This window comes from Kitasatospora sp. NPDC094015, assembly GCF_040304075.1.
Taxonomy (GTDB): domain Bacteria; phylum Actinomycetota; class Actinomycetes; order Streptomycetales; family Streptomycetaceae; genus Kitasatospora.
Window position 1 is genome coordinate 1 of sequence record NZ_JBEOUL010000035.1, and the last position, 56520, is coordinate 56520.

Sequence of the window (56520 nt, forward strand, 5' to 3'; positions counted from 1 at the left end):
TCCTCGAACTCGCCCTCCGCGCCGCCGACGAGACCGACACCCCCCACCTCGAAGAACTCACCCTCCAAACCCCCCTCACCCTCCCTGCCACCACCGCCGTCCACCTCCAACTCCGCATCACCGCACCCGACCCCACCGGCCACCGCCACCTCGACATCCACTCCCGTCCGGAGGGCTCCGACGGGCCCTGGACCCCGCACGCGACCGGGATCCTGGCCCCCGAGGCCGCACCGGCCGCCGAGCAGCCCGCGGACGCCGCGTGGCCGCCGCCGGGCGCCGTCCCCGTCCCGGTCGAGGGCCTGTACGAGCGGTTCGAGTCCTTCGGGTACGGCTACGGCCCGGTGTTCCAGGGGCTGACCGCGGCCTGGCGGCGTGGCGACGAGGTGTTCACCGAGGTCCGGCTGCCGCAGGACCAGCACGGCCAGGCCGCCGCCTTCGGCCTGCACCCGGCCCTGCTGGACGCCGCGCTGCACGGCCTGTGGCTGGTGCCGAAGGACGGCGCCGACCAGCGGGAGGAGCCGGGCACCGCGCGGCTCCCGTTCTCCTGGAACGGCGTGCGCCTGCACGCCACCGGCGCCACCGCGCTGCGGGTCCGGCTCGGGTACGACGCGAGCGGGTCGGTCTCGGTGCAGGTGGCCGACCCGGTCGGGCGGCCGGTGGCCTCGGTGGAGTCGCTGGTGATCCGGCCGGTGTCGCTGGACGCGCTGCGCCCGGCCGGCGGCCCGGCGGCGGACTCGCTGTTCCGGCTGGAGTGGCACCCGGTGTCCGTGGCCCCGGCGGCGCCGGCCGTCCCCGGCCCGGTGGTGCTCGCGCTGGGTGAGGAGCTGCCGCCCGCCTCCGCCGCGCCGGCCGGGGTGCTGGTGCACTGCGCCGCCCGCGGCGACGACCCGGCCGCGGTCCGGGCGGTGCTGGCCGACGGGCTGGCGCTGCTCCAGGACTGGCTGGCCGACGAGGACCGCGCGGCGACACCGCTGGTGCTGGTCACCGCCGCGGCCGTGGCCGCCGGCCCGGCCGAGGGGGTGGCCGACCTGGCGGGCGCCGCGCTGCGCGGCCTGGTCCGCTCGGCGCAGTCCGAACACCCGGACCGGATCGTGCTGGTGGACACCGACGACCCGGACGGCCTGCCCGCCCTGCTGCCGGGCCTGCTCGCGACCCGGGAACCGCAGCTGGCGGTCCGCAAGGGCGAGGTGCTGGCGGCCCGGCTGGGCCGACCGCCGACGGCCGAACCGGAGCCGTTCGCCCCGGCCGAGGGCGGCACCGTGCTGGTCACCGGCGCGGGCGGGGTGCTCGGCTCGCTGGTCGCCCGGCACCTGGTGACCGCGCACGGCGTACGGCGGCTGCTGCTGGCCGGGCGGCGCGGCACCGGCGACCCGGCCGCGGTCGCGCTGGCGGCCGAACTCGGCGCGCTGGGCGCCGAGGTGGAGCTGGCCGGCTGCGACCTGGCCGACCGGTCCGCGGTGGCCGGGCTGCTGGCCCGGGTGCCCGCGGAGCACCCGCTGACCGCGGTGGTGCACTCGGCCGGGGTGCTGGACGACGCGACCATCGGGTCGCTGACCCCCGAGCGGGTGGACACCGTGCTGCGTCCGAAGGTGGACGCGGCCGTGCACCTGGACGAGCTGACCCGGGGCCAGGAGCTGGCCGCCTTCGTGCTGTTCTCCTCCGCGTCCGGCACCGTCGGCAGCGCCGGGCAGGGCAGCTACGCCGCCGCCAACGCCTTCCTCGACGCGCTGGCGCAGCGGCGCCGGGCGGCCGGGCTGGCCGGGCAGTCGCTGGCCTGGGGGCTGTGGGAGCAGCGCAGCGCGCTGACCGCCACGCTGGACGAGACCGACCTGCGGCGGATCGGCCGGGGCGGGGTGGCGGCGCTGTCCGCCGAGGAGGGGCTGGCGCTGTTCGACACCGCGCTCGGCTCGTCCGAGGCGCTGCTGCTGCCGGTGAAGATGGATCTGGCCCGGCTGCGGGCCGGCAGCGGCGGGGCCGGGGTGCCCGCGCTGTTCCGGCGGCTGGTGCGCGGTGCGCCGCGCCGGGTCGCCGCCGGGGCGGACGCGGCCGAGGCGGATTCGCTGCACCGGCGGCTGGCCTCGCTGGGCGCCGAGGAGCGCCGGGCGGCGGTGGTGGACCTGGTCCGGGCCCGGGTGGCCGAGGTGCTGGGGCACGACGGGCCGGGTGCGGTCGACCCCGACCGGGCGTTCAAGGAGGTCGGTTTCGACTCGCTGATGTCGGTGGAGCTGCGCAACCGGCTGAACGCCACCACCGGTCTGCGGCTGCCCGCGACGCTGGTGTTCGACCACCCGAGCCCGGTGGCGGTGGCCGCGTACCTGGTGGAGCGGATCGTCCCGGGGCTGCCCGCCGCCGACCCGGCGGGCGAGGAGCGGGACCCGGAGATCGGCCGTCTGCTGGCCGGCATCCCGGTGGCCCGGCTGCGCGCGGCGGGCCTGCTGGACGGCCTGCTGGCGCTGGCCCGCGCCGAGGCCGGGGCCGGGGCCGGGAGCGGCTCCGACGCCGCGGAGCCCGCCCCGGCGGCGGAGCCGTCCGCCGCCGCGATCGGCGAGATGGCGGTCGAGGACCTGGTCCGGCTGGCCCTGGGGAGTGAGCATGCCTGAGCCCGAGAAGGAACGGAGCACCATGAGCACGGACCAGGTGGTCGAGGCACTGCGGGCGTCGCTGCTCGCCAACGAGCGGCTGCGGGAGGAGAACCGGCAGCTCGCGGCGCGGGGCGCGGAGCCGATCGCGATCGTCGCGATGAGCTGCCGCTTCCCGGGCGGGGTGCGCACCCCGGAGGAGCTGTGGGAGCTGCTGGCCGCCGAGCGGGACGCGGTCTCGGAGTTCCCCGCCGACCGGGGGTGGGACGTGGAGGGGCTGTACGACCCGGACCCGGACGCGCCCGGCACCTTCTACACCCGGCAGGGCGGATTCCTGCACGACGCCGCCGAGTTCGACCCCGGTTTCTTCGGCATCAGCCCGCGCGAGGCGCTGGCCATGGACCCGCAGCAGCGGCTGCTGCTGGAGGCGTCCTGGGAGGCGATCGAGCGGGCCGGCATCGACCCGGTGACGCTGCGCGGCAGCCGGACGGGCGTGTACGCGGGCGTCATGTACAACGAGTACTCGGCCCGGCTGCAGCGGATCCCGGCCGAGCTGGAGGGCTTCCTCGGCACCGGCAGCGTCCCGAGCATCGCCTCCGGGCGGATCTCTTACACGCTCGGCCTGGAGGGGCCGGCGGTGACGCTGGACACCGCCTGCTCGTCCTCGCTGGTGGCGATCCACCTGGCCTGCCAGGCGCTGCGGGCCGGTGAGATCGGCCTGGCGCTGGCGGGCGGGGTGACCGTGATGTCGACGCCCGGCCTGTACGTCGGGTTCAGCCGCCAGCGCGGGCTGGCGGTCGACGGGCGGTGCAAGTCCTTCGCGGACGCCGCCGACGGCGCGGGCTTCGGCGAGGGCGTCGGGCTGGTGCTGCTGGAGCGGCTGTCCGACGCGCGGCGCCACGGCCACCCGGTGCTCGCCCTGGTCCGCGGCTCCGCCGTCAACCAGGACGGCGCCAGCAACGGCCTCACCGCCCCCAACGGACCCTCCCAACAACGCGTCATCCAGGCCGCCCTCGCCGACGCCGGGCTGTCCGCGGCCGACGTGGACGCCGTCGAGGCGCACGGCACCGGCACCCGCCTCGGCGACCCCATCGAAGCCCAAGCCATCCTCGCCACCTACGGACAACACCGCCCCACCGACCGCCCCCTGCTCCTCGGCTCCCTGAAATCCAACCTGACGCACACCCAGGCCGCCGCCGGGGTGGGCGGGGTGATCAAGACGGTATTGGCGATGCGGCACGGCGTGCTGCCGCGCACCCTGCACCTGGGCCCGGCCTCCCGTCAGGTCGACTGGACCGAGGGCGCGGTGGAGCTGCTGACCGAGGCCCGGGACTGGCCCGCCACCGGCCGCCCGCGCCGGGCCGCGGTCTCCTCGTTCGGGGCCAGCGGCACCAACGCGCACCTGGTGCTGGAGGCCGGCCCGGAGCCGGCGCCGGAGCCCCGGGCCGGCGAGGGGCCGACCGCCTGGCTGCTCTCCGCGAAGAGCCCGGCCGCGCTGCGGGCCCAGGCGACCCGGCTGCACGACCGGCTGGCCGCCGACCCGGCCGCCGACCCGCACCTGGTCGGGCGGGCGCTGGCGCTCGGCCGCACACCGTTCGCCGAGCGGGCCGTACTGGCCGGCGACGGGCCCGAGCTGCTGGCCGGCCTGGCCGCGCTGGCCGGGGACGACGACCGCTTCCCCGGGATCCACCGGGCCACCCTCGGGACCGCCGCCCCGGGCGGGCGCGGGGCCGTGTTCGTGTTCCCGGGCCTCGGCGCGCAGTGGCCCGGGATGGCCGCCGAACTCCTCGACTCCTCCCCGGTGTTCGCCGCGCGGATGGCGGACTGCGAGCAGGCCCTCGCCGCGTACCTGGACTTCTCGCCGGGCGCGGTGCTGCGCGAGGAACCGGGCGCGCCCTCGCTGGAGCGGGTCGAGGTGCTCCAGCCGGTGCTGTTCTCGGTGATGGTCTCGCTGGCGGCGGTGTGGATCGGCCACGGGGTGCGGCCCGCCGCCGTGGTGGGCCACAGCCAGGGCGAGGTGGCGGCCGCGTGCGTGGCCGGCCTGCTGTCGCTGGCGGACGCCGCGAAGGTGGTCGCGCTGCGCAGCCGGGCGCTGGCCGGGGTGACCGGCGGGAGCGGGATGGCCACCGTGATGCTGCCGGTCGAGGAGGTGCGCGAGCGCCTGGCCGCCCACGGCGACGCGCTGTCGGTGGCCGCCGTCAACGGGCCCCGGGTGGTCGTGGTGGCCGGCGAGGGCCCGGCGATCGGGGCGCTGCTCGCCGAGCTGGCCGCCGACGGCGTGCTGGCCTGGCGGATCCCGGTGGAGTACGCCTCGCACTCGGCCGGGGTGGACGCGCTGGCCGAGCAGCTGCACGCGGAGCTGGCCGGGATCGCGCCGGGCGCCGGGACGGTGCCGATGGTCTCCACCGTCGACGGCGGCCGGGTCGGTCCGGGCGACCTGTCGCCCGGGTACTGGTTCCGCAACCTGCGCGGCACGGTCCACTTCCACGAGGCGGTACGGGAGTTGCTCGCCGAGGGCCACCGGACCTTCCTGGAGGTCAGCCCGCACCCCACCCTGACCTACGGCATCGAGGACACCCTCGCGGACGCCGGCGTCACCGACGCGGTGGTGCTGTCCACGCTGCGCCGCGGCGAGGGCGACCTGCCCCGGCTGCTGCTCGCGCTCGGCGAGGCGCACGTGCGGGGGCTGGCCGTGGACTGGCGGCCGGTCTTCGCCGGTGTCCCGGCCGGGCCCGGGCCTGAGCTGCCGACGTACGCGTTCCAGCGGCAGCGCTACTGGCTGGACGCACCGCCGGCCGGCGGCGACCCGGCCTCGGCCGGTCAGCGGCCCGGCGGCCATCCGCTGCTCACCGCCGTGGTCGAACTCCCTGGCCAGGACGGGCTGGTGTGCACCGGGCGGCTGTCCACCGACGCGCAACCCTGGCTGGCGGACCACGCGGTGTCCGGCACCGTCCTGCTGCCGGGCGTGGCGTTCCTGGAGATGGCGGCCCGGATCGGCGGGCAGCTGGGCAGCCCGCTGGTGGAGGAGCTGACGCTGGCCGCCCCGCTGGTGCTGGCCCCGGACGGCGCCCGCGAGCTGCGGCTGTCGGTGGGCGGCCCGGACGGGCAGGGCCGGCGGGCGGTGGAGTTCCACTCCCGCCCGCAGGAGGCGCCGCAGGAGGCGGGCCCCGGGGCTCCGTGGCAGCGGCACGCGGGCGGCTGGCTGGCGCCGGCCGGCACGCCGGCTGCGGAGCCCGCGGAGGCGGGCAGCTGGCCGCCCGCCGGGGCGGTCCCGGTGCCGGTGGCCGACTGCTACGCGGGCTTCCTGGCCCGCGGCATCACGTACGGGCCGGCGTTCCGCGGGCTGCGGGCCGCCTGGCGGCGCGGGCCGGAGGTGTTCGCGGAGGTGGCGCTGCCGGACGGGGTCGCCCCCGAGGCCGGGTTCGTGTGCCACCCGGCGCTGCTGGACGCCGCCCTGCAGACCGTCGGGCTGCGCGCGACCGGGGCCGCCGACGGCTCCCCGGCGGGCGGCGGGGCCGGGGTCCCGCTGCCGTTCTCCTGGCAGCGCGTCACCCTGACCGGCAGCGCCGACCCGGTGCTGCGGGTCACCCTGCGCCCGGACGCCGCCGACCCGGACGCCGTCACGGTGCTGGTCCACGACGGGGCGGGCCGGCCGGTCGCCGAGGTCGGCTCGCTGACCATGCGGACGGCCGCCTTCGAGACGCTGCGCACCCCGGCCCGTTCGCTGCACCGGCTCGACTGGACGCCGCTGCCCGCCCCGGCCGCCGCACAGCCGCGCTGGGCGCCGTACGGGGAGCCGGACCACCGGATGCAGCCGGACGGCGCCCCCGCCGAGCGGCCCGAGCTGCGCCTGCTGGCCTGCCCGCCGCTGGTGGCGGACGCCGGTCCGCAGGAGGTGGCGGCGGCCGTCGGCGCCGTCCTGACCCGGCTGCAGGCCTGGCTGGCCGATCCGGCGGCCGAGCACCTCCCGCTGGTGGTGCTGACCCGCGGCGGCGCCGACCTCGGGGAGGAGCCGGTCGACGTGTTCGGCGCCGCCGTCCACGGGCTGGTGCTCAGCGCCCAGTCCGAGCACCCGGACCGGTTCGTGCTGCTGGACACCGACGGCCCGGCCGGGACCGCGCTCGGGCTGCGGGCCGCACTGGGTGGCGAACCCCGGCTGGCGGTCCGCGGCGGCGTGCTGCACGCGGCCCGGCTGGGCCGCCCGGCGCCCGCCGGACCGCAGGACACCCCGGTGGTGTTCGACCCGGAGGGCACCGTCCTGATCACCGGTGGCGGCGGCACGCTGGCCGGGCTGCTGGCCCGCCACCTGGTGGCCGAGCACGGCGTGCGGCACCTGCTGCTGCTCGGGCGGCGCGGCCCCGCCACCCCCGGGCTGGCCGGCCTGACCGCCGACCTGACCGCGCTCGGCGCCCGGGTCGAGGCGGCGGCCTGTGACGTGACGGACCGCCAGGAGCTGGCGAAGGCGCTGGCGGCGATCGACCCCGAGCACCCGCTGCGCGCGGTGGTGCACACGGCCGCCGTGCTGGACGACGGCGTGCTGGAGTCGCTCACGCCGCAGCGACTGGCCGAGGTGTTCGCCCCCAAGCTGGGCGGCGCCCTGCTGCTGCACGAGCTGACCGCCGGGCAGCCGCTCACCGCGTTCGTCGCCTACTCCTCGGCCGCCGCCGTGTTCGGCGGCCCCGGTCAGGGCTCGTACGCGGCGGCCAACGCTGCCCTGGACGCGCTGATGGCCGCCCGCCGCCGGGAGGGACTGGCGGGCACCTCGCTCGGCTGGGGCCTGTGGGCGGAGCGCAGCGCGCTGACCGGCGCCCTCGCCGAGAGCGACCTGCGCCGGATCGGCGACAGCGGCGCCGGTGCGCTGTCGACCGCGGAGGCGCTGGCGCTGTTCGACGCGGCACTGGCCGGCGGTGACGGCGCCCTGGTACCGGTCCGCCTCGACCTGCCGGCCGTCGTGCAGGGCCCTGTCCCGCCCCTGCTGCGCGCGCTGGTGCGCAGCGTGCCCGGCCGCGCTGGCCGCCCGGCCGGGTCGGACCCCGCCGCCGAGGCACAGGCGCTGCGCGGGCGGCTGGCGGCGGCGCCCGGCGAGGCGCAGCGGGAGGCACTACTGCTCGACCTGGTACGCCGTCAGGCCGCCGAGGTGCTCGGCCACGCCGATCCGGCGGCGGTCTCCGTCGAGGCGGCCTTCCTGGAGCTGGGCTTCGACTCGCTGACCGCGGTGGAGCTGCGCAATCGGCTGAACGCCGCGACCGGTCTGCGGCTGCGGCCCACCCTGGTCTTCGAGGCCGGCACCCCCGCCCGACTCGCCCGGCGCCTGCTGGCGGAGCTCGGCGACCCGGGCGGGCCGGCCGGTCCCGGCGAGCCGGCCGGGCCGGCGGCGGGTGGCGCGGACGGGCCGGTGGGCGCGCTCTTCCGGCAGGCCTGCGAGCAGGGCCTGATCGACACCGGCATCGCCCTGCTGGGCACCGCCGCGGCGCTGCGCCCACAGTTCACGGACCCGGCGGAGCTGCTCGCCCCGGGGGCCGGACCCCGGCCGCTGCGGCTGGCCGCCCGGCCCTCGCCGCAGGCTCCTGAGCTGGTCTGCTTCGGCTCGATCGTGGCGCTCGGCGGCGCCCACCAGTACGCCCGGTTCGCCGCACTGTTCCGCGACGGGTTCGGCGTCAGCGCGCTGGACGCGCCCGGCTTCACCCCGGGCGAGCCGCTGCCGGACGCGATGGCGGCGCTGGTCGCGTTCCAGGCTGCGGCCGTCCTGGAGGCGGCCGACGGACGCCCGGCGGTGCTGCTCGGCTCCTCCTCCGGCGGCACCCTGGCGCAGGCGGTCGCCGCCCGGCTGGAGCGGCTCGGCACGCCCGCCGCCGCCGTCGTCCTGCTGGACACCTACCTGTCCGGCGACCCGGCGATGACCCAGTTCGAGGACGTCCTGGTACGGGGCATGTTCGAACGGGCGGACCGCGCAGCGCCGATGGACGACACCCGGCTGACCGCCATGGGCCGGTACTTCCAGCTGCTCGACGACTGGCACCCGCCGGCGCTCGGCACGCCGGTCCTGCTGGTCCGGGCCTCCAGCCCGCTGGCCGAACCGGCCGCCGGCAGCACGGTCGACTGGCGGGCCTCCTGGCCGGCCGCCGACGCCGTGCTCGACGTCCCCGGCGACCACTGGTCGCTGATGGAGGAGCACGTCGGCACCACCGCCGCCGCCGTCCGGGAGTGGCTCGCCGCCACCCTGGACGCGCCGCGGCCCACCCCGATCCGCGACAACGGAAGGAACAGCGCATGACCACGACACCCGGGCCCGCCGACCGGCTGGTCGTCCTGGGGGCGGGGGTGATGGGGACGGGCATCAGCGCCCTGGCGCTCGGCCACGGCGTCTCCGTCGCCCTGATCGACACCGACCCCGAGCAGCTGGTCCGTGCCGAGCAGGGCATCGCCGAGCAGCTGCGGCTGGCCGAGCTGATGGGCCGGCTGCCGGCCGGCGCGGGCGCCACGGGGCCGGGCACGCCGAGCACCGGCACGCTGAGCACCGGCGGCGGGCTGGAGCCGGTGGACGGCGCCACTGCCGTGATCGAGGCGGTCACCGAGGACGCCGGGCTGAAGGCGGCGCTGCTGGCCGAGGTCTCCGGCCGGGTGCGGCCCGGCACCCTGCTGGTCTCCAACACCTCCTCCATCCCGGTCGACGAGCTGGCCGACTCGGTGGCGCGCCCGGCGGACCTGCTGGGCACGCACTTCATGAACCCGCCGAGCCTGATCCGGACGGTGGAGGTGGTCCGCGGCGCGCGGACCGGCGACGCCGCCATGGTCACCGTGCAGGCGCTGCTCGCCGCGCTCGGCCGCACCCCCGTGGTGGTCCGGGACTCCCCCGGCTTCGTCACCAGCCGGGTCCTGCACCCGATGATCAACACCGCCGCCCGGGTGGTGCAGGACGGCACCGCGAGCGTCGAGGCGGTGGACGCCCTGATGCAGGGCTGCCTCGGGCACCCGACCGGGCCGCTGCGCACCGCCGACCTGATCGGCATCGACAACCTCGTCGACTCGCTGTGGGTGCTCCACGAGCGCACCGGCGACGAGAGCTGCCGCCCCTGCGACCTGCTGCTGAGCAAGGTCCGCGCGGGCGCGCTCGGCCGCAAGAGCGGCGCGGGCTTCTACACCTACCAGGAGGACAACCGATGACCACCGCCGACCACCGCCCCACCGCCGACACGACCACCGCCGCGACCACCACCGCTCCCGGGTCCGCCGCCACCGGGCCGGCCGACCGGGGCGAGCCGATCCGCAAGGAGCTGCTGCGCTTCCTGGAGTCGCGCACCCGCACCTCCTGGCTGCCGGACACCGACGTGTTCGCGGACGGCGGGCAGTCCTCGCTGTTCGCCATGGAGCTGGTGGTCCACCTGGAGAAGTCCTTCGGCATCAGCATCCGCGGCACCGACCTGCGGCTGGACAACTTCCGCAGCGTCACCGTGATGACCGCGATGGTGCTGCGCCTGCAGCAGGCCGCCGGCGGCCAGGATGGCTGACCGTCTCGCCGCCGCCGTCGCGGCCGTCCGGTCGCAGGTCGGCGACCGGGCCGACGGCTGGGACCTGGCCGGGCTGATCCCCGAACCGGTGCTGCGCGAGCTCGGCGCGGCCGGCCTGCTCTGCGCCCAGGTGCCCGCCGCGTACGGCGGCCAGGGGCTGAGCAGCCTGCTCGGCGGCGAGCTCACCGCCGAGACCGGGCGCCTGTGCAGCTCGCTGCGCAGCGTGCAGACCTCGCAGGGGATGGCGGCCTGGACCGTGGAGCGGTTCGGCACCGCCGCGCAGCAGCGGCACTGGCTGCCGCAGCTGACCGGTGGCCGGCTGGCCGCGGTGGGATTCAGCGAGAGCGCGGCCGGCAGCGACCTGTCCGCGATCTCCACCACCGTCCGGGCCGACGGCGACGAGCTGGTGCTGGACGGCCACAAGCGCTGGATGACGGCCGCCCACTACGCCGATCTGCTGGTGGTCTTCGGGCGGTACGAGGACGGCGCCGCCGCCGTGCTGGTGCCCGCCGACGCGCCCGGGGTCCGGATCGAGCGGATCACCGACCCGCTCGGCTGCCGGGCGGCCGGGCACGCGGACGTCCTGCTGGAGGGCGTCCGGGTGCCCGCCGGGCACCTGCTCGGCGGCGCCGCGCTGCCGCTCCCGCTGCTGGTCACCACCGCCCTGGCGTACGGCCGGATGTCGGTCGCCTGGGGCTGCGTGGGCATCCTGCGGGCCACCCTGGCGGAGGCCTCCCGGCACGCCGCCACCCGCGAGCAGTTCGGCCGGCCGATCGGCGCCCACCAGCTGGTCGCCGGGCACCTGGCGGAGCTGCTGGTCGCCGAGCAGGTCGCCACCCGGGTCTGCGAGCACGCCTCGCGCTGCTGGGACGCCGGTTCGGCGGAGCAGGTGATCGCGACGGTGCTGGCCAAGCAGGTGGCCGCCCGCAGCGCCGCGCAGGCCGCGGCGACCGCCGTCCAGGTGCTGGCCTCGGCCGGGGCCCGGGACGGCGGCGTGGTCGCCCGCGCGTACCGCGACGCCAAGCTGATGGAGATCATCGAGGGCAGCAACGAACTCCTCGGCCTGCTGCTCGCCCAGCACGCGCTGGACCTCGCCCCGAAGGACCTCACCCCGAAGGAGGAGCGGTGACCGTGACCACCGTCAAGTGCCTGGTCTGGGACCTGGACGACACGCTGTGGCAGGGCATCCTGCTGGAGGACGGCGAGGTGGAGCTGACCGAGGAGATCCGCAAGGTGGTGCTGGCGCTGGACGCCCGCGGCATCCTGCAGTCGGTCGCCAGCAAGAACGACCACGAGCCGGCCTGGGCGAAGCTGGAGGAGCTCGGGCTGGCCGAGTACTTCGTGCTGCCGCAGATCGGCTGGGGCACCAAGTCCGAGTCGGTGCGTACCATCGCCGAACGGCTCAAGTTCGCCCTGCCCACCATCGCCTTCGTCGACGACCGCCCGGCCGAGCGCGCCGAGGTGGCCTTCCACCTCCCCGAGGTGCGCTGCTACCCGGCGGAGCAGGCGGCCGCGCTGGCGGACCTGCCCGAGTTCAACCCGGCGGTGGTCACCACCGACGCGCGCCGGCGCCGCACCATGTACCAGGCGGGGTTCCGGCGGGACGCCGAACGGGCCGGCTCCGCGGCGCCGGACGCGGAGTTCCTGCGCTCGCTGGAGCTGGTGATGCGGATCGGCCGGGCCACCGGCGAGGACATCTCCCGGGTCGAGGAACTCACCCTGCGCACCAGCCAGATGAACGCCACCGGGGTGCACTACCCGGACGAGCGGCTGCGCGAGCTGCTCGCCGACCCCGGCCACGAGGTGCTGGTGACCTCGATGAGCGACCGGTTCGGGCCGCACGGCGCCGTCGGCGTGCTGCTGGTGGAGCGGCTGGCGCGGCGCTGGCACATCAAGCTGCTGGCCACCTCCTGCCGGGTGGTCAGCTTCGGCGCGGGATCGACCATCCTCGACTGGCTGATCGGCCAGGCGGCCGCCGCCGGCGTCCACCTGACCGCCGCGTTCCGGCCGACCGAGCGCAACCGGATGATGGAGATCGCCTACCGCTTCGCCGGCTTCGAGGAGCAGCCGTGCGCCTGCTGCTCCGACGCCCCGGACGGGGAGCGGGCCGCCGCGGACGGCGTCCAGCTGCTGCACCTGCTGCCGGGCCCGCGCCCCGGCTCGCCGACGGTCCGGCTGGAGGCGCCCGACCTGACCGCCCCGGCGGGCTGAGCGGCGCGCGGAGCGCGGGAGGCCGGGCCTCCCGCGCTCCGCGGCGGTATTACGGACGCTTGCGAACCAGCGTGATCCCGTCGGCCACCGCGAGCAGCGAGATCTCCACCCGCTCGTCGGCGTGCAGCGCCGCGTTCAACTCGCGGACCGCGACCGTGTCCCGGTCCTGCGCAGCCGGGTCGACCACCCGGCCGAAGTACAGCGTGTTGTCCACCACGATCAGCCCGCCCGGCCGCACCAGCGGCAGCACGGCCTCGTAGTAGGACGGGTAGTTGGCCTTGTCGGCGTCGACGAAGACCAGGTCGAAGGTGTCCGGTCCGCGCTGCGCCGCCAGCTCGGCCAGGGTGTCGAGCGCGTCACCGATCCGGACCTCGATCAGGTCGGCCACCTGCGCCCGCTTCCAGTACTCGGCCCCGATCGCGGGCCACCGGTCGGTGATGTCGCAGGTCACCACCGAGCCGCCGGGCGGCAGCGCACGGGCCAGGCAGAGCGTGCTGTAGCCGGTGAAGGTGCCGATCTCCAGCACCGACCGGGCGCCGGTGAGGCCGACCAGCAGCGCCAGCAGCTGCCCCTCCTCGGCCATCACCTGCATCGCCTCGCCGGCCGGGAGCTCCGCGGTCTCCCGGCGCAGCTCCGCCAGCAGCGGGTCGTCGCGCAGCGACACCTCGCGGACGTACCGGAGCAACTCCTCGGTGGCTGCCACCTGCTGGGCCATGTCTCTCCTTCGGTGCGACGGGATCGGGGTTCGGGGTGAGGGTCGTACGGACGCCGGCCCGGCGTCCGTACGGGAGGGTGCGCCCGGGTCAGCAGGCGTAGCCGCTGCCGGGGGCGAGCGGGAGCGGTGCGCCGCGGCCCCGTTCGGCCAGCACGGCGTGCAGCTGGCGTCCCACCAGGTCCAGGCCGGCGCCGGAGGCGCGTTCCAGCGCGGAGCGCAGGTTGCCGCGCTCCGCCTTGAGCCAGGCCTCGGCGGGGCTGTGCAGCGGTACCGGTCCGGCGGTCGCCGGGCGGCCGTGCCGGGCCGCCGAGCGCAGCACCTCGCGGGCGGCCCGCAGGTAGAAGCCGAGCAGCCGGTGCAGGGCCGCGGCGCGGTCCTCGGCGGCGTCCTCGGCCTCGGTGCGCTCGCGGGCGTAGGCCTGGAGCAGGTGGTCGAGCTGGTAGCGGCCGTCGCCGCAGGGCCGCAGCAGGTGGGCGTCGGCGAGGTGTTCCAGGACGGTCTCGGCCTCCTCGGCGCGGCAGCCGAGGAGTGCGGCCGTCATGGTCGGGTCGGCGTTCCCGGCGCCGACCGCGCCCAGCAGCCGGAAGGCGCCGGCCGGGTCCGGGGTGCCCGGCCGCGGCGGCGGGACCTCGCGCAGAGCGCGGTAGCCGGCCTCCAGGGCGGCCCGCACCCCGAGGTCGCCGATCCGCAGTTCGTCCAGCAGGTGCGGGGACCTGGCGAGGCGCCTGGCAAGCTGCTCCAGGTCCCAGTGCGGCCGGCCGAGGTAGCGGGCGCCGACGATGCGGACCGCGAGCGGCAGGCCGGAGCAGCGCCGGACCACCGACCGGGCGGCCTGCGGCTCGGCCTCCACCCGGGCGTGGCCGATGATCGATCCCAGCAGGTCGAGCGCGGTGCTCTCGGCCATCGGGACCAGCGCGACCACCTGGGCACCGTCCAGGTCGGCCAGCCGCTGGCGGCTGGTGACGACCAGCCGGCTGCCGTCGCTGCCGGGGATGAGCGGCCGCACCTGGGCGGCGCAGGAGGCGTCGTCGAGCACCACCAGCACCCGCCGGTCCGCGGTGAGCGAGCGGTAGAGCAGGGCGGCGCGGTCCTGGTCGGCGGGGAGGTCGGCGGCGGGGACGCCCAGGTCGGTGAGGAAGCGGGCCAGCACCTGACCGGGTTCGACCGGATCGTCCTGGCCGCCGAGGTGGGCGAAGAGCTGGCCGTGGCCGAACCGGTCGCGGACCGCGTGGGCGGCGTGCAGGGCGAGCGCGCTCTTGCCGATGCCGCCGCCGCCGGTCACCACCACGGGTGCGGCGCCGGGGCCCGCGTCCTCGGTGAGCAGCCGTTCGAGTTCGGCCAGTTCGGCCGTACGGGCGACCAACCCGGGTAACCGGGCCGGCAGCTGGGCCGGCCTCGGGCGGGCCGGTTCGATCCGGGCCGGTGCCAGGCCTTCGGTGCTCGCCGCCGGGCCCGGCTGCCCGGGATCGGCCACCGGCAGCGGGTCGTCCGCCGCCAGGATCCGGCGCTGCATCTCGCGCAGTTCGAGGCCCGGTTCGGCGCCGAGCTGGTCGACCAGGGCGGCCCTGGTCCGGTGGAACAGGGCCAGTGCCTCGGACTGCCGGCCGGACCGGAACAGCGCCAGCATCAGCCGGCTCACCAGGGCCTCCCGCAGCGGGCTCTCGCGCACCTCGCGCCAGAGTTCCGGGAGGATCTCGGCGTGCCGGCGCAGCGCGAGTTCGGCGTCCAGCCGGGCTTCCAGGGTCTGCAGCCGCAGCTCCTGGAGGTAGCGGCCCTCGACGTCGCGCAGGGTGCGCGAGGGGATGTCCACCAGCGGGTCGCCGCGCCAGAGTTCGAGGGCCGCGGCGGACTCCGCGGAGGCCTGCTCCAGCGAGCCGGCGCGGGCGTGGGCCGCGGCCCGGCTGCGGTGCGCGGCGAACCGGCCGAGGTCGGTCTCCTCCTCGGCCAGCTCGATCAGGTAGCCGGGCGCCCGGGTCCTGATCCGTTCCCCGGCCCGTTCGCCGAGGGCCTGGCGGAGTCTCATGACGTAGGTGCGGACGGTGGCGGCGGCACTCGGCGGCGGTGTGCCGTCCCAGACCGCCGCCGCGATCCGGTCGACCGAGACCACCCGGTTGGCGTTGACCAGCAGGACGGCGAGCACGACCCGTTGGCGCGGCGCCGAGACCTCGCACTCCCTCCCGTCCACCCGGATGGACAGCGGGCCGAGCAACCTGAACTGCATGTGTGGCCTCGATTCGGGGCGCAGGGAGAAGTTCCGGCTGCGGGCGCGGCTGGCCACGGTCGGGCCGGCGGAGCGGCCTCGACCACGACGGCGGGAACTGTTCCGAATCTAAGGCGTGTTCACATCAGTCAACAACCATCACTTGGCGTGAGCACGGACAAATAATGGAAACAAGCCAACCTCGACGATTCACCTGGCCAGGCGTTTGATCGAGCCGGATCCGAGCCATGCACTAGCAAGCCGATGCACCTCAGCAGCCCCACCGTCCCGCAGGGTCACGGCATCGCGCGCCCGCACCGCACCGGGTCGCGCCCGCGCCCCGCGGACCCCGTACCGGATCGGAGAGCCCGCACCATGAACCAGCCCGCCACGGACAGCCTCTGGTGCCGCCGCTACCATCCGGCGCCCACCACCGCCCGGCAACTCGTCTGCTTCCCGCACGCCGGCGGGTCCGCGTCCTTCTACCACCCGGTCTCCGCGGCGCTGACCCCGGCGGTGGAGGTGCTCGCGGTGCAGTACCCGGGCCGCCAGGACCGGCGGCTGGAGCCCGCGATCGACGACATCGGCCGGCTGGCCGACGCGATCACGGCCGAGCTGCTCCCGCTCCCCGGGCGGCCTGCGCTGTTCGGGCACAGCATGGGCGCGCTGGTAGCGTTCGAGGTGGCGCTGCGGCTGGAGGAGCACGGCCGGGTCCCGGCCCACCTGTTCGTCTCGGGCCGCAAGGCGCCGTCCATCCCGTCGGAGGAGCTGCGTCAGCTGACGGACGATCAACTTCTGGCGGACATCCGCACGTTGAACGGCACGGCGCCGGGCGTCCTGGAGGACGACGAACTCGTCCGGATGATCCTCCCCGCGGTCCGCGCCGACTACCGCGCGGTCGGCACCTACCGCAGCCGCCCGGGCTCGGTGCTCAGCTGCCCGGTCACCGCGCTGGTGGGCGAGCACGACCCGCGCGCCAAGGTGGCGGAGACCCACGGCTGGCAGGAGCACACCACCGGCGGCTTCGACCTGCACACCTTCCCCGGCGGCCACTTCTACCTGGTCGAGCGGGCCGCCGAGGTGCTCGGCCTGCTGGACGAACGGCTGACGCCGGCCCGGTGACGGGCCGGCGTCAGGGCTTCCGGGTCAGGACAGGACGGTCCAGGACTGGCCCGGGGCCGCGCCGTTGGCCGTGTTGGTGACCACGGTCGACCCGGCCGCCGCGCCGGCGGTGTCGAGCACCAGCCCGGTGGCCACGTTGGTGATGATCAGTGCGCCGGTCGCGGTGCTGCGCACCACCCGCCACTCCTGCCAGGGGTTGCCCGGGGAGTAGTTCAGCAGGTAGGCGCTGTTGCCGGGGGCGGTGCCGGCGGCGAGCACGGTGTGCGTGTGGGTGGGCGTGTAGCAGTCGTCGCTGATCCGGACGGTGCCGTCGGGGTTGCTGGTGAAGGTCCACTGCTCCGAGGTGTGGGTGGGCCACCAGGTGTTCACGTCGGCCGTGGAGGTGAGCGGCGAGGAGCAGGTGCCGCCGACCTCCAGCACCAGGCCGCCGGTGCCGCCGGCGCCGAGCGCGTGGTACTTGCCGTCGTCGACGACGGCGGCCGCCGTGGTGCTGGGCAGCGGGGTCAGCCGGTACATCGCCACGCCGTGCGGCGGCAGGCCGGCGCTGAGGGTGCCGCCGCCGGCGGCGGTGACGTCGGCGCCCGCGCCCGTCCACAGCTCCTTGGCGGAGTAGCCGGGGCCACTCGCGCCGAGCGCGGAGAGCGCGGTGGAGACCGTGCGGGAGGTGTTGGCGTCCTGGTTCAGCAGCAGGACGGCGAGGTCGCCGCCCGCCAACCGCCGCTTGAGCACCACCGGATCACCGGCGCCGTTCGGCCGGGCGCCGACCAGGGTGGCCGGCTCGCCGAGCGGGTCCTGGTCGACCGCGATCACGTCGCGGTTCTTGTAGACCGCCAGGGCGGCGTCCGAGATGCCGGTGGACCAGGTGTAGCCGTCCCGGTGCTGCACGGTCTGGGCGGCGGTGCGCAGGTCGGCGCCGGAGATGAGCGGCGAGGCCATCATCGACAGCACCGACATCTCGGTGCGGGACTCGTCGTCGGTGAAGGGCTTGTGGCAGACGCAGGTGTCGGCGGGCGTGCCCCACAGCGCGTAGGCGTACTTCCAGCCGGTGAACATCATGTCCAGGTCGTTCCAGCTGCCGGGGCGGACGTTGCCCGGGTACTCCAGCGCGGTCCGCAGCTGGCCGTTGTACAGCACCCCGTCGATCTCGCTGTCGCGGTCGCCGCCGATCCGGCACAGGTTGGCGACCTGGCCGCACCAGACGCCGGTCGGCGCGTAGCCGGGCGCCTGGAAGGCGGGCGTGCCGGCGGCCCGGATCACCGGGTCGGTACGGGCCGGGTCGTCGGGAGCCAGCAGGTACGGCACCCCGGAGTGCACGGGCTGCGCGGAGACGCTCAGCGTCACCCGTGGGCGGCCCTGCGCGGCGGAGGCGGCGTCCAGCGCCTTCTGGAAGGTCTGCACCCGGGCGTACATGGAACGGGTGAGTTCCAGGCCCTCGCCCTGGGTGTAGTAGTTGTGGCCGTCGGGTCCGATGATCTGCGGGCCGTAGGGACAGTCGTCGTACTTGACGTAGTCGACCCCCCAGGCGACGAAGTCGGCGGCGTCGGTGCTCTCGTGGCCGAGGCTGCCCGGGTGCCCCTGGCAGGTGGTGTAGGTGTCGGTGCCGTACAGCCCGAACTTCATGCCCTTGGCGTGGGCGTAGCGGGCCAGGTACTCGATGCCGTTGACGGTCCGTCCGTCGATCTCCTTGGCCGGGAAGTTGCGCGGGTCCGGCATCAGGTGGCCGGTGGACGGGTCGAGGCCGGTGCCGTCGGTGCCGCTGACCGGGTTGCCGGCGGCGTCGTAGAGCTGGAGCGAGCCGTCGGGGTGACGGACCAGGTCGGTGCTCTGGCCGTCGCGGTGCATGAGCGACCAGCCGTCGTCGATGGTCACGGTGTCGTAGCCGGCCGCCACCATGCCGTTGGCGGCCATGAAGTCGATGGTCTCGACCACCTGTTGCTGGTTCACCTGGGTCCCCAGGCTGTTCCAGGAGTTCCAGCCCATCGGCGGGGTGCGGGCGGTCCCGTTCTCGAGCGCCGCCGCGGGGGCGGCCGTCGCGAGGACCGCCGCCCCCGTGCCGATGGCGAGCCCGGGGGCGGCGAGGGCGAGGCTGAGCAGGATGCCCGGCAGGCGGTGGAATCTCCGTCGTGGTGCACGCATGGGCCAACTCCGTTGGGGTGTGGGGGGCGTGGGGGGCGCCGCGGTGATCGGAAGTGTAATTGCACATACGACATGTCACCAGGCGTCCGACGGAGGTTTCCGTTCGATGCTGATCGGCTGTGTTTGCTTCCCGAAGATCCATCCGGCAGCCGGGGGCGACAAAAGCTCAATCTTTGCCTTAAGATGAAGCCATGAATGCACGACCGGGTTCGCGCCCGGGGGGCCGCAGCGCCCGCGTCCAGCAGTCCGTCCACCGGGCGGTCCGCGAACTCGTGGCGGAGCGCGGCCGGGACGGGCTGACCGTCCCGGTGATCGCCGCCCGAGCGGGCGTCACCCCCACCACCGTCTACCGGCGTTGGGGCGACCTGCCGCAGCTGCTCGCCGACGTCGCGGTCGAGCGGATGCGCCCGGACGGCCCGCCGGAGGACCACGGTTCGCTGCGCGGCGACCTCACCGCCTGGGCGGAGCAGTTCCTCGACGAGATGGCCTCCCCGCCCGGCCGCGCCTACCTGCGCGACGCGCTCGGCGGCGACCCTGGGAGCCCGGGCGCGGGCCGCTGTTCGACCTACGCGGCCGAGCAGGTCGACGTCCTGCTGGCGCGGGCCGCCGAGCGCGGTGAGCCGGCCCCCGGGGTCGAACAGGTCCTGGACCAGCTGGTCGCGCCGATGGTCTACCGCATCCTGTTCCGCCCCGGCCCGCTGACCGCCGCCTACGCGCACACCCTGGTCGACGGGCTGTTCACCACCTCCGCCGGCTGAACCGCACCGGCCGGCCGCACCGCCCTCAACAGTCGGTGCGCGGCCCCGTTCCTTCCCCGATCCACCCCGCACCCCCTCAGGAGCACCACCATGTCCAGCTGGCAGATCGGCGACATCACCGTCCACCGCATCGACGAGATCCCCCTCCCGCCGGAGACCGGCGCCTGGCTGCTGCCCGGGGCCACCCCCGAGGTGGTGGCGCGGGCCGACTGGCTGGGCCCCTCCTTCGCCGGGCCCGGCGGCGAACTGCACCTGGCCGTGCACAGTTTCGCGGTGGAGATCGCGGGCGAGCGGGTCCTCGTCGACACCGGCATCGGCAACGGCAAGACCCGGGCCAACCCCGCCTGGCACGATCTCGACACCGACTACCCGGCCCGGCTGGCCGCGGCCGGATTCGCACCCGAGCGGGTGGACCGCGTGCTGCTGACCCACCTGCACGCCGACCACGTGGGCTGGAACACCACCCGCGCGGCGGACGGCAGTTGGCGGCCCACCTTCCCGAACGCCCGCTACCTGACGGCCCGCGCGGAGGACGCCCACTGGGCCCAGGGCGAACTGGAGCCGAGCCGGCGGCAGATGCTGGACGACTCGGTGGAGCCGATCCGGGCGCACGGCCTGCTCGACCTGGTCGACGTGGCGGAGGGGGGCACCGAGCTGCTGCCCGGCCTCACCCTGGTCCCGACCCCCGGCCACACCCCGGGCCAGTTCGCCGTCGTGCTGAGCAGCGGCGGGCGGTCGGCCGTGATCACCGGCGACTGCGTGCACCACCCGGTCCAGCTCTCCGACCCGGCCCTGGGCAGCTGCGTCGACGTGGACCCGGCCGCCGCCGTGCGCACCCGGACCGGCCTGCTCGAACGGCTGGCCGGCACCGACACCCTGCTGCTCGGCAGCCACTTCCCGGCCCCGACCGCCGGAGTGGTCCGCCGCCACGGCGAGGGCTACCGCCTGGAGCCCGTCCCCTCGGCCTGAGCTGCGAGCCGGGCCGCAGGCCTGGCTGCCGGGGCCCCTCAGCCCCCGCCCATGCCACCCTGGGCCGCCACCATCGTGGTGCCCAGGCCGCCGACCGCCTTCGCCAGGTCGGGCGCCAGCTCCGCCAGGCAGTCGGTGAGCTCCCGCACCCGGGCCCGGTTCGCCCGTTGCTCCCCGCGGGGCGCGACGAACGGCACCCCGCCCACCGCGGCCAGCGCCGCCAGCGCGGCGTCCGCCGTCGAGGCCGCGGCGACCTCGTGCTCGCCGCGGATCAGGGCCGCGGTGCGGCGCTGGAGCGCCAGGGCCTCGGCCGGGTCGGGCAGCAGGAGCCGGCGCCGGGCGGGCGGCCCGTACGGGTCGCGGTCCTCGATCACCGCCGCCCCCAGGACGGCGAGCCGCTGCTCGACCGCCTCCACGGTGTCCTCGCGGTCGCGCCGGATCCAGGCCTTCCAGCGGCGCCCGTGCTCGCCGACCCCGGCCAGCACCGCGTCCAGCACCGGGTCACCGGTCGCCCCCGCGGCGGTGGCGGCCACCTTGCCGCCGGCGTCGACCACGGCCCCGCACCGCGCCAGCTCGGCCAGGGCCGCCGCGCGCAGCAGGAAGCCCGTCCTGGTCCGGTCGTAGAGGGTCTGCCGCGCGGTGTCGTAGGCCAGCAGGTACGTCGCGAGGTGCAGCGGTCGGTCCATGCGTCGACCCTAGGCCGGGCCCGACGGCGGCGGCATCGCCCGCGAGGGCGGTCCGCCGTCCACCCCGAGGAGGAGACCGGGCCCCGGGGCGCTCAGATGCCGCCGCTCGGCAGCAGCACCATCCGGGCCGGCTCGAACGGCTCCCAGCGCGCGGCCCCGCCGCTGCGGGCGATCCGCAGCCGGCACCACCGGTCGCCGTGCGGGCCGTCCCACCAGGCGCTGATCCGGCCGAGCGCCCAGTCGCCGTCCGCGAAGTGCACCTCGACCGGCTGGTACACCCAGCGGACCCCCGGGTCGCCGGGCGGCGGCCCGGGGTGGGCGGCCCCGACGGGGCGCGCGGGGTCGGTCGGGTACGCGGTGTCGGCCGGAGCCGGCTGGCTGCCCATCACGGATCCACCTTCGTCTGGCAGGCGGCCCCGGCCTCCCGGGCGGGGCGGACGTCACTGTGCGCACAGCGCACGTCACGCACTCTACAGCGGTGTAGAGGAAGAGCCGGCCGGAATCGGCATCCGCGGCGCCCTCCCCCGGGATCCACCGCGAGGAGGACAGACACCCGGCCCACCTGGCCTTACTGTGAGGGCATGAGTCCCGGCACCCTCACCGAGCAGAGCACCGTCGGCATCCGGGCGGTCGAGGAGATCCGGGACGCCCTGGACCGGATCGCCCGGCAGGCCCCGAAGGCCGGGCCGCGCCGCCAGGGCGTCGCCGCCGCGTACCGGTGGGCCCTCAGCCCCCGCGAGGACGTCCCGATCCAGCGCTCGGCGCCCGTCCCGGCCGATCCGCTGCTGCGGCTGATGGCCGAGGAGCGGCTCGCGCTCGCCAGCTGGCACGACGAGCGGCTCACCCCGGGTGACCGCCGGTACGCCCGCGGCGTCGCCCAGGCGCTCGGCTGGATCCTCGGGTACACCCCCCGCTGCCCCTGAGCCGCCCCGCCCCGCCGGCACCACCACCCCGCTCCCCGAGCGGCACCGAACCGCGCCGCCGCGGGCGACCCGCTCGCCCGCCCGGACGGGGGTTGGGCTCCGGAGGGCCGGGAAGGGTCTCTTCGGGACGTGTGTGACATGAACCGACAGAGCGACGGCACCCGGACCGGCCGACCGACCGGCGGCGCGGCGGGCGCCCCCGCGCCCGCGGCCGAGTTCGCCGCTGCCGCCGTGGACGCCCGCGGCACCGTCACCGCCTGGAGTCGCGGCGCGGCCCTGCTGCTCGGCCGTCCCGCCGAGCGGACCCTCGGGCACCCGGCCGCCGAGCTGCTGGCCGGGCCGCTGCCGGCGTCCGCGCGCGCGAGCCTGGAGCGGCGGCGCCCCTGGTCCGGGCGGCTCACCCTGCGCGGGCGGCGCGGGCATCCGCTCCCCGCCGAGGTGCGGGCCTGCCCGCTGGCCGACGCCCACGGGCAGGTGCAGTGGTACCTCCAGGCGGCCGCCGTCGCCGAGCCGGCCGTCCGGCCCGCACCGGACAACCCCTCGCTCGACCTCCAGCGCAGCCTGCTCCCGAACCGCCCGCCGGCCGGGCTGGCCGTGCAGACCGCCACCCGCTACTTCCCCGCCGACCCGCGCAGCGGCGTGGGCGGCGACTGGTTCGACGTGATCCCGCTCTCCAGCGCCCGGATCGCCCTGGTGGTCGGGGACGTGGTCGGCCATGGCATCCGGGCTTCCGCCACCATGGGCCGGCTGCGGATGGCGGTGCGGACCCTGGCCGACGTCGACCTCCCGCCGGACGAGCTGCTCGGCCAGCTCGACGACCTGATCCTCGAGGAGGTCGAGGAGGGCATCGACACCACCGCCGAGATCGGCGCGACCTGCATGTACGCGGTCTACGACCCGATCACCCTGCGCTGCGCCATCGCCAGCGCCGGCCACCCGGCGCCGCTGAGTGTCAGCCCGCGCGGCCGGGTGGAGACCGTCGGCATCGTGCCCGGCCCGCCGCTCGGCGTGGGCGGGGTGCCGTTCGAGACGACCGAGGTGGTGCTGCGCGAGGGCAGCCTGCTGGTGCTCTTCACCAACGGGCTGGTGGAGACCCACGAGCGGGACATCGACAGCGGCACCCGGATCCTGGCGCGCACCCTCGCCGTTCCGCCGCGCGGCTCGCTGGAGAGCAGCTGCGACCGCGTCGTCGCGGCCCTGCTGCGCGAGCGCGCCGCGGACGACGCCGTCCTGCTGATCGCCCGGACCGGCACCCTCGGCGCCGCCAGCGTGGCCTCCCGGGACATCCCCGCCGACCCGGCCGTGCTGGCGGACGCCCGCGGGTGGGCCGCCGACCAGCTGGGCCGCTGGCACCTGGACGACACGGTGCACACCACCGAACTGATCATCAGCGAGCTGGTCACCAACGCGATCCGCCACGCCAGCCCGCCGATCCAGCTGCGGCTGATCCACGACTCCACCCTGATCTGCGAGGTCTCCGACGCCAGCAGCACCGCCCCGCACCCGCGCCGGGCCCGTGACCTGGACGAGGGCGGCCGCGGCCTGTTCCTGGTCGGCCAGCTCACCAGCCGCTGGGGCACCCGACACACCACCTCCGGCAAGACCGTCTGGGCGGAGCAGACCATCCCGGCAGCCGCGTAGCACCCGGCCCGGTCAGCACGCTCAGTCGGGGCAGGGTTCGGGCGCGGGCGGCGAGGGGTGGCCGAGGCTGCGCCGGTACTCCTCGACCAGGGCGTAGTCGTACGGCGGCCGGCCGGCCAGCGCGGCCTCCCGCTCGTCCGCGGGGACCTCGACCCAGCCCTCGAAGTCGGTGGTGCTGTACCAGCCGCGGGTCGGCAGACCGTGCGGGCTGATCCCGCGGTGCCACCCGGCCGCGACGCCGTCCTGCTCGGAGGGCCCCTCGAACCCGGCGGGCGGGATCCCCACCCACTGGACCCACAACACGCCGCCGCCCGAACGGCGGCCGGCGAGGTGGTGCTCGTAGACCCCGCCGATCCGGAAGAAGTCCTTGCCCATGTCTTCACGGTACGCCGCACGGGCGATCCGGCCCCGCGGTCGCGCAGCCGGGCGCTACTCGGCCGGCGACAGCGCGGGGTCGACCGGCTCCAGCAGGCCGAGCGCCTCCAGCAGCTGCCGGCAGTCCGCGGCGTCGTGCGCGAACGAGGCCACCACCAGCCGGGCGCGGGCCAGCACCGACTCCGGGACGGCCTGCACGACCGGCTCGATGGTCTCCCCCAGGGTCGAGAGGTCCCGCGCTGCGCTCGTCATCACCAACACCCCGTTGCACCGGTGGTCGCCGGACCCTCCAGGCTACCGCGCGGCCCCGCGCGGCAGGTCGGCGCCGGCCGTCAGACCGCGTCCTGGGCCTGGAAGGTGCGCCGGTAGGCCAGCGGCGGCACGCCGACCGCGGTGTGGAAGTGCAGCCGCAGCGAGGTGCCGGTGCCGAAGCCGCAGCGGTGCGCGATCGCGTCCACCGGCAGGTCGGTGCTCTCCAGCAGCGACCGGGCCAGGTCGACGCGCTGCCCGGTCAGCCACTGGCTGGGGCTGAGCCCGACCTCCTCGCGGAAGCGCCGGGTGAAGGTGCGCACGCTCAGCGAGGCGTGCGCGGCCAGCTCCGCGAGCGGGAGCTGCCGGTCCAGCCGGTCCAGCGCCCAGGCGCGGGTGGGGCCGGTGGTCGCGACGGACGGCTGCGGGACGGGCCGCTCGATGTACTGGGCCTGGCCGCCGTCGCGCCACGGGGGCACCACGCAGTGCCGGGCGACCCGGTTGGCTTCCTCGCTGCCCAGGTCGCGGCGGAGCAGGTGCAGGCACAGGTCGATCCCGGCCGCCGCGCCGGCCGAGGTGAGGACGTCGTCGTCGTCCACGAAGAGCACCTTCGGGTCCAGCCGGACCTGGGGGAAGAGGCCGGTGAACGACTCGGCGAAGGCCCAGTGGGTGGTGGCGGGCCGGCCGTCCAGCCGCGCGGCGGCGGCCAGCACGTAGGTGGCCGTGCAGATGCCGACCAGCCGGGCCCCCGGCCGGATCATCGCCAGCGCCTCGGTGACCGGCGCCGGCAGGGTGCCGTCCTGGTAGACGGGGTGCGGCGGCGAGAACGGCGGGACGACCACGGTGTCCGCGGTGGCCAGCACCTCGGGCCCGTGGTCGACGGTCACCCCGAAACCGCCGTTGGTCCGCACCGGGCCGCCGTCCACCGAGCAGGCCAGCACCTCGTAGGCGGGCTCCCCGTCCTGGCCCCTGGCCATCCCGAAGACCCGCGCGGGGATGCCCAGCTCGAACGGGTAGACCTGGTCGAGGGCGAGGACGACGATGCGGTGCATGGCCCGATTCTTTCACATCATGGCCATCAGGCCAGTGGTGTCCGGCTCCCCGCTGTCCGAGGCTGGTGGAGGCAACGAACCACCCGGAAGGAACACCCGCGATGAGCAGCAGGACCATGCGCGCGATCACCCAGCAGACCCTCGGCGGCCCGGAGGTGCTGCGGCCGGCCGAGCTCGCCCGACCCGGGCCCGGCGTCGGGGAGATCCTGGTCCGCACCCGGGCGGCCGGCGTGAACCCGATCGACTGGAAGACCCGCGAGCACGGGGCCTTCCTGGGCGAGCCCCCGTTCGTCCTCGGCTGGGACGTCTCCGGCGTGGTGGAGGCCGTCGGCCTGGGCGTACGCCTGTTCGCACCCGGCGACGAGGTCTTCGGCATGCCGCTGTTCCCCGCGCCCGCCGGCGCCTACGCCGAGTACGTCGCCGCCCCGGCCCGGCACTTCGCCCACCGGCCCGCCGGGCTCGGCCACGCCGAGGCCGCCGCCCTGCCGCTGGCCGGGCTCACCGCCCGCCAGGCACTGGTGGACGTCGGCGGCGTCCGGCCGGGGCAGCGGGTGCTGATCCACGCCGCCGCCGGCGGGGTCGGCCACCTCGCCGTCCAGATCGCCAAGTCGCTCGGCGCGCACGTGATCGGGACCGCCCGGGCCGCCAACCACGCCGCACTGCACGCGCTCGGCGCCGACGAGCTGTTCGACCACACCACCGGGGACGTGAACGCCGTCGTCCGCGACGTCGACCTCGTCCTCGACACCCTCGGCGGCGCCAACACGGCCGCCACCCTGGCCACCCTCAAGGACGGCGGGACGCTGGTCTCGCTCCCCTCGCCCGAGGAGGACGCCGTCATCCCGCTGGCCGCCGAACGCGGTATCCGGGCCGGCTTCATGCTGGTCGAGCCGGACCGCACCGGCCTGCTGGAGCTGGCCCGGCTGGTCGAGGCCGGGCAGCTGCGCCCGCTGATGGGTCCGACCTTCCCGCTGGAGCAGGCCGCCGAGGCGCACCGGGTGGGTGAGAAGGGCGGCACGCCGGGCAAGCTGGTCCTCACCGTCGACTGACGCCACCCGGGGCCTTTCCCCGGCCGGCCCGTGCGGCCGGCCGGTCAGGCCGCGGGGAGGCCGGTGGTCAGACCGTCCAGGGCGTGCGAGCAGAGGCAGTCCCGGGCGGCGGGCAGCGCGGCCAGCGCCCCGAACAGGACGGTCCGCAGCCGGTCGACGTTGCGGCCGAACTCCGCCAGCACCTCGGTGTGGGTCACGCCCTCGCCGGCCTCCACGCCGGCGTCCAGGTCGGTCACCAGCGCCATCGAGGTGTAGCAGAGGCCGAGTTCACGGGCCAGCACCGCCTCCGGGTGGCCGGTCATCCCGATCACCGACCAGCCGTTGGCGGTGTACCAGCGGGACTCCGCGCGGGTGGAGAACCGCGGACCCTCGACCACCACCAGGGTCCCGCCGTCCACCGCCGCCCAGCCGGCCGCCCCGGCGGCGGCGAGCGCGGCGCGGCGGCCGTCCGGGCAGTACGGGTCGGCCATCGACACGTGCACCACCTCGGGCACCGAGCCGTCCGGCAACGGCATGCCGTCGAAGTAGGTCTGCGCCCGGCCGGCCGTGCGGTCCACGAACTGGTCCGGCACCAGCAGCGTCCCGGGCCCGTACTCCGGGCGCAGCCCGCCGACCGCGCACGGCCCGAGCACCTGCCGCACGCCCAGCGAGCGCAGCGCCCAGAGGTTGGCCCGGTAGTTGATCCGGTGCGGCGGCAGCCGGTGGTCGCGGCCGTGGCGCGGCAGGAAGGCGATCGTGCGGCCGCCCACCGCGCCGACGAACAGCGAGTCGCTGGGCGGTCCGTACGGGGTCGCGACGGTGACCTCGGTGACGTCGTCCAGCAGCGCGTACAGGCCGGAGCCGCCGATCACGCCGAGTTCGGCCCGTACGGGGCGGTTGGCGGGCTGGTCAGCGGGCTGGTCGGCGGGGCTGCCGGATACCGGGTCGATCATGGGTGCGCTTCCCTCCAGATCCTGCCCCGGACACGGCCGCCGCCGCCGCGCGGGCAGGTGCGGGCACGGGGTGGTCGGGCCCGCACCGGCGCCCGCCGTCCACCCTAGGAGCCGCCCGGCCCGGAACCGGCCGGGATTCCTTACGGTTCGCGTACGGCGCCGCGTACAGTGACAGCCCGGAGTGACGGGAGTGAGCACGTGGACAGACAGGCCTCGGTACCGAGGGCCGGCGACCACCGGGCGCTGGCGTGGCGGGTACGGCCGGAGTCGCCGATCGCCGCCGTGCTGGTGCTGCACGGCGGGCAGGTGACGGGCCTGCGGGCGCCCGGACCGGTCAACCTGCCGGGCCTGCGGATGCGCGGCTTCGGCTGCGCCGTGGAGCGGGCCACCGCCGGCGCCGGGGTCGCGGTCGGCGTGGTGCGCTACCGCTGCCGCGGCTGGAACGGCGACCGGGCCGACGCCGCGCGGGACACCCTGGCGGCGCTGTCCGACCTGGCCGAGGAGCTCGGCCCGGTGCCGACCGTGCTGATCGGGCACTCGATGGGCGGCCGGGCCGCGCTGCGGGCCGCCGGCCACCCGTCGGTCACCGGCGTGGTCGCACTGGCCCCCTGGTGCCCGGAGAACGAGCCCTGCGACCACCTCGCCGGGCGCCGCCTGCTGATGCTGCACGGCGACCGCGACCGGGTCACCGCCCCCGCCGACACCCTGGTGTTCGCCGCCCGGGCGCGGGCGGCCGGCGCCCAGGTGGCGGGGTACCGCGTGGCGGGCAGCGGCCACGCGCTGCTGCGCCGGGCCGGCGACTGGCACCGGGCGGCGGCCCGGCTCAGCGCCGGCCTGCTGGGGCTGGCCGAGCTCCCGCCCGAGGTGGCCGGGGCGCTGGCGCTGCGCTCGCCGACCGACGGCGGGCTCCAGCTGCCGCTGGTGGGTTCCGGGTCCGCCTCGCGCTGAGCCGCCCGGCCCCCGCGGCAGCGCTGGTCAGGGCTTGCGGGCCACGCCCGCGTAGCAGGAGGCCTGCCGGTCGGTCGCCTCCGCGGCCAGCTCCTCGGCGTCCGGGCACCAGCGCTGGGTGGGGGTGATGCCCGGTTCCAGCAGCTCCCAGCCGTCGAAGAAGCGGGCGATCTCTGCCCTGGTCCTGGCCTGGCCCGCGGTGCCGGCCGCCCGGTAGGTGCTGGCGAGCCGGGCGATCGCCTCCGGGTCGAAGTCGGGGGTGGCGTGCGTGACGGCCAGCGTGCTGCCGCTGGGCAGGGCGGCCTTGAGCCGCTCCACGACGGCGTGCGCGCCCCGGTCGTCCGGCACGAAGTGCAGCAGCGCGTTCAGGCTGAGCGCCACCGGCCGGGTCAGGTCCAGGGTGCGCAGCAGCTCGGGGGCGGCCAGCAGCGCAGCCGGGTCGGTGACGTCCGCCTGGAGGTAGGCGGTGCGGCCGGCCGGGTGGCTCTGCAGCAGGGCGCGGGCGTGCGCCAGCACGATCGGGTCGTTGTCGGTGTAGACCACCCGCGCCTCGGGGCGCTCGGCCTGGACCACCTCGTGCAGGTTGGGCGAGGTCGGGATGCCCGTCCCGATGTCCAGGAACTGGGTCATGCCCGAGCGGGCCAGCAGCCGGGTGGAGCGGTGCATGAACCGGCGGTTGATCTGCGCGGCGGCGCGGACCGAGGGGAAGATCTCGACCGCCCGGCCGGCGGCCTCCCGGTCGGCCGGGAAGTTGGTGGTCCCGCCCAGGTAGTAGTCGTACATCCGGGCCGAGTGGGCCCGGTCGAGTTCCAGGTCGACACCGTCGTACAGCTCAGCCATCGTGCGCCCCCTCGCGGCCGCCTGACGGTCCGTCACCGTCGAAGCGCGGCGGCTCGTGGTCATACTATTGCTCGGAGCGGAAAATCTTCCGAGGGCGCTGCACACAGCCGCCGTTCATCCGCTTGGCTGAGTGGTGAAGGACCACCCGAGTCGCCACCCCGATGTTCGCACCTCCCCAACAGCCCCGACAGGAAAGCCTGATGGGACAACCGCCCACCGAACTGCCCACCGCTGCGGGCGCCGTCACCGCCGCCGGCCGGGCCGCCGCGCTGCGGCCGCCGGTGCGACCCCGCCCGCGGGCCCGCCGCACGCCGGTGACGTTCGACGCCTTCCACGAGTACCACCACAAACTCTGGCTGCGGTACGCGCACACCCACGTCGGGCAGCGGGACGCCGCGCGCTCGGTGGTCGAGGAGGCCTGCGCCGACCTGCTGCGCAACTGGGACCACGTGCTGGAGCAGGAGTCGGTGCCCGGGTACGCCTGGACGGTCCTCAAGGAGCACGTGCACGGCTGGCTGGAACAGCACGGCCGGGAGCCGGCGATGGTCGGCACCGCCGCGTTCCAGGCGGCGGTGCGCAAGCTGCTGGTGCACGAGCTGCGGGACGAGTTCGCGGTGATCGAGAGCGAGTTGGGGCTCTACGCGGCCATCGCCGAGCTGCCGGACCGCCAGTACGACGTGGTGGTGGTGCGCTACGTCCTGGGTCGCTCGGACCGCGAGGTGGCGCAGTACCTGGGCATCGAGGAGGCCACCGTCCGCTCCCACGTGCGGCACGCCAAGCGGCGGCTGGCCCGGCACCTGAACCTCGCCGGCGCCGTCGAGCGGGAGGGCTGAGCGTGCCCGGCTCCCCCGAACGTCCCTCCATCGACCGGGTGTTGCAGGAGGCCGAGGTCCTCGCCGACGAGTACGAGGACTACGACGGCGCGGCGGCCCGCCGGCGGATCGCCGCCTCGGTGCGGGCCCGCCCGGGGCCGGGCGGGCCCCGCGCCGGCGGCACCCGTGCGACCAACAGCCGGCCGGACGGCCAGCGACCCGACGGCGGCCGACCCGACGGCGGCCGACCCGACGGGAGCCGACCTGACGGCAGCCGCTCGGATGCCGCCCGGGGGCCCGCCTTCCCGGCGGGGGCGGACCGGGCCGCGCACGATCTCGACCTGGCCGTCACGCTGATCGTCGCCGCCCCGGAGGCCGCCGCCGGGCTCGCCCGGCTGGCCGGCGGCGAGGACGTCGACCCGGCCGGCGCACTGGTGTTCGGCGCGCTGCTGCACCTGGCCGGCCACCGCGACGCGGCCTGCTTCTGGTGGCAGTTCGCGGCCGGCGGCGGCAGCGGCAACGCCGCGTTCTGCCTGTTCCTGGCCCACCGCCGGCGCGCCGAGTACCGGGACGCCGACCACTGGCGGGCGCAGGGGCGCCTGTTGTCGGAGCGGCTGCGCGGGCCCGGCGCGGGAGGCGCACCGGAGTCGCTGCTCCCGGAGGAGGTCCGGCACGATCTGATCCGACAGTGCCACGGCGGGCGTCGGCTGGTGCTGCCGCCCCGCCTGGAGGCGGCCATCAACGGGCTGCCGATGGAGCACCCGGACGCCGACTTCGGCGAGATCCCCCGGCCCTCCCCCACCCTGGCCGCCGAGCTGACCCGACCGCCGCGGCCCTGAGACCGTCAACCTGACGCCTCGACGATTCACCCGCCCGCACCTGCTTGGGCCGCCCGAGCGCGGGCAGAAGCGCATCCGCAAGCCGAGCGCCCGGATCCGGGCGACAGAACGAGGAGTGCTTCGTGGTCGAGGTCGACGGTGTGGTCGGAGTGTACGGATCGATGCGCGACGCCGAGGAGGCCGTCCGGATCCTGCTGGAACAGGGCGTGCCGGCCCAGCGGGTGTCGGTCATCGGCCAGGAGTTGCGCAGCCAGACCGAGGTCCACGGCTTCGTCACCGCCGAGGACGGCACCGGTGGCTGGAGCGGCGGGCTGTTCGGCGTGCTGAGCGGCGCCGCGCTGCTGCTGGTGCCCGGGGTCGGGCCGCTGCTGGTGCTCGGGCCGCTGGCGGCCGGCGCGGTCGCGGCGGCGCAGGACGCGGCCGCCGAGGGCGGCGGGCTCGACGCGCTGCTCGCCCACTTCCTCGCGGAGCGCCACGTCCCGGCCTACGCCCAGCACGTGCAGGCGGGCAGCTACCTGGTGGTCAGCCACGGCCCCGGCGAGCCGGACGGCGCCGCCGTCATGCAGTGCAGCACCACGCCGGTCGCCGAGGTCGAGCACATCGACGACCTGGTGCCGGCCCAGCTGGCCGGGCCGCCGCGTACGCTGACGGACGCGGCGGCGGCCCTTGAGTGAGTCGCAACCCTGGAGTGAGTGACGACCCTTGAGCGAGGAGGCGGAGATGACGCCGGAGGCGGCGCAGCAACAGCAGCCCGACGTCCTGGGCTACCGGGTCGAGGCGACCGACGGCCACGTCGGCAAGGTCGACCGGCACTCGGTGTACGTGGACGAGCGGCACATCGTGGTGGACACCGGCGTGTGGGTCTTCGGCAAGGAGATCAGCGTGCCGGTCTCGGCGGTGCTCCGGGTGGACGAGAGCGCGCGCACCCTGTGGCTCGACCTCTCCAAGGCCGAGCTGAAGAAGGCCTACCACGACCAGATGGCACGCTACTTCGGCACCGACCACTGATCCCCCGTGCCGCGGGCGGGGCCGCAGCCGGCCCCACCCGCGGCGGTGCGCCGCCGCCCGCCCGGTCAGGCGGCGGTGAAGCGGGCGTGGACCCAGTCGGCCAGCGCCTCGGCGTCGTGGTCGATGGTGGCGAAGTGGACGCCGAGGGGCCCGTCCGAGGGCACCTTGCCCTCGTCGTAGCGCTCGTACTCGACCTGGATGCCGTGCGGCTCGTTGCGGGCGTCGAGCTCCTGCACCAGGTCGTCGGTGCCCAGCAGCGGGGCCGGCGCCGCACGCACGCGCTCGTCGTCGGCGGCCTGGGAGATCCGCACCGGCACCCTGATCTCCAGGTCGGGGTTCATCCGCGCGAGCTGCTGGTCGAAGCGCTGCTGGTGCGCGTTGGGCAGCAGCGGGTAAGCGCCGCGGAACTGGTCGGTGCCGTCGATGCCGCCCCAGGAGTCCTCCCGGCTGAGCGCGGCGCGGGAGCGGTGCCGGGCCTGCGGCCAGTACCGGTACGCCAGGTCGGACAGCACCTGGGCGGGGTCGATCGACGGGTCACCGCCGATCGCGCCGGCCAGGAAGAGCGGGGTGAACGCGAACCCGTCGCCCGTGGCCGGGACCACGGCGCCGGCCCGGACCAGCCCGAGCGGGTGGTTGGCCGGGGCGATCGCGGCCACCCCGACCAGGCCGTCGATCCGGCCGTGCGCGTGGTGGGCGGCGAACAGCGCGGCCTGCCCGCCCTGCGAGTGCCCGACGACGGCGAAGCTCTCCCCGATCGCGCCGGCGAACAGCCGCCGCGCGGTGAGCACGATGTCCAGCACCCCGTTGGCCTGCGAGTGTCCGTGCAGGTACGGGTGCAGGTGCTCCTGCGTCCCGGTGCCGAGGGCCTCGTAGTCCGTCATGGCAACCGCCCAGCCTCGCTCCAGGAAGGAGTTGAGCAGGCCGTTGGGGCGGACGTTCATGGCCGAGGCGCCGGTGTCGCCCCAGTCCCGGGACGGCGCCGCGAGGTTGGCGATGCCCACCGTGCCGTGGGCCCAGCTGATCAGCGGGTACCCGCCGGGGGGCACGGGGTGCCGCTCCCGGTCGGGCAGCGCGATGATGCCGGAGGTGGCCACCGCCGCCCCGCGCACGTCCTGCGAGCGGTACAGGACCAGCCAGTTCTCCCCCGAGGTCAGCTCCGCCGTGATGTTGTCCAGCCGCCGCACGTGGATCACGTCGCCGGGTTCGCCCTCGGGCAGCGGGACGGGCGGGCGGTAGAAGTCCTCCCCCGCCGGGGCGTTCTCCACCGGGTCCTGGATCGTCGCGGTCTCGCTCATGGGCTTCCTTCCGTCGGCTCCGCCGGCCTCGGCGGCGCCCCGGAACTACCCGGCGCCGCCCGGCCCCATCCGCCCGCGCCCGCCGGATCCCTCGAACGGGGTGCCCGGCGCGGCCCGGCGCGCTGCCGGTGCACCGCCGGTACCGGATCAGGCGACGCCCCGGATGCGGTGCACCAGGGCCCCCGCCAGCAGGGTGACCAGGGCGGTGGCGAGGTAGAGGCCGGTGTAGCCGCCGAGGTGGGCCACCACGGGGGCGGCGACCGCCGGGGCGAGCACCTGCGGGCCGGAGTTGGCGATGTTGATCACACCGAGGTCCTTGGCCCGGTCGGCGGCGGCCGGCAGGACCTGGGTGACCAGGGCCTGGTCCACGGCGAGGTAGATGCCGAAACCGGCGCCGAGCACCGCCGCCGCCAGCACGGTGGCCGCCCAGGTGTGGCAGAGCGCCAGCAGCACCGCGGCGGCCGCCATCACCAGGCAGGAGAGGACGACCGGGGCGCGCCGCCGTCCGGTCCGGTCGGAGACGATCCCGGCGGGGATCGCGGTGAGCAGCGCGGCCACCGTGTAGACCGCGGTCAGCACCAGCACGCCCTGGTCGGGCGCGGCGAGGTGGACGGCGTCGGTGAGGTAAAACAGCAGGTAGAGGGTGCCGAGCGCGTTGCCCAGGTTGATCAGGAAGCGGGTGGCCCAGGCCCAGCCGAAGTCCGGGTACCGGCGCGGGCTGACCCAGTAGCCGGTGAGCAGGGTCCGGCGGTGCGGGCGGGCGAGGGCGCCGGGCGGCAGGACCGGCTCGGGGTGGCCGAGCAGGAACGGCAGGGCGAGCAGGACGGTGAGGGCGGCGGTGAGCGCGTAGCCGGGAAGCACGCCACCGGCCAGTACGGTGACCAGGACGGCGCCGACCACCAGCCCGAGCGACTGGCTGATCCCGGTCCAGCCGGAGACCAGCGCCCGCTGGCGGACCGGCACCTGGTCCGCGACGGGCGCGGTGACCCCGGCGAGCATGGCGTTCAGCCCGGTCTGGGCGAGGCACCACCCGGCGGTGATGCCGGGCAGTCCGTGCCGGGTGGCGGTGAGCAGCAGCCCGGCGGCGCCGAGCAGCGCGCCGCCGAGGATCCATGGCCGGCGGCGCCCCCAGCGCGAGGTGGTCCGGTCGGAGAGCGCCCCGGCCAGCGGGTTGACCAGCAGCGCGACCCCGGCGCCCGCGGCGGTGACCCAGGCGAGCAGTTCGGCCTTGCGGCCGGGGTCGAGCGCCTCCAGCTGGAGCGGCAGCAGGATCTGGATCGGCGTGAAGAAGCCCATGAACACGGCGAGCGAGGCGAGGCTCAGCGAGGCCGTCCAGCCGGCGGTGACCGGCGTGGTCGGCTCGGCCAGGGCGGCCGGTCGCGGGGCGGTCGCGCCGACGGCCGGCTGCGGTGCGGTTGCGCCGATGGCCGCCTCCCGGGAAAGTGAACGTGAGGTGTGCTCACGTTCCGCCCGAGTGTAGGGGTGCGGCCCGGCACTGCCAAGGGGCCGGCACGCTCCGGCCGGGGCTTTCCGCTCCGGTCCCCGGACCGGAAAACGGCGACGCCCGGGCCCACCCCCTCGGGGCCGGACCGGGCGTCGCCGTTCGCTCGGGATCAGACCAGGTCGAACCGGTCCAGGTTCATCACCTTCACCCAGGCCGCGACGAAGTCACGGACGAACTTCTCCTTGGCGTCGTCGCTCGCGTACACCTCGGCGAGCGCCCGCAGCTCCGAGTTCGAGCCGAAGACCAGGTCGGCCCGGGTGCCGGTCCAGCGGACCTCACCGGTGGCCGCGTCGCGACCCTCGAAGGTGTTGGAATCGCCCGCGACCGAGCCCCAGGTGGTGCCCAGGTCGAGCAGGTTGACGAAGAAGTCGTTGGTCAGGGTGCCGGGCGCGGCGGTGAGCACGCCGAGCGCGGACTGCTGGTGGTTGGCACCCAGCACCCGCAGGCCGCCGACGAGGACGGTCAGCTCGGGGGCGCTCAGGTTCAGCAGGTTGGCCCGGTCGATCAGCAGGTACTCGGCCGGCAGCCGGCTGCTCTTGCCGAGGTAGTTGCGGAAACCGTCCGCGGCCGGCTCCAGCGCGGCGAAGGACTCCACGTCGGTCTGCTCCTGCGCGGCGTCCACCCGGCCCGGGGCGAACGGGACCTCGACCGCGAAGCCCGCGTCCTGGGCGGCCTTCTCGACCGCGACGCCACCGGCGAGCACGATCACATCGGCCAGCGAGACCCGCTGCCCGCCGCCCTGGGCGGCGTTGAACGCCTCCTGGACACCCTCGAGGGTGCGCAGCACGGTGGCCAGCCGGTCGGGCTCGTTGGCCTCCCAGCCGCTCTGCGGCTGCAGGCGGATCCGCGCGCCGTTGGCGCCGCCGCGCTTGTCGCTGCCGCGGAAGGACGAGGCGGACGCCCACGCGGTGGAGACCAGGTCGGAGACGGACAGGCCGGAGGCGAGGATCCGGCTCTTGAGGTCGGCGATCCCGGCGGCGTCCACCGGCGCGCCGGTCGCCTCGGGCAGCGGGTCCTGCCAGAGCAGCGTCTCGGCGGGGACCTCGGGGCCGAGGTAGCGCACGACCGGGCCCATGTCGCGGTGGGTGAGCTTGTACCAGGCGCGGGCGAAGGCGTCCGCGAACTGGTCGGGGTGCTCCAGGAAGCGGCGCGAGATCTGCTCGTACGCCGGGTCGAAGCGCAGCGACAGGTCGGTGGTGAGCATGGTCGGGGCGTGGGTCCGGCCCGCGTCGTGGGCGTCGGGCACGGTACCGGCCCCGGCGCCGTCCTTCGGCCGCCACTGGTTGGCGCCGGCCGGGCTCTGGAACAGCTCCCACTCGTACCCGAAGAGGATCTCGAAGAAGCTGTTGTCCCAGGTGATGGGGGTGTTGGTCCAGATGCCCTCGAGGCCGCTGGTGATCGCGTCGCCGCCCTTGCCGGTGCCGAAGCTGCTCTTCCAGCCGAAGCCCTGCTGCTCGATCGGGGCGGCCTCGGGGTCGGCGCCGACGCTGTCGGCCGGGCCGGCGCCGTGGGTCTTGCCGAAGGTGTGGCCGCCCGCGATCAGGGCGACGGTCTCCTCGTCGTTCATCGCCATCCGGCGGAAGGTCTCGCGGATGTCGCGGGCCGCGGCGATCGGGTCCGGGTTGCCGTTCGGGCCCTCGGGGTTGACGTAGATGAGGCCCATCTGGACGGCGCCGAGCGGCTCCTCCAGCTGGCGGTCACCGGTGTAGCGCTCGTCGCCGAGCCAGGTGGTCTCGGGGCCCCAGTACACGTCCTCGTCGGGCTCCCAGACGTCCGCGCGGCCGCCGCCGAAGCCGAAGGTCTCGAAGCCCATCGACTCCAGCGCGACGTTGCCGGCCAGGATCATCAGGTCGGCCCAGGAGAGGGTGCGGCCGTACTTCTTCTTCACCGGCCACAGCAGGCGGCGGGCCTTGTCCAGGTTGCCGTTGTCCGGCCAGCTGTTGAGCGGGGCGAACCGCTGCTGGCCGGCGCCGGCGCCGCCGCGGCCGTCGCTGATCCGGTAGGTGCCGGCGCTGTGCCAGGCCATCCGGATCATGAACGGGCCGTAGTGGCCGAAGTCCGCGGGCCACCAGTCCTGCGAGGTGGTCAGCACCTCGGCGATGTCGCGCTTCACGGCCGGCAGGTCGAGGCCGCGGAAGGCCTCGGCGTAGTCGAACCCCTCGCCGAGCGGGTTCGCCACGGCGGGGTTCTTCGCCAGGATCTTCAGGTTCAGCCGTTCCGGCCACCACTGGCGGTTTCCACCGCCCTGGGTCGGGTGCGAGGCGCGCCCGTGCGCGACCGGGCAGCCACCTCCACCCTCCGTCTTCGCGTCTACGACGATTGCGTCATGGTTCTCAGACATGGGAATCCTTCCGGACCTGGCGGATCACGATGCTAAGGAGCTGGGGGGTGAAGGAGCGGTCGAGGTGCGGGCCCCGGGGAGCGGAGTCGGCCCGGTGGATCCGGACTCCTCGGCGGTCGGCGGGCGCCTCACGGACGACTGTAGAGGAGATCCGGGCCACACGGCCGGACGCTCCGCGGTCGATCGCGCCGGAGCCGGAGCGGTCGCCTCCCGAGACGGTCCGGAGCAGGTCGACGCGGGCGCCGGTCGTCCCGAGGCCGGCACCGCGCTGCGTCTCCGCGGTGGCCGTCACGTCGCTGTCTCCTGCCGGATCGGGGGCTTCTCATCCCTTGGCTATCACCGGAACCGATCCTACGATGGACTGGATCCAAGTCAAGAAGAACACCAGACTCATATCCGATCGGATTCGGGACACTCGACGCCACTCTTCGGACATCCCCATGAACCTGAACAGGTGAACCCACATGAGCGACCTGCTGGAGCGACTGCGCGGACGCGGCTGGCGGATGACCGCCCAGCGCCGCGTGGTGGCGGAGGTGCTGAACGGCGACCACGTTCACCTCACCGCCGACGAGGTGCACGCCCGCGCGGCCGCGCGGCTGCCGGAGATCTCCCGGGCCACCGTCTACAACACCCTCGGCGAGCTGGTCTCGCTCGGTGAGGTCACCGAGGTCTCCACCGACGGACGGGCCAAGCGCTACGACCCCAACGCCCACCGCCCGCACCAGCACCTGGTCTGCTCCGGCTGCGGCACCATCCGCGACGTCCGCCCCACCGGCGACCCGCTGGCCGACCTCCCAACCGGCGAGCGGTTCGGCTTCACCGTCGCCGAGGCCCAGGTCACCTACCGCGGACTCTGCCCCTCCTGCGTCTGACCGCGCCCGTCCCGGCCGGCCGTGCGCAGCACGTGCTCGCGGGAGGCGGCCGCACGAGCGCGGAGGGCGGGCAGGTCGAGGTCGAGGACCCGGCCGGCCCACTTGCGGACCTGACCGGCGATCAGCACGGTGTCGACGTTGCGGGCGTCGGCGCCGAGCACGACGGTGCCCACCGCGTCGTTGAGCGGCAGGTTGTTCACCTCCTCCGCGGTGATCATCAGCAGGTCGGCCTGGAGCCCGGGGGTGAGCGAGCCGGTCACCGTGCCCAGCCCATTCGTACGGGCGCCCTGCCGGGTGGCGAGGTCCAGCACGTCGGCGGTGCCGATCCGGACCGGCTCGCGCCCGGAGCCGTACGCGCCGTTGACCGCCCGCATCCGCTGGATCGCGTGCAGCGCCCGCATCTGGGTGAACATGTCGCCGGCCAGCGCGACCTCGACGTCGATGCTCAGCCCGGGGCGGACCCCGACCGCGAGCGCCTCGTCCACCGCCGGGACGGCGTTCTCCAGCCCGATCTGGGCCTCGGAGGTCGGCGCCAGCGCGACCGTGGTGCCGCTGGCCCCGATGGCGCGCCAGGCCTCGGGGGTCAGGCCGGTGGCGTGGATCAGGGTCAGGTCCGGGCCCAGCAGCCCCAGCCGCTCCCAGTCCAGCACGGCCGCCGAGGAGGCCGTCCCGAACACCGCGTCGACGCTCACCGCGACCCCCGACTCCGCGGCCCGGCGCGCCAGTTCGGGTCCGTAGGCGAAGGCCGGTCCGGCGATCTCGGCCGTCGCGAGGGCGGCCAGCCGGAAGGTGATCAGCTCGCTCCGGCACTCGTCGCGCAGCCGGTCCAGGTCGGCCGGCCACTGCCGGTCCCAGGCGCCGAAGTGCGGCCCCATCGCCGCGTGCACGCCCCGGATGCCGGTGTCCACCAGGGCGCGGACGGCGGCGTCGGAGTGCGCGGCGCTGCGGGCGTTGTGCGAGAAGTCCAGCATCGTGGTGATGCCCGCGTCGACGGCCGCCAGCGCCGCCAGCCGGGTGCCGACGTACATGTCCTCGGGCCGGTAGGCGGGTGCGTAGCCGGCCAGGGTGGCGGCGACGTACCCGCCGAGGTCGTCCACGTCGGGCATGATCCGGCGCAACTGGCCCTGCCAGGCGTGGCGGTGGGTGTCCACGAAGCCGGGGGTCAGGATCGTCCCGGTGGCGTCGACGACGATCGCGCCGTCGGCGGCGCCCGCGGCCCGCAGGTCGTGGCCGACCGCGGCGATGGTGCTGCCCCGCACCAGCAGGTCACCGCGGTCGAGGGTGCCGAGCGCCGGGTCCATGGTGAGGACGGTCGCGCCGGTGAACAGGATCCGCCGGTCGGGGTCGGCCGCGGTGCGGCGCAGCAGGTCGAGCAGCGCTTCGCGCGGGGTGTCGGTCGGGTGCTGGATGGGGTGCACGGTCAGGTCCGTTCGCAGGTCGGTCGTGGTTCGGGTTCGGGCTCGGGCTCGGGTTGGGGTGCTGATCGGCGGTCAGGCCGCTTCGCCGCGCGGGTCGTCCTCGCGGTACAGCACCAGGTGCTCGTGGTGCAGCACGCCGTCGCGGACGTCGCCGGTGGCGGTGAAGCCGGTGTCGTCCAGGTAGTCGAGATGGGTGCCGGTGACGGTGTAGCTGCCGGTGTAGGCGCTGCGCCGGCTGCCGCGGGCCTCGTCGTAGCGGCCGTCGGCGCGCAGCTCCTGGCGGATGTGGCCGTCGGCGGTGACCCAGAGGCCGACGTAGGGGTGTGGCTGTCCGTTGTTCACGGCAGCCAGCCTGCTGCGGCGCCGGGCCCGCCTCCAGACCGGGCCGTACCGGGGCGGGGCGCACCCCGGGTGCGGCGGACCGGGGGTGCGGCGCACCCTGGCACCGGGCTTCGCCCCGGCCCGGCGGCCGACTAGCCTCGACGGCATGGACACCGGCCGCACCCCGCACCGCGACAACCCGATCGGCGAGTACCTGCGCGCCCGCCGCGAGCAGGTACGCCCGCAGCCGGGGGCGTTCGCGGGCACCGGGTACCGCCGGGTGCCCGGTCTGCGCCGCGAGGAGGTCGCCGTGCTGGCCGGGGTGAGCACCGACTACTACACCCGCCTGGAGCAGGGGCGCGAGCGCAACCCGTCCCGGCAGATCCTGGACGCTCTCGGCCGGGCCCTGGAGCTGGACGAGGAGGCGGCCGCGCACCTGCTCCGGATCGCCGGGCCCGACGGGTCGCGCCCCCGCCGCCCGCGCGGCGAGCAGGTCACCCCCGCGCTGCGGCAGCTGCTGGACGCCATGCCCGGCGCGCCCGCGCTGATCCTCGGCCACGCGCTGGACGTGCTCGCGCTCAATCCGCTGGCCGCCGCCCTCTACGAGGGGTTCGAGCGGGTCGACAACCTGGTGCGGATGGTCTTCCTGGACCCGGCCGCGGCCACCTTCCACCGGGACCGGGACCAGGCCGCCCGCGCGGCCGTCGCGGCCCTGCGCGATGCCGCAGGGCGGCACGCCGGGAGCCCGCGGCTGGCCGAGCTGGTCGGCGAACTGTCCATCCGCAGCGCGGAGTTCCGGGCGCTCTGGGCCCGGCACGAGGTGCACGGCAAATCGCGCGCCGGCAAGCGGTTCCAGCACCCCCGGATCGGTGAACTCGACCTGAACTACGAGACGTTCACCGTCAACAGCGCGCCGGGCCGCCAGCTCGTGGTCTACCAGGCCGAGCCCGGCACCCCGTCCGCCGACGGCCTGACCCTGCTCGCCGCGCTCACCGGCGGCGCGGCGCCCGTCGCACGGTCCTCGCCCTGAGCGGGGCGGGCGGCCGGGACGGTCCGTTACAGGGGCGGCGCGGCCACCCGGGCGTGGGCGGCCGCCCGGATCGGTGACGGGCCGCAGATCCAGACCAGCAGGCGGCCGGCCGTCCGGGCCAGCGGCCGGTCCCAGGCGGCCCGCACCGACCGGGGTCGGTGGATGCCGAGTTCGGCCCTGGCCCAGTCCGGCAGCAGCCCGATCGAGGCGTTGGTCAGCAACCGGACCACCACCCGTTCGCGCGGGCTGCGGCCGAACCTGCGGAGCAGGTCGAGCACCTCCAGTGCGGGCGGTGTGACCCCCAACTCCGGCCTGATCCTGGCCAGGTAGGCGACCACCTCGGCGCGCGAGCGCGGGATGCCGACGGCGCCGAGCCGCTCGGCCACCAGCGCGGCCTCGGCGAAGTAGCTGTCGCACTCGGCGGGCGTCAACGGGGTGGCGGCGAAGGCCTGGTGGCCGGCCAGGAAGCAGCGGACCTCGGCGGTGTGCACCCAGGTGAGCAGCTCCGGGTCGTCGGCCCGGTAGGGGCGGCCGTCCGGGGCGGTGCCGCGGATCCGCAGGTGGATCTTCCGGACGCTCGCGATCGCCCGCTCGGCGGCGGCCGTCGAGCCGAGCGTGGTGGTGGTGACGAAACGGGCCGTGCGGTTGAGCCGCCCGGTCGGATCCTCCCGGAAGTCGGAGTGGGCGTCGACGGCGGCCATCGCCAGCGGGTGCAGGGACTGCAGCAGCAGCGCCGCGAACCCGCCGACCAGCATCCCCGCCGGGTGCTCGTGCACCCGCCACACCACGCTGCCCGGCCCGAACAGGCCCGGGTCCCCGGCCGGCCGGTCGTAGCGCTCCAGGTGCAGATCGTGCCCGTGCACGGTCGCGTTGACCTCGGCCAGCAACCGCGCCCGCAGCCCGGCCACCGGCCCACCCGACCGCTCCCGCACACCGGTTCCCACCCGCACCATGGGCCTTCCCCTGCCTTCGCCGCCCGGACCACCACCCTACGCCCGCCCCACCCCCACGGGGGAGCACTGCGCCCCGCCCGCCCGGGCCCCCCGGATCGGTCGCCGGACCCGGCGCGACCGCCCGCGGGGCCGCCCTCGGAGGCGCGGGAACCGGAGCCGCGGTGGCGACTTCTCCTCGGCCTCACCGGGCCGTTGAGGTCCGAACCAAGCTTGTGGGACAGTGCGTTGGCGTCCGGATCCGTTCCGGGCGACGTCTGGGGGGACACACGTGAACGACTGGGTAGTGCTGCTGCAGACCGTGATCTGGCCGATCGTCGTGGTGACGCTCGCGTTCACCTTCCGGGCCGGGCTGAGACGGCTGGTCGAGGCCATCAACAGCCGGGTCGAGCGGGGCGACCCGTTCGAGGCGGGGGCCTCGGGGATCAGGCTCGGGCCGTCGTCGCCGCCGATACCGACCGGGGCCGAGCCTCAGCCCGGCGCGCAGCCCGTCCTGGAGGGGCCGCCGCCGCTGGCCGAGCTGGTCGGGGAGCCGGCCGGCGGCGGTCCCCGGTTCCATCTGGTGCACACCGCGCGCCGCGACAGCGCGGTCGACCGGAAGGGCTACCGGTACTTCCGGCTGCGGATCGCCCTCGAGGGCGACCAGGACTCCGACCTCGACCGGGTCGCCAAGGTGGTCTACCACCTGCACCCGACCTTCCGGGATCCGGACCGCACCGTGACCGATCGCTCGACCGGCTTCGAGCTGGCCACGGCGGCCTGGGGGACGTTCAACCTGACGGCCGACGTCCATCTGAAGGGCGGCGCCGAGCCCGTACGCCTGGAGCGGTACCTGAACTTCTGACGGGGGCGGGCGAGCGCGACCGGACCGCGGCCGCTCGCCCGGCCCCCGGAGCGGCCGTGGCGCCGCGTTCCGGGCCCTGGTGCGTCAACCACCGTCCGCGCCGTCACTCTTCGGGGTCCGCCGCCGGACGGGTGCGGGTCCGGGGGCGGCGGGGCGGTCCGGGCGGCGGTGGAGCATCGTGCTCGTACGATCCCGGCGGGACCGGCCGGAGGCGCGCGGTACGCGGAACCGCCCCTGCCGATCGGGCCGGGACGGATCGGCCGCCCGGCGTCGCGCGTGAGGTACGCATACGGGTGAATCGGTGATCTTGTGCCGTCCGGGCACTGCTTATGATCCACTTCTTGTGACGGACAGCCAGATCGAACGAACGGCGGGCGGCACCACCGAGGTGGTGATCCTCGGGGCCGGACCGGCCGGGCTGGTGCTCGGGAACCTGCTCCTGGCGGGCGGGGTGGGGTGCGTGGTGCTGGAGCGCGCCACCCGGGCGCAGCTCGGCGCCCGGCAGCGGGCCGGGTTCCTCGCCGCCAACACCGTGCGGACCCTGGAGCGGCACGGCCTCGCCGAGGGCCTCCTCCGGGACGGCCGGACCCATACGACCTGCGAGTTCCGCACCGAGGACGGCCGCTTCCGGCTCGACTACAGCAGCCTGGGACGGGGCGAGCCGCACACCGTGTACCCGCAACACCTGCTGGTGGGCGACCTGCTGACGCAGTATCTGAACGCCGGCGGCCAGATCCTGTTCGGCGCCGAGGCGATGGCCGTGCAGGGGGCCGCCGGCACCCGACCCGTCGTCACCGTACGCGACGGCGACGGTCGCCCCGGCCGGTGGCATGGCCGGTACGTCGCCGGGTGCGACGGCCGACACGGCGCCGCGCGGCGCTCCCTGCCGCCGGGCGCCGTCCGCCGGCACCGGCTCGACCACGGGGTCTCCTGGCTCGGCCTGCTCGCCGAGGCGCCGCCGAGCCTGGACGCCGTGGGGTACGCGGTGCACGAGCGGGGCTTCGCCGGGCACATGGCGCGCACCCCGGAGGTCACCCGTTACTACCTGCAGTGCGAGCGCGGCAGTTCGGCCGAGGACTGGCCGGACGACCGGATCTGGGACGAGCTGGCGCTGCGGATGCGCGCCGACCGGTACGGGCCGCTGCGCCGCGGGCCGGTGCTCGACCGCGCCGTCGTCCACCTGGAGTCCGACGTCCTCGAACCCCTGCGACACGGCGCGCTGTTCCTCGCCGGTGACGCCGCCAGCCTGATCAGCCCGTCCGCGGCCAAGGGGGCGAACCTGGCCGTCCTGGAGGCCGAACTCCTGGCGCTGGCCCTGATCGACGACCTCCGGCACGGCACGCCCGAGGGCCTGGAGCAGTACTCGGCGCGCTGCCTGGAGCACATCTGGCGCGCGCAGGAGTTCTCGCGCTGGATGGTCCGGCTGCTGCACAGCGACCCCGGCACGGACGGCTCCCCGCCGTTCCACGACCGGCTGCGCCGCTCCCGCCTCGCCTCGCTGCGCACCTCCCGCAGCTGCCAGGACTGGTTCGCCGACCACTACGTCGGCGTCTGAAGCCGGCTCTCCCCCAGCGCCCGAAGCCCCCGCAGCCCCCGAGCCTTCCGAAGCATCCCCGACCCCGAGGAGACCGCGATGACCGCGACGACCACCACGGCCGCCCCCGTGATCCCGGACGACGCCGCCCGCTTACGCGACAGCGTCGACTTCGTCCGGGAGCAGGACGCCACCACCCTGCTGCCGCTGCTGCTGCCCGGCCTGGACGCCGTGGAGCTGCGGGCGGTGGTGGACCGCTGCCGCTTCTCGCACGCCGCGCTGCTGGTCTTCCCCCGCGCGCCGCAGGACCTGCGGGCCCTGCTGGCCGGCTGCGGGCTGGCCACGGACGTGCCCGCGCGCCCCAGCGTGGTGGTCCGGGACCGGCTGGCCGCCCGGCACCGGCGCACCGCCGCCGAGCTGGACGTACAGATCCTGCGCCCGCCGGTGACCGGCACCGACGGCGCGACCCGGACGGTCGAGCTGTTCACCCTGACCGTGCCACCGGGCTCGGAGCTCACCCGGGTCGCCGAGCAGGAACGCGCCCGGGAGCACGAGGCGCACCTGGCCTTCGAGGTCGCCACCCCGGACCCGCTGGTCCTGCGCGGGATGTGCGCGCTGTTCGCCCGGCACGGCGCGCGGGCCGACGGCGGCGGGTACAACCCGCACGAGGACGGCACGGTGTTCTACTTCACCGCGCCCGCCGGGGCGAAGGCCGGCTACCGGCGGATGGAGCTGTACGCGCCCGGGGACCACCGGGACGTCCTCGCCGCCCACCTGGCGGAGCACCGGTCCCGGGAGTCCGCGGAAACGCTCCTGCGCCTGATGACCGGGGCGTGGACCACCCAGGCGCTGGCGGTGTTCGCCGAGTTGCGGGTGCCCGACGCGATGGACACCGAGGCGGGCATCTCCGCCGAGGCGCTGGCCCGCTCGGTCGGCGCGGACCCGGAGAGCCTGACCACGCTGCTGCGTTACCTCGCGATGCTGGACGTGGTGGCGAGCGACCGGGACGGCTTCCGGCTCACCGGGCTCGGCGCGCTGCTGCGGGCGGACGGCCCGGAGTCGGTACGGCCGCTGGCGCTGATGTACGGCGGCCCGTTCTACCGGTCCTTCGGCGCGCTCGGGCACACGGTGCGCACCGGGGAGGCCGGGTTCGACCACCTCTTCGGCGAGAACCACTTCGACCACTTCGCCCGCCATCCCGAACTCGCGGACCTCTTCGACCGGGCGATGGCCGCCGGCGCCCGGATGTTCGAGCCGCTCACCGCCCACCCGGTGATCACCGCCGCGGCCGGGCGGCCCGAGCCCGCCACCGTCGTGGACGTCGCGGGCGGCAACGGCGCCCTGCTCGGCCGGCTCCTCACCGCGCACCCGGGCCTGCACGGCGTCCTGCTCGAGCGTCCGCACGTCGTCGAGGCGGCCCGCCGGTCGCTCGAGGCCGCCGGCTGCGGCGAGCGGTGCACCTACCGGGCGGGCGACTTCGCGGCCGTTCCCCCGGGCGGGGACGTCTACCTGCTCTCCCGGATCCTGCACGACTGGGACGACGAGCGGTGCCGTGAGATCCTGCGGCACTGCGCCCGCGCGATGCCCGCCGGGGCGGACCTGCTGATCGTCGAACGCGTGCTGCCCGCCGACGACTCGGTCTCGCTGGCCACCGCCTGGGACCTCCACATGCGGTGCAACGTCGGCGGCCGGGAGCGCCGCGCCGACCACTACGGCCGGCTGCTCGCCGACGCGGGGCTGGTGCTGGTCGGCAGCGCGCCGCTGCCGCTGGAGGGCAGCGTGCTGCACGCCCGCAAGGCCGCGGCGGTGCCGGCGCCGACCCGCGCGGCCGCCTACGGGCGGTCGGCCGGGGTCGCCGTGCCGGGGGTGACCAGGCCCGATTCGTAGGCCGCGATGACCGCTTGGGCCCGGTCGCGGACGGCGAGCTTGTCGAAGAGTCCGGTGATGTGGTTCTTGACGGTCGACAGGCTCAGCTCCAGGGCCCGGGCGATCGCGGCGTTGTCCAGTCCGGTGGCCATCAGGTGCCACACCTCGACCTCGCGCGGTGTGAGGCCGGCCGCCTCGGTGGTGGCCGGACGGGCGCCGCGCGGGGCCCGGACGTAGGTGGAGATCAGCCGGGTGAGCAGCCGCGGCGCCACCGCCGCCTCGCCGGCGTGGACGGTGCGGATCGCCACGCCGAGGTCCTCGGGCGAACTGTCCTTGGGCAGGAACCCGTAGGCCCCGGCGCGCAGCGCGCCGACCACGTACTCGTCCAGGTCGAAGGTGCTCAGGGCCAGCACCCGGCAGCCGGGCACCGCGGCGGCGAGTTGCTCGGTGGCGCCGACCCCGTCGAGCACGGGCATCCGGATGTCCATCACCACGACGTCGGGCCGCAGCCGGGCGGCGAGCGCGACGGCCTGCGCGCCGTCCCCGGCCTCGCCCACCACCTCGAAGCCGGGGTCCGGCGAGAGGATCAGCGACAGTCCGCGCCGCACCAGCGGCTGGTCGTCCACGATCAGCACCTTGATCCGGTCCGGCGCCGTCCCGGCGGCGCTCATCGGTGTGCCCCCGCCTGCTGGAGGGCCGCCTCGTCGGCCTCGTCCGCGCCCAGCGGCAGCTGCGCCAGCACGGCGAAGCCGCCACCGGGCCGCGGGCCGGCGGTGAGGGTGCCGCCGTGCAGGGCGACGCGCTCGCGCATGCCGATCAGGCCGTAGCCGCCCGGCCCGCCCGGCGGGCCGTCCGGCGGCGGCGCGCCCCCGCCGTCGTCCCGCACCTCGACGGTGACCCGGTCCTCGCGGTAGCTCAGCCGGACGGTGGCGCGGGCCGGACCGGCGTACTTGCGGGCGTTGGTCAGCGCCTCCTGGACGATCCGGAACACCGTCAGGCCGACGGTCGGCGGCAGTGGACGCGGCGGGCCCGACACGTCGAACGCGGTCGGCAGTCCGGCCAGGCGGGATTCGGCCACCAGGCGGTCGAGGTCCTCCGCGCCGGGCTGCGGCAGCGCGGGGGCGATGTCCGGTTCGTCGCCGGCCCGCAGCACGTCGAGGAGTTGGCGCATCTCGCGCAGCGCGAGCCGTCCGGAGGACTCCAGGGTGATCAGGGCATCCCGGACCACCTCCGGATCCGCGAGGTTGGCCCGGGCGCCGCCGGCCATCAGCTGCATGGTGGTGATGTGGTGGGCCACGATGTCGTGCAACTCCCGGGCGATCCGGCGGCGTTCGTCGGCCACCGCACGGTCCGCGAGCAGCCTGCGGTTGGCCGCCACCTCCCGCTGCCAGCGGTTCACCGCGAGGGCGGTGCCCACCACCATCAGGGTGGACAGCGGTGCGGAGACCGCCAGTTGCCACGGCGGGGTGGGCCCGGCAGCCTGGCTCAGCAGCGTGAGTGCCGCGGTCGCGACGGCCGCGACCACCGTCACCCGCACCGGGCAGGCCCGGGCCACCGTGAACAGCGCGACCACCACGACGGCGCCGAAGTGCGCGGGCAGCGGGACGGCCAGGGTGGCCGCGGCGTCGAGCGCGACGACGGCGGCGAGCACCGGCACCGGGTGGCTGCGCCGGGCCAGCAGCGGCACTGCCGCCAGCGCGAGCAGCAGGAAGCCGGTCACGCTCGCCGCGCGCCGCCCGTCGGGGTCGGTGACGAACACGTAGCCGAGCAGGTTCAGCGCGCAGGCGCCGGCGGTGACCAGCCGGTCGCTGCGGGACCAGGCCGGCTCGGCGTCGTCCGCCCCGAGGGGCTCCCACGGTATGCCGCCGGGCCCGTCCGCCGCCGCTGTGTCCGGCCTGCCGGCCATGTCCCGCCTCCCCGTTCCGTGCTGTTCGCGGTTCCGTGCTGTGCTGCGGTTCCGTCCGGGCCGCGCGGTTCGTTCCGGTTCCGCGCCGGGTCCGTCCGCGGCCCGGTCCGCGGGGTCGCCCGCCGGTCCGTTGCGGGGACAGCGTCGCACATCGGCCGAGGTGGCAGGGGTGGTGGCCGTGCTTCACCGCCGTTCGGCGGGGGTGCGCAGGGTGCCGGACCAGGAGCAGGGTCCTGGGTCCGGACCGGGGAAGGACCCTGGGCCCCGGTGCGGATCATCCGCTGCCCCGACGCCCGCCGGCCACCCCCGGTGATGGTCTGTAGACCGGCCGGGAACACCCGGCCGACCCGCCCCTCGACTCCGTCCGCCGGAGGACACCGTGATCCGCGCTCTGACCCGATGTTCCACCAGGCACCCGTGGAAGGTCATCGCCCTCTGGGTGGTCCTGGGTGTCGCCCTGGCCGGCCTGGCCCCGATGCTGATCGCCCGCGTCACCCAGCACCAGACCGGGGACTTCCTGCCGAGCGGCTACGACTCGGCGGCCGCCCTGCGGATCGCCGAGGACCGGTTCGGGGTCGACCCCGACGCCACCTCCGTGACGGTCCTGGTCGCCCGGTCCGACGGCCGGGCCCTGACCGACGCCGACCAGCGGCTGATCGAGGGCAAGGCCGCCGAGCTGGCCGAGCGCCGGGTGGTCATGCCCGTCGAGGACGACCTGCCACGGTTCCTGGTCCCCGACCGCTCGCAGACCCCGCGGATAGCGCCGGCGATGACCGCACCCGACCGGAGCTTCGAACTGCTCTCCGTCCAACTCGCCGGGAACCCCACCGACAAGGGGGTGCAGGGCGTCTACCGGACCCTGCGGGACACCACCCGCGCGCAGTTCGCCGAGGCGGGCCTGCGCACCGGCTTCACCGGCCCGCTGGCCGGGACGGTCGACAGCACCGACGACACCAGGACCGCCGCCACGGTCGGGAGCGCGCTGGTGGTCGGGCTGATCGTGCTGCTCAACGTGCTGGTGTTCCGCAGCGTGCTGGCCGCCGTGCTGCCGCTGCTCGCGGTGGCCATGATCGGCGGCGTCGCGGGCGGGGCCGTCGCGGGCGCGGCGATGCTCACCGGGCGCAAGCTCGACGCGGGCACCCCGGGCCTGATCAACGTGGTCCTGCTCGGTATCGGCATCGACTACCTGCTCTTCCTGCTGTTCCGCTTCCGCGAGCACCTGCGCGCCCGGCCCGAGCAGCCGGCGCGGGAGGCGGCCGCCGAGGTCTCGGCCCGGGTCGGCACCGCGATCACATCGGCCGCGCTCACCATCGTGGCCGCGTTCGCCACCCTGGGCCTGGCCACCTTCGGGCAGTTCCGCTCGCTCGGGCCGGCGATCGCCGTCGCGGTGCTGGTGATGCTGCTCGGCAGCCTGACCCTGCTGCCGGCGCTGCTCGCGGCGGCCGGGCGCAAGATGTTCTGGCCTTCCCGGGCGCTGCGCGAGGAGCCCCGTGACGGGCGGGCCGCCCGGCTCGGCGCGCTGGTCACCCGCCGGCCGGCGGCCATGCTGGTGGCCTCGCTCGCCCTGCTCGCCACGCTGGCCGCCGGGCTGATCGGCCTGCGGATGGACTACGGCCAGGGCGGGTCCGGCACCCGGACCGCCGCGGTGGCCACCGCCGACGAGATCTCCCGCGCCCTGCCCGCCGGCGTGTCGGACCCGACCAGCGTCTACCTCACGGCCACCGACGGCTCGACCCTCACCGCGGCCGGCTTCGACGGCCTCGCCCGGGCGCTCGGCCAGGTCGACGGGGTGGGGAAGGTCGGCGCGACCGTGCTGAACCAGGACCACCGGGCGGCCCGGATCGACCTCTACCCGACCGCCGACCCGCAGAGCCAGCGCGCCCGCGACCTGGTCTCCGGGCCGATCCGGGCCGCGGTCGCCGAGCACGCGCCCGCCGGTACGACCGGCCACGTGGGCGGCACGGCGGCGATCTTCGCCGACGTGTCGGCCGCCGTCGACCACGACCTGACCATCGTGTTCCCGGTCGCGGCCGTGCTGATCGGGCTGATCCTGCTGCTGCTCCTGCGCAGCCTGCTCGCGCCGGTGGTGCTGATGCTCTCGGTCGGGCTCGGCTTCGCCGCCACCCTCGGCGCCGCGACCCTGCTGTTCCAGCACGCGCTCGACGGACCGGGCGTCAGCTTCACCCTGCCGCTGGTGCTGTTCCTGTTCGTGGTGGCGCTGGGCACCGACTACAACATCCTGATCGCCGACCGGATCCGCGAGGAGATGCGGCGCCCCGGCCCGGCCCGTACCGCCGTGGCCCGCGCCGTCCGGCACACCACCCCGGCCATCGCCACCGCCGGGCTCGTCCTGGCGGGCTCCTTCGCCACCCTCGCCACCACGCCGGGCAGCGAGCAGGTCGCGTTCGCCATGGCGCTCGGCATCATGCTCTCGGCCCTGGTCCTCTCGCTGGTCCTGGTCCCCTCCCTCGCGGCCCTGCTCGGCCGGGCCATCTGGTGGCCCACCCGCCGACCGGCCCGGCAGGGGTAGCGCCGACCGCCGCCGACTCCCGGGCCGGGACGCCGAGTTGCGGCGTCCCGGCCCCGGCACGGCGTCCTCACCGCCGGCCCGTCGGTAGTGCTGTCAGTGCGGCCGGGCATGATCGGCGAGCCGGTGTCACCGAGGGATGGAGCAGCGCCGTGCCGATCACCAACGAGCGGGTGACGGGGTACGGCTTCCTGCGGCCGATGTATGCGGACCCGCACTTCCCCGACCAGGTCGTCGACGCGGGCCGGGCGATCCTGCTGCGGCTGTGCGAGCGGATCGAGGCCGAGCAGCCTCCGGACCTTGCGGCCCTGTACGCGCTCACGCAGGCCGCGACGGAGGAGTTCAACCACCTGGAGGCCGCGTTCGAGGCGGCCGGCAGCGGCATCGAGACGGTCGCGCGGGAGTGGATCGCCGAGGCCTTCTGGTTCGTCGCGTCCGCCTACGGGTTCGCGGACGCGGACGTGGAGGAGCTGATCGCCACCCGGGAGTGGTGAGCCCCGGGAGTGGTGAGGCCCGGCGCCGGGGCCGCCCGGTCAGGCGGCGGCGCCGGCCACCGGACCGCACATCAGGTTGCCCGGCTCGGCCGGGTCGTCGCTGACCCAGAACTGCGTCCACAGTGCGGCGAATTCGGGGCGGCCGAGGTACCCGTCGCCGTCCTGGTCGAGCCGGTCGAAGACGTCACCCGTGGCGGTGGGGCGGCCGTGCCAGACGTCGATCAACTGCCGGTGCTCGTCGCGGGAGATCCGGCCGTCCCCGTTCTCGTCCACGGCATCGAAGATGACGTCGGCCGTCGCGGTGACCGCAGCCGCCATCGCCGGCAGCCGGTCGACCGTGGCCATCATCCCGTCCAGGTCGATCCGGCTCGCCCCGCCGGCGCCCGCCGACAGGTGGCCCCACCAGCCCACCATCACGTCCCGGACGCGCGCCGCCAGTTCGGGTACCGCGGCCACCCTGGGCAGCCGGCCCCAGCGCGCCGCGAGCGCCTCGAAGTCCGCCTCCTCCAGGTAGCCGTTGCCGTCGGCGTCGAACGCCTCGAACATCGCCTGGGCCTTGGCCCGCTGGAACCCACTGGCCATCTCACGCCTCCTTGCTCGCAGTGCTGCCACCAGCCTGCCCCGGTCCCCCGTACGGCCCACCAGCGCCCGGGATCACGCCGGTCCCGCCCCGCGCCCCCGCACGCCCCACGGGCGGCCCGCACGCCGGTCCGGCACCGTCCGCACCGCCCGCCGCCGGGGAGCGGAGGCGGGCGGGGCTGGGCGGGGAGGCTCAGACCTGTGCCATGCCACCGTCCGCGAAGAGTTCGACGCCGGTGATGAAGCTGGAGGCGTCGCTGGAGAGGAACACCGCGGCCTTCCCCATCTCGCGCGGGTCGGCGATCCGTCCGGTCGGGTTGCCCTCCCCCATGGCCTTGACCGCGACATCCACCTGGTCGGCTCCCTGGGCCATCGCCAGCGCGCTGCGCAGGGAGTCGGTGTCGACCGCGCCGGGGCTGAGGATGTTCATCCGGATGCCCGATCCCTTGGTGTCCTGGATCCAGGCCCGGACGAAGTTGCGTACCGCGGCCTTCGAGCCGCCGTACAGGCTCATCCCGCGCGGCGGCTGGATGGACGCCGTGGAGCCGATGACGACGACGGTGCCGCCGGGCGGCAGCAGCGCGAGCGCGGGCTGAACGGTGAACAGGACGCCCTTGGCATTGACGCCGAAGGTCCGGTCGAACTGCTCCTCGGTGATCGCGCCGAGCGGGGCGTGGGCGCCGATCCCGGCGTTGGCCACGACCGCGTCGAGTCGCCCGTGACGCTCCTTCACCTGCCGGTAGGCGGCTTCCATGTCGGCGAGCTTGGTGACATCGGCCACGATCCCCGAGCAGTTCGGCCCGATCACCGCGACCGCCCGGTCGAGTGCCTCCTGCTGCAGGTCGGTGATGACCACGTGGGCGCCGTGGGCGACGAACTCCTGGGCGATGCCCAGGCCGACACCGGACGCGCCGCCCGTGATGACGGCGACCTTGTCGACGAGCGAGAGACTCATCTTCTTCTCCTTCGATGAACGGGTGGATCTGCGAGGTGTGCTGCGTGCGCAGCGGGAGTCGTGCGGGTGTGAAGCCCCGGCCGAGGGCATGCAGGTGCCCTGTGCGGCGGATGCGGGCCCGCATGCCCTAGAGTGAAAGTGGAGGCGCCCCCAGTTTCCTCACTGTAAGTGGAGGCGTCGCCGGTTAGCAAGCTCGGGACGACAGGAGACCGCGGATGGCCGGAGAGACAGGGCGCCCCCTACGGGCCGACGCACAGCGCAACCGGGACAAGATCCTCTCGGCCGCGGTGCGGGTCTTCGCCGAGGAGGGGCTGGAAGCGCATCTGGAGCGCATCGCCAAGGAGGCCGGCGTCGGCTCCGGCACGCTCTACCGCAACTTCCCCACCCGAGAGGTCCTCATCGAGGCGGCCTACCGCAACGAGCTGATCCGGCTGTGCGACGCGGCCCCCGACCTGCTGGCCACGCTGGCCCCGCGCGATGCGCTGCGGGCCTGGACGGGCCGCTTCATCGACTACGCCACCGCCAAATTCGGGATGGCCGACGCCCTGCGCGCGCTCGTCGACTCCGGCGTCAACCCCTACGCCCAGAGCCACGAGATGATGATGGCCGCCCTGACCTCGCTCCTGGACGCGGGCGTCGAGGCCGGCACCCTCCGCTCCGACATCAGCGCCGCCGACATGTTCGCCGCCCTCACCGGCATCGCCCTCACCTCGGGCAAGCCGGACCAGCGGGAACAGGCCGAACGCCTGCTCGACCTCACCCTGGACGGCCTCAGCACCGACCGGCGCTGAGCGGGGAGGCACCGGACCGCATCCGCCCGGCGGTCATCTCCGGCGGCGCGTCAGGGCCACGGCGGTGGCGGTGCCGAGGGCGGCGCCGCCGACCACCGCGAGCACCGGGCCGCCGTACCGGGCGACCTCCAGGACGAGTTCGCGGGCGGAGCCCTCCGGGTGCGGGCCGACGGCCGCGGTCGCCGTGTCGGTCAGGCCGGTGGCCTGCTGCCGCACCCGGGATCCCCCGGTCCGCAGCCGCTCGGCGGCGTGGCGCACCCGGGCACCGGCGTGGGCCGTGGCCGCGGACTCCCCCGAGTCCCCCTCCGTCCGGTCGCCGCCGCCCTCGGCCGTGCGTTCCGCACTCATCGCCGTCCGCCTTCCCACGCCGGCCGGGCCACCGTCGGGCCGCCGCCGTACGGGCTCGTGCTGGTCCTCATGTCACCGGTTCCCTTCCTCCGTCGTGCCGCTTCGTCGTCCCCTCCCGCCTGACCGGTGGGGCCCGCGGCAAACGCTCGGGCGCGGGCGCTTCCCCGCCGGAGGCCCTCAGGTCCCGCCGCCCGCGTGATCAGGCGGGCGCGGCGGCGGATGGGCGCACGGGTGGCGCCCGCGGCGGTGAGCAGCCAGACCACCGCCGCCGCGAGGGCGAGCAGCGCGGCCGTCACCCCGGTGTGGCCGATCAGGGCGAACCGGACACCGAGCGCGCTGGTGGCGGCCACCGCCATGAGGGCGGGCGGGCTGTCGGCGCGCGCCGCGCCGGTGGCCAGCGGCAAGGCGGTCCATCGTCGGATGCTGAGCTGGTCCATGCACCCATGGCAGCGCCGGGCGGGCGGTCCCGCCAGTCGGCGGGCCCGTCCACCGCCGGCCCGTTCACCCGGCCGGTTCACCCCTGACCTGGTCCACCGCAGCCGCGACCCGGAGCAGCTCGCCGGACGGCCGCCGGAGCGCGGCCGGGAGCGGATCGACCACTGATCCCCCGGCGCGGCGGCTACCGGAACAGGCGGTCGCCCGGGGTGGCCATCCGGTGGGTGGCGCCGTGCCGGTTCACCCAGTCCCGGACCAGGTTGACGGCGTTGGCGCACTGCCAGCCGTTGTCGTACTCGCGCACGCCGGTGAAGGCGCCGTAGCCGGCGATGATCCCGTCCACGCCCGCCTCGCCGAGCAGCTTGTCGACGTACCAGGGGTCGTTGTAGGTGGTCGTCCAGGACAGCGTGGCCGCCAGCCGCCCCGCGGCGCGGTCGCCGGCGCCCTTCTTCAGCTCGGCGCAGGTGTTGTAGCCGGCCTCCGTGCAGTTCCCGAAGCCTTTGGTGATGTCGCTGTCGCCGTAGTCCATCACCCGGCGGCCGCTCGGGAAGCCGGCACCGGAGCGGTCGAAGGCGGTGCGGACCTGGTCACGGGTGCCGGTCGTGGTGATGCCCTCCAGCGGGCCGAGCCGGCCCTCGAGGCTCGCCCACCCGCGGCCGCCGACGTCCGGGGTGCTGCCGCCGTGGTACTCGTAGAAGCCGTAGAGCACCTGGATCCCGGCGGCCGTCAGCCGCTGCGCCTTGTCGCGCAGCCCGGCCACGCTGCAGGCGCGGTTGGGCTGCTCGCCGCAGTAGTTGGGGTCCTTGATGTCCAGCCAGACCAGCGCGAGCCGGCGGCCGGCGGCCGCGTTGGCGAGGATCCGGTCGATCATGCTGTCGAAGCCGGGGCCGAGCCGGTTGTCGCCCGCCGAGGAGCAGTCGTGGTAGGCGCGCCATTCGTTCGGGTTCCACCAGGCGCAGACGTCGATCTCGATGCCGTTGGCGCCGTGGGCGAGCGCGGCGTCGACGCCGTCCAGGGTGTCGACCCGGTGCGCGATGGCGTAGACGGCGCGCCGCTGATCGGCGGCGGCCGGGGCGGCGCCCAGCGCGGTGGCGGCGATGATCCCGCACAGGGTCGCCACCAGCGCCGAGAGCAGTCGCGTGCCGGCCCGGTGCCGGAGGTGAGTGGTCAAGGATGGTCCCCTTCGCCGGTTCGGGTGGTCGGTTCGGTGAACTGTACGTCGACGCACGGTAAATGAACATGACACTCCGACAAACGTGCCGCACAGCACTCCGGTTGGCATCCGGGGCGCGTGGCCTGCCCCACCCGTACCACTCCACCCAACGCCCGTCTGGCGCTGGGCAATTGATGGACAAGGCGCAGTAAAGCCTGGCGGCCGCGCCTTGAGCCGCACGACGGCCCGCACGTAGCCTCGTGGCGCGCCGACCGGACGGACCCCGTACGGCGCAACGGTCCGGCACCGCCGTCGGCATGTCATGCGCCTGACATGTCGGCGGGCACCCTGCAACTCCCCCATCGCGCAGGCACATCCGGCCCACGGCCACCAGCCGCGGCCGGTCCGCACCATGCCGAGATCCGTCAGCACGGGCCCGAGCCCGTACCGGCGCGCACCCCATGCCGGGACCGGCCGCGTCCTCACCCCCCACGGAGGGTCGACTCTTGCGCTCCCCATTCCTCACCAGCCCGCGCCCGCCCGGGCTGCGCAGGCTCCTCGCCGCACTGCCGGCCTTCGCCATGGCGGCGGCCGGCCTGCTCGCGGTCTCCGCCCCCGGCGCCAGCGCGCACACCGACGGGCAGAGCGGCGCCGTCGCCACCAAGCGGGTGTGCGCCGCGCCGAGCCACCCCGGCGAGATGGCCTGTCTCGCCCTGGCCCGCACCGACATCGTCCAGCAGCACAGCCTGGCCCCGAACCTGCTGCCGTCCGGCTACGGCCCGAGCGACCTGGCCTCCGCCTACAGCCTGCCCGCCTCGGCCGGCGCCGGGGCGACCGTCGCCATCGTCGACGCCTACGACGACCCGAAGGCCGAGTCCGACCTCGCGGCCTACCGCTCCCAGTACGGGCTGCCGGCCTGCACCACCGCCAACGGCTGCTTCAAGAAGGTCGACCAGCGCGGCGGCACCTCCTACCCGACCGCGGACAGCGGCTGGGCCGGCGAGATCTCCCTCGACGTCGACATGGTCAGCGCCGTCTGCCCCAGCTGCCACATCCTGCTGGTGGAGGCGGACAGCGCCGAGATGGACACGCTCGGCACCGCCGTCAACACCGCGGTCAGCATGGGCGCGAAGTACGTGTCCAACAGCTACGGCGGCGACGAGGACTCCACCGACCCGAGCTCCGACAGCTCCTACTTCAACCACCCGGGCGTCGCGATCACCGTCTCCTCCGGCGACTCCGGCTACGGCGCCGAGTACCCGGCCGCCTCCCAGTACGTCACCGCGGTCGGCGGCACCAGCCTCAACCGCGCCTCCAACACCCGCGGTTGGAGCGAGAAGGTCTGGGGCACCAGCTCGGGCGGCGACGGCGCCGGCTCCGGCTGCTCCGCCTACGACGCCAAGCCCTCCTGGCAGAAGGACACCGGCTGCGCCAAGCGCACCGTCGCGGACGTCTCCGCCGTCGCCGACCCGGCCACCGGTGTCGCGGTCTACCAGACCTACGGCGGCTCCGGCTGGAACGTCTACGGCGGCACCAGCGCCTCCGCCCCGATCATCGCGGCTGTGTACGCCCTGGCCGGCACCCCCGCCGCCGGAACCTCCCCGGCCTCCTACCCGTACGCCCACACCTCCGCGCTGAACGACGTCACCTCGGGCGCCAACGGCAGCTGCTCGCCGTCCTACCTGTGCACCGCCGCCACCGGGTACGACGGCCCGACCGGCCTCGGCACGCCGAACGGCACCGCCGGGTTCACCGCCGGCACCACCAGCGGCAACACCGTGACCGTCAGCAACCCGGGCAGC

Annotated in this window: 48 protein-coding genes and 2 pseudogenes (1 of these 50 only partly in view); 27 read left to right on the forward strand and 23 right to left on the reverse strand. The window is 75.7% G+C overall.

Annotation, left to right across the window (positions count from 1 at the left end; translation table 11 throughout):
• The 6 genes from ABT014_RS29450 to ABT014_RS29475 all read left to right on the forward strand — a co-directional run.
• Window positions 1-2600 (forward strand): type I polyketide synthase (locus ABT014_RS29450; protein WP_350642267.1); only part of this gene is annotated, 2600 nt, incomplete at its 5' end.
• 22 nt (window positions 2601-2622) lie between these two features.
• Complete coding sequence (locus ABT014_RS29455) at window positions 2623-8853, forward strand: type I polyketide synthase (protein WP_350642268.1); 6231 nt, start codon at window positions 2623-2625, stop codon at window positions 8851-8853.
• A complete protein-coding gene (locus ABT014_RS29460) occupies window positions 8850-9743 on the forward strand; it encodes a 3-hydroxyacyl-CoA dehydrogenase family protein (protein WP_350642269.1) in 894 nt (297 codons plus the stop codon). Before ABT014_RS29455 ends, ABT014_RS29460 begins: the two co-directional genes overlap by 4 nt.
• Window positions 9740-10087 (forward strand): acyl carrier protein, encoded by a 348-nt coding sequence (locus ABT014_RS29465; RefSeq protein ID WP_350642270.1) that lies wholly within the window; start codon window positions 9740-9742, stop codon window positions 10085-10087. The genes ABT014_RS29460 and ABT014_RS29465 overlap by 4 nt, the downstream gene beginning before the upstream one ends.
• Window positions 10080-11216 carry an acyl-CoA dehydrogenase family protein gene (locus ABT014_RS29470; RefSeq protein ID WP_350642271.1) on the forward strand — a complete coding sequence of 379 codons (1137 nt, stop codon included), beginning with the start codon at window positions 10080-10082 and terminating at the stop codon, window positions 11214-11216. The genes ABT014_RS29465 and ABT014_RS29470 overlap by 8 nt, the downstream gene beginning before the upstream one ends.
• Window positions 11213-12298: an HAD-IIIC family phosphatase gene (locus ABT014_RS29475; protein ID WP_350642272.1), complete on the forward strand. Its 1086-nt coding sequence runs from the start codon at window positions 11213-11215 to the stop codon at window positions 12296-12298. Before ABT014_RS29470 ends, ABT014_RS29475 begins: the two co-directional genes overlap by 4 nt.
• 49 nt (window positions 12299-12347) lie before the next feature.
• Here ABT014_RS29475 and ABT014_RS29480 read toward each other — a convergent pair whose 3' ends face one another.
• Window positions 12348-13013, reverse strand: a complete 666-nt coding sequence (locus ABT014_RS29480) for an O-methyltransferase (protein ID WP_350642273.1) — start codon at window positions 13011-13013, stop codon at window positions 12348-12350.
• A gap of 88 nt (window positions 13014-13101) precedes the next feature.
• A complete protein-coding gene (locus ABT014_RS29485) occupies window positions 13102-15234 on the reverse strand; it encodes an AfsR/SARP family transcriptional regulator (protein WP_350642274.1) in 2133 nt (710 codons plus the stop codon).
• Between the two features lie 354 nt (window positions 15235-15588).
• Between ABT014_RS29485 and ABT014_RS29490 the strand changes: the two genes are divergently transcribed.
• The gene (locus tag ABT014_RS29490; protein ID WP_350642275.1) at window positions 15589-16335 is read left to right on the forward strand and encodes a thioesterase II family protein; all 747 of its coding nucleotides are present in this window, start codon (window positions 15589-15591) and stop codon (window positions 16333-16335) included.
• 24 nt (window positions 16336-16359) lie between these two features.
• Here the strand turns inward: ABT014_RS29490 and ABT014_RS29495 are convergent, their stop codons facing one another.
• Entirely contained in the window at window positions 16360-18471 is a 2112-nt protein-coding gene (locus ABT014_RS29495) for an alpha-galactosidase (protein ID WP_350642276.1), read from the reverse strand.
• 191 nt (window positions 18472-18662) lie between these two features.
• On the opposite strand from ABT014_RS29495, the gene ABT014_RS29500 reads away from it, so the two are divergent.
• Together ABT014_RS29500 and ABT014_RS29505 are read left to right on the forward strand one after the other, a co-directional pair.
• Window positions 18663-19229, forward strand: a complete 567-nt coding sequence (locus ABT014_RS29500; protein ID WP_350642277.1) for a TetR/AcrR family transcriptional regulator — start codon at window positions 18663-18665, stop codon at window positions 19227-19229.
• Between the two features lie 90 nt (window positions 19230-19319).
• Entirely contained in the window at window positions 19320-20198 is an 879-nt protein-coding gene (locus tag ABT014_RS29505) for an MBL fold metallo-hydrolase (RefSeq protein ID WP_350642278.1), read from the forward strand.
• A gap of 38 nt (window positions 20199-20236) precedes the next feature.
• On the opposite strand, the gene ABT014_RS29510 is transcribed toward ABT014_RS29505, so the two are convergent.
• Both ABT014_RS29510 and ABT014_RS29515 read right to left on the reverse strand, forming a co-directional pair.
• Window positions 20237-20884 carry a GPP34 family phosphoprotein gene (locus ABT014_RS29510; protein ID WP_350642279.1) on the reverse strand — a complete coding sequence of 216 codons (648 nt, stop codon included), beginning with the start codon at window positions 20882-20884 and terminating at the stop codon, window positions 20237-20239.
• A gap of 92 nt (window positions 20885-20976) precedes the next feature.
• Window positions 20977-21270, reverse strand: a complete 294-nt coding sequence (locus tag ABT014_RS29515; protein ID WP_350642280.1) for a hypothetical protein — start codon at window positions 21268-21270, stop codon at window positions 20977-20979.
• Between the two features lie 195 nt (window positions 21271-21465).
• Here ABT014_RS29515 and ABT014_RS29520 point away from each other — a divergent pair, with 195 nt between their 5' ends.
• The 3 genes and pseudogenes from ABT014_RS29520 to ABT014_RS29525 form a co-directional block, all read left to right on the forward strand.
• The gene (locus ABT014_RS29520; protein WP_350642281.1) at window positions 21466-21807 is read left to right on the forward strand and encodes a hypothetical protein; all 342 of its coding nucleotides are present in this window, start codon (window positions 21466-21468) and stop codon (window positions 21805-21807) included.
• Between the two features lie 138 nt (window positions 21808-21945).
• Window positions 21946-22290 (forward strand): annotated as a pseudogene (locus ABT014_RS34620) (PAS domain-containing protein); the annotation flags it as partial.
• 57 nt (window positions 22291-22347) lie between these two features.
• Window positions 22348-23448: pseudogene (locus ABT014_RS29525) on the forward strand (ATP-binding SpoIIE family protein phosphatase); the annotation flags it as partial.
• A 21-nt stretch (window positions 23449-23469) separates the two neighbouring features.
• On the opposite strand, the gene ABT014_RS29530 reads toward ABT014_RS29525, so the two are convergent.
• From ABT014_RS29530 to ABT014_RS29540, 3 genes are all read right to left on the reverse strand, one after another.
• Window positions 23470-23823, reverse strand: a complete 354-nt coding sequence (locus ABT014_RS29530) for a hypothetical protein (RefSeq protein ID WP_350642283.1) — start codon at window positions 23821-23823, stop codon at window positions 23470-23472.
• A 54-nt stretch (window positions 23824-23877) separates the two neighbouring features.
• On the reverse strand, window positions 23878-24075 hold the full coding sequence (locus ABT014_RS29535; RefSeq protein ID WP_350642284.1) for a hypothetical protein: 198 nt from the start codon (window positions 24073-24075) through the stop codon (window positions 23878-23880).
• Between the two features lie 80 nt (window positions 24076-24155).
• A complete protein-coding gene (locus ABT014_RS29540; RefSeq protein WP_350642285.1) occupies window positions 24156-25124 on the reverse strand; it encodes a GlxA family transcriptional regulator in 969 nt (322 codons plus the stop codon).
• Between the two features lie 101 nt (window positions 25125-25225).
• On the opposite strand from ABT014_RS29540, the gene ABT014_RS29545 reads away from it, so the two are divergent.
• A complete protein-coding gene (locus ABT014_RS29545; protein ID WP_350642286.1) occupies window positions 25226-26173 on the forward strand; it encodes an NADP-dependent oxidoreductase in 948 nt (315 codons plus the stop codon).
• Between the two features lie 44 nt (window positions 26174-26217).
• Here ABT014_RS29545 and ABT014_RS29550 read toward each other — a convergent pair whose 3' ends face one another.
• Window positions 26218-27105, reverse strand: a complete 888-nt coding sequence (locus ABT014_RS29550; RefSeq protein WP_350642287.1) for an S-methyl-5'-thioadenosine phosphorylase — start codon at window positions 27103-27105, stop codon at window positions 26218-26220.
• A gap of 198 nt (window positions 27106-27303) precedes the next feature.
• Between ABT014_RS29550 and ABT014_RS29555 the strand changes: the two genes are divergently transcribed.
• Window positions 27304-28053, forward strand: coding sequence for a dienelactone hydrolase family protein (locus ABT014_RS29555; protein WP_350642288.1), 750 nt, complete (start codon window positions 27304-27306; stop codon window positions 28051-28053).
• 27 nt (window positions 28054-28080) lie between these two features.
• Here ABT014_RS29555 and ABT014_RS29560 read toward each other — a convergent pair whose 3' ends face one another.
• Entirely contained in the window at window positions 28081-28893 is an 813-nt protein-coding gene (locus ABT014_RS29560; protein WP_350642289.1) for an SAM-dependent methyltransferase, read from the reverse strand.
• A 200-nt stretch (window positions 28894-29093) separates the two neighbouring features.
• Here ABT014_RS29560 and ABT014_RS29565 point away from each other — a divergent pair, with 200 nt between their 5' ends.
• The 4 genes from ABT014_RS29565 to ABT014_RS29580 all read left to right on the forward strand — a co-directional run bounded on the left by ABT014_RS29565 (window position 29094) and on the right by ABT014_RS29580 (window position 31552).
• Window positions 29094-29726: an RNA polymerase sigma factor gene (locus ABT014_RS29565; RefSeq protein WP_350642290.1), complete on the forward strand. Its 633-nt coding sequence runs from the start codon at window positions 29094-29096 to the stop codon at window positions 29724-29726.
• A gap of 2 nt (window positions 29727-29728) precedes the next feature.
• Window positions 29729-30544, forward strand: coding sequence for a glycoprotein (locus ABT014_RS29570; protein WP_350642291.1), 816 nt, complete (start codon window positions 29729-29731; stop codon window positions 30542-30544).
• Window positions 30545-30666: 122 nt separating this feature from the next.
• A complete protein-coding gene (locus tag ABT014_RS29575) occupies window positions 30667-31218 on the forward strand; it encodes a general stress protein (RefSeq protein ID WP_350642292.1) in 552 nt (183 codons plus the stop codon).
• A 46-nt stretch (window positions 31219-31264) separates the two neighbouring features.
• Window positions 31265-31552 carry a PRC-barrel domain containing protein gene (locus tag ABT014_RS29580; protein WP_350642293.1) on the forward strand — a complete coding sequence of 96 codons (288 nt, stop codon included), beginning with the start codon at window positions 31265-31267 and terminating at the stop codon, window positions 31550-31552.
• A 65-nt stretch (window positions 31553-31617) separates the two neighbouring features.
• Here ABT014_RS29580 and ABT014_RS29585 read toward each other — a convergent pair whose 3' ends face one another.
• The 3 genes from ABT014_RS29585 to katG form a co-directional block, all read right to left on the reverse strand.
• Window positions 31618-32847: a lipase gene (locus tag ABT014_RS29585; protein WP_350642294.1), complete on the reverse strand. Its 1230-nt coding sequence runs from the start codon at window positions 32845-32847 to the stop codon at window positions 31618-31620.
• Between the two features lie 147 nt (window positions 32848-32994).
• Window positions 32995-34143, reverse strand: a complete 1149-nt coding sequence (locus ABT014_RS29590; RefSeq protein ID WP_502895125.1) for an MFS transporter — start codon at window positions 34141-34143, stop codon at window positions 32995-32997.
• 317 nt (window positions 34144-34460) lie between these two features.
• Entirely contained in the window at window positions 34461-36692 is a 2232-nt protein-coding gene (katG, locus tag ABT014_RS29595) for a catalase/peroxidase HPI (protein ID WP_350642295.1), read from the reverse strand.
• Between the two features lie 464 nt (window positions 36693-37156).
• On the opposite strand from katG, the gene ABT014_RS29600 reads away from it, so the two are divergent.
• Window positions 37157-37567, forward strand: coding sequence for a Fur family transcriptional regulator (locus ABT014_RS29600; RefSeq protein WP_350642296.1), 411 nt, complete (start codon window positions 37157-37159; stop codon window positions 37565-37567).
• Here ABT014_RS29600 and ABT014_RS29605 read toward each other — a convergent pair.
• Window positions 37537-38985: an amidohydrolase family protein gene (locus tag ABT014_RS29605; protein ID WP_350642297.1), complete on the reverse strand. Its 1449-nt coding sequence runs from the start codon at window positions 38983-38985 to the stop codon at window positions 37537-37539. The two genes, ABT014_RS29600 and ABT014_RS29605, sit on opposite strands and share 31 nt — an antisense overlap.
• Before the next feature lie 72 nt (window positions 38986-39057).
• On the reverse strand, window positions 39058-39327 hold the full coding sequence (locus ABT014_RS29610; protein ID WP_350642298.1) for an Atu4866 domain-containing protein: 270 nt from the start codon (window positions 39325-39327) through the stop codon (window positions 39058-39060).
• A gap of 145 nt (window positions 39328-39472) precedes the next feature.
• Here ABT014_RS29610 and ABT014_RS29615 point away from each other — a divergent pair, with 145 nt between their 5' ends.
• Window positions 39473-40336, forward strand: a complete 864-nt coding sequence (locus tag ABT014_RS29615; protein WP_350642299.1) for a helix-turn-helix transcriptional regulator — start codon at window positions 39473-39475, stop codon at window positions 40334-40336.
• Window positions 40337-40362: 26 nt separating this feature from the next.
• On the opposite strand, the gene ABT014_RS29620 is transcribed toward ABT014_RS29615, so the two are convergent.
• Window positions 40363-41289 carry an oxygenase MpaB family protein gene (locus ABT014_RS29620; protein ID WP_350642300.1) on the reverse strand — a complete coding sequence of 309 codons (927 nt, stop codon included), beginning with the start codon at window positions 41287-41289 and terminating at the stop codon, window positions 40363-40365.
• 268 nt (window positions 41290-41557) lie between these two features.
• On the opposite strand from ABT014_RS29620, the gene ABT014_RS29625 reads away from it, so the two are divergent.
• The 3 genes from ABT014_RS29625 (at window position 41558) to ABT014_RS29635 (ending at window position 45551) form a co-directional block, all read left to right on the forward strand.
• Window positions 41558-42130 (forward strand): pYEATS domain-containing protein, encoded by a 573-nt coding sequence (locus ABT014_RS29625; RefSeq protein WP_350642301.1) that lies wholly within the window; start codon window positions 41558-41560, stop codon window positions 42128-42130.
• A gap of 388 nt (window positions 42131-42518) precedes the next feature.
• Complete coding sequence (locus ABT014_RS29630; RefSeq protein WP_350642324.1) at window positions 42519-43685, forward strand: 4-hydroxybenzoate 3-monooxygenase; 1167 nt, start codon at window positions 42519-42521, stop codon at window positions 43683-43685.
• A 78-nt stretch (window positions 43686-43763) separates the two neighbouring features.
• Window positions 43764-45551 carry a methyltransferase gene (locus ABT014_RS29635; RefSeq protein ID WP_350642302.1) on the forward strand — a complete coding sequence of 596 codons (1788 nt, stop codon included), beginning with the start codon at window positions 43764-43766 and terminating at the stop codon, window positions 45549-45551.
• Here ABT014_RS29635 and ABT014_RS29640 read toward each other — a convergent pair.
• Both ABT014_RS29640 and ABT014_RS29645 read right to left on the reverse strand, forming a co-directional pair.
• Complete coding sequence (locus ABT014_RS29640) at window positions 45497-46201, reverse strand: response regulator (protein WP_350642303.1); 705 nt, start codon at window positions 46199-46201, stop codon at window positions 45497-45499. The genes ABT014_RS29635 and ABT014_RS29640 overlap by 55 nt on opposite strands.
• Entirely contained in the window at window positions 46198-47436 is a 1239-nt protein-coding gene (locus ABT014_RS29645; protein WP_350642304.1) for a sensor histidine kinase, read from the reverse strand. Before ABT014_RS29645 ends, ABT014_RS29640 begins: the two co-directional genes overlap by 4 nt.
• A gap of 379 nt (window positions 47437-47815) precedes the next feature.
• Between ABT014_RS29645 and ABT014_RS29650 the strand changes: the two genes are divergently transcribed.
• Window positions 47816-49966 carry an MMPL family transporter gene (locus ABT014_RS29650; protein WP_350642305.1) on the forward strand — a complete coding sequence of 717 codons (2151 nt, stop codon included), beginning with the start codon at window positions 47816-47818 and terminating at the stop codon, window positions 49964-49966.
• Window positions 49967-50115: 149 nt separating this feature from the next.
• Window positions 50116-50457, forward strand: coding sequence for a DUF5713 family protein (locus ABT014_RS29655; RefSeq protein ID WP_350642306.1), 342 nt, complete (start codon window positions 50116-50118; stop codon window positions 50455-50457).
• Window positions 50458-50496: 39 nt separating this feature from the next.
• Here ABT014_RS29655 and ABT014_RS29660 read toward each other — a convergent pair whose 3' ends face one another.
• The gene (locus ABT014_RS29660; protein WP_350642307.1) at window positions 50497-51039 is read right to left on the reverse strand and encodes an EF-hand domain-containing protein; all 543 of its coding nucleotides are present in this window, start codon (window positions 51037-51039) and stop codon (window positions 50497-50499) included.
• Between the two features lie 190 nt (window positions 51040-51229).
• Window positions 51230-51991, reverse strand: a complete 762-nt coding sequence (locus ABT014_RS29665) for an SDR family NAD(P)-dependent oxidoreductase (RefSeq protein ID WP_350642308.1) — start codon at window positions 51989-51991, stop codon at window positions 51230-51232.
• Window positions 51992-52206: 215 nt separating this feature from the next.
• Between ABT014_RS29665 and ABT014_RS29670 the strand changes: the two genes are divergently transcribed.
• A complete protein-coding gene (locus ABT014_RS29670; protein WP_350642309.1) occupies window positions 52207-52782 on the forward strand; it encodes a TetR/AcrR family transcriptional regulator in 576 nt (191 codons plus the stop codon).
• Window positions 52783-52815: 33 nt separating this feature from the next.
• Here the strand turns inward: ABT014_RS29670 and ABT014_RS29675 are convergent, their stop codons facing one another.
• From ABT014_RS29675 to ABT014_RS29685, 3 genes are all read right to left on the reverse strand, one after another.
• The gene (locus ABT014_RS29675; RefSeq protein ID WP_350642310.1) at window positions 52816-53130 is read right to left on the reverse strand and encodes a hypothetical protein; all 315 of its coding nucleotides are present in this window, start codon (window positions 53128-53130) and stop codon (window positions 52816-52818) included.
• The gene (locus ABT014_RS29680; protein ID WP_350642311.1) at window positions 53127-53567 is read right to left on the reverse strand and encodes a hypothetical protein; all 441 of its coding nucleotides are present in this window, start codon (window positions 53565-53567) and stop codon (window positions 53127-53129) included. Before ABT014_RS29680 ends, ABT014_RS29675 begins: the two co-directional genes overlap by 4 nt.
• A 182-nt stretch (window positions 53568-53749) precedes the next feature.
• Window positions 53750-54736: a PI-PLC domain-containing protein gene (locus ABT014_RS29685; protein ID WP_350642312.1), complete on the reverse strand. Its 987-nt coding sequence runs from the start codon at window positions 54734-54736 to the stop codon at window positions 53750-53752.
• Window positions 54737-55299: 563 nt separating this feature from the next.
• On the opposite strand from ABT014_RS29685, the gene ABT014_RS29690 reads away from it, so the two are divergent.
• Window positions 55300-56520, forward strand: the 5' portion of a protein-coding gene (locus ABT014_RS29690; protein ID WP_350642325.1) for a putative Ig domain-containing protein. 702 nt of this gene lie beyond the right edge of the window; only the first 1221 of its 1923 coding nucleotides appear in the window; the start codon lies at window positions 55300-55302; its stop codon lies beyond the right edge, outside the window.

Bases quoted from the DNA above. Each gene is read 5' to 3' on its own strand.
- ABT014_RS29455 (WP_350642268.1), top strand. From the start codon at position 2,623: ATGAGCACGGACCAGGTGGTCGAGGCACTGCGGGCGTCGCTGCTCGCC.
- ABT014_RS29460 (WP_350642269.1), top strand. From the start codon at position 8,850: ATGACCACGACACCCGGGCCCGCCGACCGGCTGGTCGTCCTGGGGGCG.
- ABT014_RS29465 (WP_350642270.1), top strand. From the start codon at position 9,740: ATGACCACCGCCGACCACCGCCCCACCGCCGACACGACCACCGCCGCG.
- ABT014_RS29470 (WP_350642271.1), top strand. From the start codon at position 10,080: ATGGCTGACCGTCTCGCCGCCGCCGTCGCGGCCGTCCGGTCGCAGGTC.
- ABT014_RS29480 (WP_350642273.1), bottom strand. From the start codon at position 13,013: ATGGCCCAGCAGGTGGCAGCCACCGAGGAGTTGCTCCGGTACGTCCGC.
- ABT014_RS29485 (WP_350642274.1), bottom strand. From the start codon at position 15,234: ATGCAGTTCAGGTTGCTCGGCCCGCTGTCCATCCGGGTGGACGGGAGG.
- ABT014_RS29490 (WP_350642275.1), top strand. From the start codon at position 15,589: ATGAACCAGCCCGCCACGGACAGCCTCTGGTGCCGCCGCTACCATCCG.
- ABT014_RS29495 (WP_350642276.1), bottom strand. From the start codon at position 18,471: ATGCGTGCACCACGACGGAGATTCCACCGCCTGCCGGGCATCCTGCTC.
- ABT014_RS29500 (WP_350642277.1), top strand. From the start codon at position 18,663: ATGAATGCACGACCGGGTTCGCGCCCGGGGGGCCGCAGCGCCCGCGTC.
- ABT014_RS29505 (WP_350642278.1), top strand. From the start codon at position 19,320: ATGTCCAGCTGGCAGATCGGCGACATCACCGTCCACCGCATCGACGAG.
- ABT014_RS29510 (WP_350642279.1), bottom strand. From the start codon at position 20,884: ATGGACCGACCGCTGCACCTCGCGACGTACCTGCTGGCCTACGACACC.
- ABT014_RS29515 (WP_350642280.1), bottom strand. From the start codon at position 21,270: ATGGGCAGCCAGCCGGCTCCGGCCGACACCGCGTACCCGACCGACCCC.
- ABT014_RS29520 (WP_350642281.1), top strand. From the start codon at position 21,466: ATGAGTCCCGGCACCCTCACCGAGCAGAGCACCGTCGGCATCCGGGCG.
- ABT014_RS29530 (WP_350642283.1), bottom strand. From the start codon at position 23,823: ATGGGCAAGGACTTCTTCCGGATCGGCGGGGTCTACGAGCACCACCTC.
- ABT014_RS29535 (WP_350642284.1), bottom strand. From the start codon at position 24,075: ATGACGAGCGCAGCGCGGGACCTCTCGACCCTGGGGGAGACCATCGAG.
- ABT014_RS29540 (WP_350642285.1), bottom strand. From the start codon at position 25,124: ATGCACCGCATCGTCGTCCTCGCCCTCGACCAGGTCTACCCGTTCGAG.
- ABT014_RS29545 (WP_350642286.1), top strand. From the start codon at position 25,226: ATGAGCAGCAGGACCATGCGCGCGATCACCCAGCAGACCCTCGGCGGC.
- ABT014_RS29550 (WP_350642287.1), bottom strand. From the start codon at position 27,105: ATGATCGACCCGGTATCCGGCAGCCCCGCCGACCAGCCCGCTGACCAG.
- ABT014_RS29560 (WP_350642289.1), bottom strand. From the start codon at position 28,893: ATGGCTGAGCTGTACGACGGTGTCGACCTGGAACTCGACCGGGCCCAC.
- ABT014_RS29565 (WP_350642290.1), top strand. From the start codon at position 29,094: ATGGGACAACCGCCCACCGAACTGCCCACCGCTGCGGGCGCCGTCACC.
- ABT014_RS29580 (WP_350642293.1), top strand. From the start codon at position 31,265: ATGACGCCGGAGGCGGCGCAGCAACAGCAGCCCGACGTCCTGGGCTAC.
- ABT014_RS29585 (WP_350642294.1), bottom strand. From the start codon at position 32,847: ATGAGCGAGACCGCGACGATCCAGGACCCGGTGGAGAACGCCCCGGCG.
- ABT014_RS29590 (WP_502895125.1), bottom strand. From the start codon at position 34,143: ATGGGCTTCTTCACGCCGATCCAGATCCTGCTGCCGCTCCAGCTGGAG.
- katG (WP_350642295.1), bottom strand. From the start codon at position 36,692: ATGTCTGAGAACCATGACGCAATCGTCGTAGACGCGAAGACGGAGGGT.
- ABT014_RS29600 (WP_350642296.1), top strand. From the start codon at position 37,157: ATGAGCGACCTGCTGGAGCGACTGCGCGGACGCGGCTGGCGGATGACC.
- ABT014_RS29615 (WP_350642299.1), top strand. From the start codon at position 39,473: ATGGACACCGGCCGCACCCCGCACCGCGACAACCCGATCGGCGAGTAC.
- ABT014_RS29620 (WP_350642300.1), bottom strand. From the start codon at position 41,289: ATGGTGCGGGTGGGAACCGGTGTGCGGGAGCGGTCGGGTGGGCCGGTG.
- ABT014_RS29635 (WP_350642302.1), top strand. From the start codon at position 43,764: ATGACCGCGACGACCACCACGGCCGCCCCCGTGATCCCGGACGACGCC.
- ABT014_RS29640 (WP_350642303.1), bottom strand. From the start codon at position 46,201: ATGAGCGCCGCCGGGACGGCGCCGGACCGGATCAAGGTGCTGATCGTG.
- ABT014_RS29645 (WP_350642304.1), bottom strand. From the start codon at position 47,436: ATGGCCGGCAGGCCGGACACAGCGGCGGCGGACGGGCCCGGCGGCATA.
- ABT014_RS29660 (WP_350642307.1), bottom strand. From the start codon at position 51,039: ATGGCCAGTGGGTTCCAGCGGGCCAAGGCCCAGGCGATGTTCGAGGCG.
- ABT014_RS29665 (WP_350642308.1), bottom strand. From the start codon at position 51,991: ATGAGTCTCTCGCTCGTCGACAAGGTCGCCGTCATCACGGGCGGCGCG.
- ABT014_RS29670 (WP_350642309.1), top strand. From the start codon at position 52,207: ATGGCCGGAGAGACAGGGCGCCCCCTACGGGCCGACGCACAGCGCAAC.
- ABT014_RS29675 (WP_350642310.1), bottom strand. From the start codon at position 53,130: ATGAGTGCGGAACGCACGGCCGAGGGCGGCGGCGACCGGACGGAGGGG.
- ABT014_RS29680 (WP_350642311.1), bottom strand. From the start codon at position 53,567: ATGGACCAGCTCAGCATCCGACGATGGACCGCCTTGCCGCTGGCCACC.